Annotated in this window: 40 protein-coding genes and 2 rRNA genes (2 of these 42 running past the window's edge); 24 read left to right on the forward strand and 18 right to left on the reverse strand. The window is 45.4% G+C overall.

What is annotated here, in order from left to right; all coding sequences use genetic code 11:
• The 4 genes from PN836_RS13345 to PN836_RS13360 all read left to right on the forward strand — a co-directional run.
• Positions 1–2174: ribosomal RNA gene (locus PN836_RS13345) — 23S ribosomal RNA — on the forward strand (it extends 920 nt beyond the left edge of the window).
• Positions 2175–2339: 165 nt separating this feature from the next.
• A 5S ribosomal RNA gene (gene rrf, locus PN836_RS13350) occupies positions 2340–2469 on the forward strand.
• A 485-nt stretch (positions 2470–2954) separates the two neighbouring features.
• Positions 2955–3197 (forward strand): EF-hand domain-containing protein, encoded by a 243-nt coding sequence (locus PN836_RS13355; RefSeq protein ID WP_395339059.1) that lies wholly within the window; start codon positions 2955–2957, stop codon positions 3195–3197.
• 114 nt (positions 3198–3311) lie between these two features.
• Positions 3312–4064 (forward strand): sulfite exporter TauE/SafE family protein, encoded by a 753-nt coding sequence (locus tag PN836_RS13360; RefSeq protein ID WP_395339061.1) that lies wholly within the window; start codon positions 3312–3314, stop codon positions 4062–4064.
• A 28-nt stretch (positions 4065–4092) separates the two neighbouring features.
• On the opposite strand, the gene PN836_RS13365 is transcribed toward PN836_RS13360, so the two are convergent.
• The 8 genes from PN836_RS13365 to PN836_RS13400 form a co-directional block, all read right to left on the reverse strand.
• The gene (locus tag PN836_RS13365; protein WP_395339063.1) at positions 4093–4917 is read right to left on the reverse strand and encodes a hypothetical protein; all 825 of its coding nucleotides are present in this window, start codon (positions 4915–4917) and stop codon (positions 4093–4095) included.
• Positions 4918–5000: 83 nt separating this feature from the next.
• Entirely contained in the window at positions 5001–8093 is a 3093-nt protein-coding gene (locus tag PN836_RS13370) for an error-prone DNA polymerase (RefSeq protein ID WP_407076999.1), read from the reverse strand.
• A gap of 16 nt (positions 8094–8109) precedes the next feature.
• A complete protein-coding gene (locus PN836_RS13375) occupies positions 8110–9597 on the reverse strand; it encodes a Y-family DNA polymerase (protein WP_395339067.1) in 1488 nt (495 codons plus the stop codon).
• A gap of 13 nt (positions 9598–9610) precedes the next feature.
• The gene (imuA, locus tag PN836_RS13380) at positions 9611–10387 is read right to left on the reverse strand and encodes a translesion DNA synthesis-associated protein ImuA (protein ID WP_395339069.1); all 777 of its coding nucleotides are present in this window, start codon (positions 10385–10387) and stop codon (positions 9611–9613) included.
• Between the two features lie 131 nt (positions 10388–10518).
• Positions 10519–12312, reverse strand: a complete 1794-nt coding sequence (locus PN836_RS13385) for a DUF885 domain-containing protein (protein ID WP_395339071.1) — start codon at positions 12310–12312, stop codon at positions 10519–10521.
• Between the two features lie 4 nt (positions 12313–12316).
• A complete protein-coding gene (locus PN836_RS13390) occupies positions 12317–12640 on the reverse strand; it encodes a DUF1820 family protein (RefSeq protein WP_395339073.1) in 324 nt (107 codons plus the stop codon).
• A gap of 111 nt (positions 12641–12751) precedes the next feature.
• Complete coding sequence (locus tag PN836_RS13395; protein WP_395339075.1) at positions 12752–13321, reverse strand: TetR/AcrR family transcriptional regulator; 570 nt, start codon at positions 13319–13321, stop codon at positions 12752–12754.
• A gap of 83 nt (positions 13322–13404) precedes the next feature.
• Positions 13405–14232, reverse strand: coding sequence for a zinc-dependent peptidase (locus PN836_RS13400; RefSeq protein WP_395345656.1), 828 nt, complete (start codon positions 14230–14232; stop codon positions 13405–13407).
• A gap of 865 nt (positions 14233–15097) precedes the next feature.
• Here PN836_RS13400 and PN836_RS13405 point away from each other — a divergent pair.
• Positions 15098–16774: a M28 family metallopeptidase gene (locus PN836_RS13405; protein ID WP_395345659.1), complete on the forward strand. Its 1677-nt coding sequence runs from the start codon at positions 15098–15100 to the stop codon at positions 16772–16774.
• Between the two features lie 37 nt (positions 16775–16811).
• Here PN836_RS13405 and slmA read toward each other — a convergent pair whose 3' ends face one another.
• A complete protein-coding gene (gene slmA / locus PN836_RS13410; protein ID WP_395339076.1) occupies positions 16812–17402 on the reverse strand; it encodes a nucleoid occlusion factor SlmA in 591 nt (196 codons plus the stop codon).
• Positions 17403–17408: 6 nt separating this feature from the next.
• On the reverse strand, positions 17409–18662 hold the full coding sequence (coaBC, locus tag PN836_RS13415) for a bifunctional phosphopantothenoylcysteine decarboxylase/phosphopantothenate--cysteine ligase CoaBC (RefSeq protein WP_395339077.1): 1254 nt from the start codon (positions 18660–18662) through the stop codon (positions 17409–17411).
• Between the two features lie 69 nt (positions 18663–18731).
• Between coaBC and radC the strand changes: the two genes are divergently transcribed.
• The 7 genes from radC (at position 18732) to PN836_RS13450 (ending at position 23548) form a co-directional block, all read left to right on the forward strand.
• Positions 18732–19406, forward strand: a complete 675-nt coding sequence (radC, locus tag PN836_RS13420; protein WP_395339078.1) for a RadC family protein — start codon at positions 18732–18734, stop codon at positions 19404–19406.
• A 192-nt stretch (positions 19407–19598) separates the two neighbouring features.
• Positions 19599–19835 carry a 50S ribosomal protein L28 gene (rpmB, locus tag PN836_RS13425; RefSeq protein ID WP_214452192.1) on the forward strand — a complete coding sequence of 79 codons (237 nt, stop codon included), beginning with the start codon at positions 19599–19601 and terminating at the stop codon, positions 19833–19835.
• A gap of 12 nt (positions 19836–19847) precedes the next feature.
• Complete coding sequence (gene rpmG, locus PN836_RS13430) at positions 19848–20003, forward strand: 50S ribosomal protein L33 (RefSeq protein ID WP_136252789.1); 156 nt, start codon at positions 19848–19850, stop codon at positions 20001–20003.
• Between the two features lie 211 nt (positions 20004–20214).
• Positions 20215–20724, forward strand: a complete 510-nt coding sequence (locus PN836_RS13435) for a hypothetical protein (RefSeq protein WP_395339080.1) — start codon at positions 20215–20217, stop codon at positions 20722–20724.
• Entirely contained in the window at positions 20717–21529 is an 813-nt protein-coding gene (gene mutM, locus PN836_RS13440) for a bifunctional DNA-formamidopyrimidine glycosylase/DNA-(apurinic or apyrimidinic site) lyase (RefSeq protein WP_395339082.1), read from the forward strand. Before PN836_RS13435 ends, mutM begins: the two co-directional genes overlap by 8 nt.
• Before the next feature lie 115 nt (positions 21530–21644).
• Positions 21645–22376 carry a glycosyltransferase family 25 protein gene (locus PN836_RS13445; protein ID WP_395339084.1) on the forward strand — a complete coding sequence of 244 codons (732 nt, stop codon included), beginning with the start codon at positions 21645–21647 and terminating at the stop codon, positions 22374–22376.
• Positions 22377–22396: 20 nt separating this feature from the next.
• Positions 22397–23548 (forward strand): glycosyltransferase, encoded by a 1152-nt coding sequence (locus PN836_RS13450; RefSeq protein ID WP_395339086.1) that lies wholly within the window; start codon positions 22397–22399, stop codon positions 23546–23548.
• Here PN836_RS13450 and coaD read toward each other — a convergent pair.
• Positions 23532–24032 (reverse strand): pantetheine-phosphate adenylyltransferase, encoded by a 501-nt coding sequence (gene coaD, locus PN836_RS13455; RefSeq protein ID WP_395345662.1) that lies wholly within the window; start codon positions 24030–24032, stop codon positions 23532–23534. The genes PN836_RS13450 and coaD overlap by 17 nt on opposite strands.
• 127 nt (positions 24033–24159) lie before the next feature.
• On the opposite strand from coaD, the gene PN836_RS13460 reads away from it, so the two are divergent.
• On the forward strand, positions 24160–25620 hold the full coding sequence (locus tag PN836_RS13460; RefSeq protein ID WP_395339088.1) for a capsule assembly Wzi family protein: 1461 nt from the start codon (positions 24160–24162) through the stop codon (positions 25618–25620).
• Positions 25621–25851: 231 nt separating this feature from the next.
• Here the strand turns inward: PN836_RS13460 and PN836_RS13465 are convergent, their stop codons facing one another.
• Positions 25852–26592: a 3-deoxy-D-manno-octulosonic acid kinase gene (locus PN836_RS13465; protein WP_395339090.1), complete on the reverse strand. Its 741-nt coding sequence runs from the start codon at positions 26590–26592 to the stop codon at positions 25852–25854.
• Between the two features lie 90 nt (positions 26593–26682).
• Here PN836_RS13465 and PN836_RS13470 point away from each other — a divergent pair, with 90 nt between their 5' ends.
• From PN836_RS13470 to glpG, 5 genes are all read left to right on the forward strand, one after another.
• Positions 26683–27726: a glycosyltransferase family 9 protein gene (locus PN836_RS13470; RefSeq protein ID WP_395339092.1), complete on the forward strand. Its 1044-nt coding sequence runs from the start codon at positions 26683–26685 to the stop codon at positions 27724–27726.
• Between the two features lie 198 nt (positions 27727–27924).
• Positions 27925–29172 carry a glycine C-acetyltransferase gene (locus PN836_RS13475; protein WP_395339094.1) on the forward strand — a complete coding sequence of 416 codons (1248 nt, stop codon included), beginning with the start codon at positions 27925–27927 and terminating at the stop codon, positions 29170–29172.
• Complete coding sequence (gene tdh / locus PN836_RS13480) at positions 29173–30201, forward strand: L-threonine 3-dehydrogenase (protein ID WP_395339096.1); 1029 nt, start codon at positions 29173–29175, stop codon at positions 30199–30201. It abuts the gene before it with no gap.
• 70 nt (positions 30202–30271) lie between these two features.
• Positions 30272–30592 carry a thiosulfate sulfurtransferase GlpE gene (glpE, locus tag PN836_RS13485; RefSeq protein WP_395339098.1) on the forward strand — a complete coding sequence of 107 codons (321 nt, stop codon included), beginning with the start codon at positions 30272–30274 and terminating at the stop codon, positions 30590–30592.
• Positions 30593–30598: 6 nt separating this feature from the next.
• Positions 30599–31507 carry a rhomboid family intramembrane serine protease GlpG gene (gene glpG, locus PN836_RS13490; RefSeq protein WP_395339100.1) on the forward strand — a complete coding sequence of 303 codons (909 nt, stop codon included), beginning with the start codon at positions 30599–30601 and terminating at the stop codon, positions 31505–31507.
• Here the strand turns inward: glpG and PN836_RS13495 are convergent.
• Positions 31504–31989 carry a flagellar basal body-associated FliL family protein gene (locus PN836_RS13495; protein WP_395339102.1) on the reverse strand — a complete coding sequence of 162 codons (486 nt, stop codon included), beginning with the start codon at positions 31987–31989 and terminating at the stop codon, positions 31504–31506. The genes glpG and PN836_RS13495 overlap by 4 nt on opposite strands.
• Positions 31990–32073: 84 nt before the next feature.
• On the opposite strand from PN836_RS13495, the gene PN836_RS13500 reads away from it, so the two are divergent.
• Both PN836_RS13500 and ubiA read left to right on the forward strand, forming a co-directional pair.
• Positions 32074–32739, forward strand: coding sequence for a chorismate--pyruvate lyase family protein (locus PN836_RS13500; RefSeq protein WP_395339104.1), 666 nt, complete (start codon positions 32074–32076; stop codon positions 32737–32739).
• Positions 32740–32838: 99 nt separating this feature from the next.
• Complete coding sequence (gene ubiA / locus PN836_RS13505; RefSeq protein WP_395345665.1) at positions 32839–33666, forward strand: 4-hydroxybenzoate octaprenyltransferase; 828 nt, start codon at positions 32839–32841, stop codon at positions 33664–33666.
• 264 nt (positions 33667–33930) lie between these two features.
• Here ubiA and ubiK read toward each other — a convergent pair whose 3' ends face one another.
• Positions 33931–34194, reverse strand: coding sequence for a ubiquinone biosynthesis accessory factor UbiK (gene ubiK / locus PN836_RS13510; protein ID WP_395339106.1), 264 nt, complete (start codon positions 34192–34194; stop codon positions 33931–33933).
• A 180-nt stretch (positions 34195–34374) separates the two neighbouring features.
• On the opposite strand from ubiK, the gene rep reads away from it, so the two are divergent.
• A complete protein-coding gene (gene rep, locus PN836_RS13515) occupies positions 34375–36390 on the forward strand; it encodes a DNA helicase Rep (protein WP_395339108.1) in 2016 nt (671 codons plus the stop codon).
• 48 nt (positions 36391–36438) lie between these two features.
• Here the strand turns inward: rep and PN836_RS13520 are convergent, their stop codons facing one another.
• Both PN836_RS13520 and PN836_RS13525 read right to left on the reverse strand, forming a co-directional pair.
• Positions 36439–39021, reverse strand: a complete 2583-nt coding sequence (locus tag PN836_RS13520) for a diguanylate cyclase domain-containing protein (RefSeq protein ID WP_395339110.1) — start codon at positions 39019–39021, stop codon at positions 36439–36441.
• 50 nt (positions 39022–39071) lie between these two features.
• Complete coding sequence (locus PN836_RS13525) at positions 39072–39473, reverse strand: c-type cytochrome (protein WP_395339112.1); 402 nt, start codon at positions 39471–39473, stop codon at positions 39072–39074.
• Positions 39474–39865: 392 nt separating this feature from the next.
• Between PN836_RS13525 and PN836_RS13530 the strand changes: the two genes are divergently transcribed.
• From PN836_RS13530 to PN836_RS13540, 3 genes are all read left to right on the forward strand, one after another.
• Positions 39866–40225: a hypothetical protein gene (locus PN836_RS13530; protein ID WP_395339114.1), complete on the forward strand. Its 360-nt coding sequence runs from the start codon at positions 39866–39868 to the stop codon at positions 40223–40225.
• A 357-nt stretch (positions 40226–40582) separates the two neighbouring features.
• Complete coding sequence (locus tag PN836_RS13535; RefSeq protein WP_395339116.1) at positions 40583–53992, forward strand: tandem-95 repeat protein; 13410 nt, start codon at positions 40583–40585, stop codon at positions 53990–53992.
• Positions 53970–54821, forward strand: a complete 852-nt coding sequence (locus PN836_RS13540) for a porin family protein (protein ID WP_395339118.1) — start codon at positions 53970–53972, stop codon at positions 54819–54821. The genes PN836_RS13535 and PN836_RS13540 overlap by 23 nt, the downstream gene beginning before the upstream one ends.
• Positions 54822–54845: 24 nt before the next feature.
• Here PN836_RS13540 and PN836_RS13545 read toward each other — a convergent pair whose 3' ends face one another.
• Both PN836_RS13545 and PN836_RS13550 read right to left on the reverse strand, forming a co-directional pair.
• Positions 54846–56192 (reverse strand): mechanosensitive ion channel family protein, encoded by a 1347-nt coding sequence (locus tag PN836_RS13545; RefSeq protein ID WP_395339120.1) that lies wholly within the window; start codon positions 56190–56192, stop codon positions 54846–54848.
• A gap of 72 nt (positions 56193–56264) precedes the next feature.
• On the reverse strand, positions 56265–57671 hold the 3' portion of the coding sequence (locus PN836_RS13550) for an alpha-galactosidase (RefSeq protein ID WP_395339122.1). 726 nt of this gene lie beyond the right edge of the window; 1407 of the gene's 2133 nt are visible here — the last part of the coding sequence; its start codon lies beyond the right edge, outside the window; its stop codon occupies positions 56265–56267.

The following is a 57671-nucleotide window of genomic DNA, read 5'->3' on the forward strand; positions in this document are numbered from 1 at the left end:
GAACTCACTGATGTTGAAAAATCAGGAGATGACTTGTGGCTGGGGGTGAAAGGCCAATCAAACCGGGAGATAGCTGGTTCTCCCCGAAATCTATTTAGGTAGAGCCTCGGACGAACACCATTGGGGGTAGAGCACTGTTAAGGCTAGGGGGTCATCCCGACTTACCAACCCTTTGCAAACTCCGAATACCGATGAGTGCTATCCGGGAGACACACGGCGGGTGCTAACGTCCGTCGTGGAGAGGGAAACAACCCAGACCGCCAGCTAAGGTCCCCAAATATTGCTAAGTGGGAAACGATGTGGGAAGGCTAAGACAGCTAGGAGGTTGGCTTAGAAGCAGCCACCCTTTAAAGAAAGCGTAATAGCTCACTAGTCGAGTCGGCCTGCGCGGAAGATGTAACGGGGCTAAGCAATATACCGAAGCTGCGGCAAAGTCTTATGACTTTGGGTAGGGGAGCGTTGTGTAAGTGGATGAAGGTGGATTGAGAGGTCTGCTGGACATATCACAAGTGCGAATGCTGACATGAGTAACGATAATGGGGGTGAAAAACCCCCACGCCGGAAGACCAAGGTTTCCTGTCCCATGCTAATCAGGGCAGGGTAAGTCGGCCCCTAAGGCGAGGCCGAAAGGCGTAGTCGATGGGAAACGGGTTAATATTCCCGTACTTGTATAATCAGTGAAGGAGGGACGGAGAAGGTTATGCTAGCTTGGCGTTGGTAGTCCAAGTGAAAGTGTGTAGGGTGTTGGTTTAGGTAAATCCGGACCGACCATTTAAGAGATGAGCCTGAGACACGAGACGAGACTCTACGGAGTTGAAGTAGCAAATACCCGGCTTCCAGGAAAAGCTTCTAAACTTATGATTATACGAACCGTACCCCAAACCGACACAGGTGGTCAGGTAGAGAATACTAAGGCGCTTGAGAGAACTCGGGTGAAGGAACTCGGCAAAATAGTACCGTAACTTCGGGAGAAGGTACGCCCTTGGGTGTGATTGGACTTGCTCCATGAGCGCTTGAGGGTCGCAGTGACCAGGTGGCTGGGACTGTTTATTAAAAACACAGCACTGTGCTAAATCGAAAGATGACGTATACGGTGTGACACCTGCCCGGTGCCGGAAGGTTAATTGATGGGGTTAGCGTAAGCGAAGCTCTTGATCGAAGCCCCGGTAAACGGCGGCCGTAACTATAACGGTCCTAAGGTAGCGAAATTCCTTGTCGGGTAAGTTCCGACCTGCACGAATGGTGTAACCATGGCCACGCTGTCTCCACCCGAGACTCAGTGAAATTGAACTTGCTGTGAAGATGCAGTGTACCCGCACCTAGACGGAAAGACCCCGTGAACCTTTACTACAGCTTGGCACTGAACATTGACCCTACATGTGTAGGATAGGTGGGAGGCTATGAAACATTGTCGCTAGATGATGTGGAGCTGCCCTTGAAATACCACCCTTGTATGTTTGATGTTCTAACGTTGTCCCCTAATCGGGGATGCGGACAGTGTCTGGTGGGTAGTTTGACTGGGGCGGTCTCCTCCCAAAGTGTAACGGAGGAGCACGAAGGTTGGCTAATCCTGGTCGGACATCAGGAGGTTAGTGCAATGGCATAAGCCAGCTTAACTGCGAGACAGACACGTCGAGCAGGTACGAAAGTAGGTCATAGTGATCCGGTGGTTCTGAATGGAAGGGCCATCGCTCAACGGATAAAAGGTACTCCGGGGATAACAGGCTGATACCGCCCAAGAGTTCATATCGACGGCGGTGTTTGGCACCTCGATGTCGGCTCATCACATCCTGGGGCTGAAGTCGGTCCCAAGGGTATGGCTGTTCGCCATTTAAAGTGGTACGCGAGCTGGGTTTAGAACGTCGTGAGACAGTTCGGTCCCTATCTGGTGTGGGCGTTGGATGATTGATGGGAGCTGCTCCTAGTACGAGAGGACCGGAGTGGACGAACCGCTGGTGTTTGGGTTGTGATGCCAATTGCATTGCCCAGTAGCTACGTTCGGAACGGATAACCGCTGAAAGCATCTAAGCGGGAAGCCGGCCCAAAGATGAGTCATCCCTAGCGATTTAATCGCTTTGAAGGGTTGTTGAAGACGACGACGTTGATAGGCAGGGTGTGGAAGCGTTGTAAGGCGTTAAGCTAACCTGTACTAATTGCCCGTAAGGCTTAACCATACAACACCTAAGTAGGCTGAGGCTGAAGCGGGTAGTGTGTGAGGACGATTGTTAATCGTCGATAGAGTAGCCTCTTGCGTTAATGATGATAATTAGCAGTTTTTTCAGATGTTAAAGACACATATTTAGGTGTATCTGCACAAGCGGATATACCGACAGTTTATGTCTGGCGACAATAGCGATACGGTACCACCTGACCTGTAACAGGGCTAGCCATTTCGAACTCAGAAGTGAAACGTATTAGCGGCGATGGTAGTGTGGGGTTTCCTCATGTGAGAGTAGCACATCGCCAGACTCCCAATTAAAGAAAGCCCTGGCGTGATGCTGGGGCTTTTTTTATGTCCGATTAATAGTTATATGCAAGAGATATTAACGGCGCTGTTACCACATTATAACGCTATACCTTTGCTCTTTTACCGTATTAATATTTATACCCTAATGAAGGCCTGAGCCCTCGTTTTCAGCGCCTTTCCCTCATTAAATTTCAGATTGTCTTACAAATGCGACACCGAATATTCGGCTATATGTCACTTAAGCACTACAAAGGCATACATCAATAAAGATATAGAAATCAATACTTTAAAATATCGTAATAAATATTTTTTATTTTACGTAGCCAAGTACATACAGAAATTGGTAATGAGAGTGATCAAGTTTTCAGAAAAAATAAATAAGCTACTGTAATATATGGTTTTTTTAAAGATGGCATATAAAGTGTAATAGTCCGAGTGACGCATTACTTTTGATGCGACACTAAATAATGAATGAAAGGAGACTACTATGTCATTATTAAAAAACGTAACAGCAGTAACTTTATCTATTTTGTTTGTAGCATGCATGAGCTATAACGCAATGGCTTCGGAAGAGCTATTCACTGCACTTGACGTTGATCAAAGTGGAACAATTTCTGAAACCGAAGCGAGCGCTCACTCTGCTTTAAGTGTTATATTCAGTGAAGTAGATGCTGATGGTGACGGCGAAATTACTTATGATGAATTCGCAGCAGCGGGTCTTGATAAGTAAATTAGTACAGCGGGAGGCACCTCCCGCTCCCCTCAACGCATTATATTCTTGTCTTGCATAACTTAAGAGCTTTACCTAACCTTCACATCCCACTTTAGCAACTTAACTTGGTAAATGCTCGAAGTCTTTACTTACTCTCTTAGCTTTTCAAACCTTGTTTTTCTATTTCTCTGCGCATTGTTAATTGGAATGGCGAAAACCGGAATTCATGGCGTTGGCATGCTCGTGGTGCCTATTATGGCGCTTCTTTTTGGTGGGAAGAGTTCAGCTGGATTAGTTTTACCTATGCTAATAATGGCTGATTGCTTTGCTGTTTATTACTATCATCGGCATGCCAATTGGTCCTATTTGACTAAATTGTTTCCCTGTGCGGCGCTTGGTGTCGTTCTAGCAACTGCGTTTGGCCAACTCATCGATGATCAAGCCTTTACTATTGCAATGGCCTTGATTGTTTTTGCTAGCCTCGCATTAATGATCTGGTCGGAAAAGAAAAAAGATAAAAATATTCCTGATTTTTACTGGTTTGCCGCACTAATGGGTAGCTTGGGTGGTTTTACGACGATGGTAGGCAATCTAGCAGGGCCTGTAATGGCTCTATATTTTCTGGCGATGCGTCTTCCAAAAAATGAATATATTGGAACGGCCGCGTGGTTTTTTTTAATTATTAATTTGTTTAAAGTACCATTTCATATTTTCAGCTGGGAAACGATTACATTTAATTCTTTTGCGCTAAACATTATTACCTTGCCGGCGATTGCGCTCGGCGCATTTTTTGGTATTTATTTGGTTAAAAGAATACCGGAGCGAGCTTATCGGTGGTTTATTATTGGCACAACTGCCTTGGCGGCAATTGCAATGCTGGTATAGCAAATCATTTAACAGGTGTTATGGGGCCTCAGTATTGCGGTTGCTGTTGGCCGAAAATCTGCTCGTAGCTCTTTATTCCGTACGTTTCTTTGAGCATAGAAATAAGTTCTGCGTGTTCAATGGAGAACTGACTAATTTGCTCTAACACTAAAATGTGTTTTCGGGTAGATAGATGGTAGCTGCTTGTCGCTTTTGGTAAGTTTGTATTGATAACGAGGTTGCTGAGCGAAGGGTTGTTTTCAATCAAATATCTACCAACGTTGTACTCAACGTCTGCAGCGGTTGCGTCCCCCGTCTTTAGTGTATGTAACGCCATCTCTAGGTCACGCGCTGCGAGAGTATCAATGTTGTAGCGTTCTAATATTTGCATCCAAGATATTGCCGTATATCCATATGGAATGCTCACCGATTGGATGTCGCTTTCCTTAAGATCTCTATTGTAAGACGCGACAAAAGAAGCGCCCACGGCCTCCATTATTGAAATGCTGTATACATTAGCGTCCTTATTAGGACGATAGGCGGTCCAATCTGGATTGTCAGGAAAAATAAAGTCAATTTCTCCCCGATTGAGGGCACCTTGCAAGCGAACAGGCGGAAGCGCAATATACTCAAAGCGGTAGCCGTATTTTTGCGCAAAGGCTTCTAGTATGGACCAACTTGCCCCCTTATCTTCACTATTTCCAAAATCAAAAAGGGGATAGTGGTTTAAAAAGGAAACGCCGATTTTGTAATGCTTTAGATTTTCATCACTTGAAAGTGTATTTTCATTTGCAAGTGAAACACCGCCTATTAGTGCATATACAGCAAAGACGTATATAAGAAGGTTGAAAATATGAAATCGTATAGTGGGCATGCAGAATTATTTATTATCGATGATGTATAGATACAATATCGGAATAATTCTGAATTTATTGAGCAAATGATATGTTTTACTTTTTACCTAAACTCTCGACATGCAATGTCTAATTTTTCGAGCAAATGCGTTTTATCAATCAGCCTGCCTGCAATAATATGTATGACGTCACCATCTCCACGCTCCAAAATCCCGTTCACTTGAAGAACTTTTGCATTTAAATATGCTGTTTTCTGTGCTCTGGCGCTGCTTTGCCAGATGATCACATTGGTGTTGCCAGTGTGATCTTCTAAGGTAATAAAGGTAACACCGGCAGCTGTACCTGGGCTTTGTTTGCAAGCTACTACGCCAATGACTTTCACCAAACTTTTATGGGCTACGGACTTAAGCTCATTGGCTAATGTGAATGTGGGTAGTAATTTGGCATCATGTAACATGGCAATAGGGTGTTGATTGACCGACAGTCCGGTACTTGAATAATCCTCTACTAAATCATCAAAAAGACTGGGCTGTTGAATAAGTGATTCAGTGCCTATTACTCCTTCATTCTCATCCGATTGTGCAAATAAAGGCAGCCTAATACTATTGTCCATTAGCTGCCAGCGCGCATCAAATCGATTGGCTGTGAAGCAAGCAAAAGCATTCGCGCTGGCAAGTGCCTGCATGCAGTTAGCGGGTAGTGAGAGCATATGAATAGACTGCATGGATGAAAAGGGTTTTGCAACGCGAGCCTTAATCAGTGCCTCTACAGAAGATTGCTTTAAACCTTTTACTAAACGTAAGCCAAGGCGAATTGAATAATGATGGTTTTTATAGTGTAAATTATGGTCATAAAGAGATTCATTTACGCAGCACGGGAGCACTTCTACACCATGATGCTTAGCATCTTGCACAATTTGTGAAGGACTATAAAACCCCATCGGTAATGAGTTTAATAAGCCTATATAAAAGACTTGTGGATAATAGTGTTTAAGCCATGCAGATACATAGGCTAATACAGCAAAAGAAGCAGAGTGGGACTCGGGAAAACCATATTCCCCAAAGCCGCATATTTGTTCAAATAAACGTTCTGCATACGCTTCGCTGTAATTTCGTTTGGTCATGCCATCAATTAACTTGCGGCGAAATTTATGCAGTGCCCCATTTTTCTTCCAACTGGCCATTGCGCGTCTTAGCTGGTCAGCCTCACCACCGGTAAAGCCTGCGGCAACCATAGCAAGCTGTATAACCTGTTCTTGAAATATAGGCACGCCCATGGTGCGCGACAAGACGGCTTCTATTGCTTTAGAAGGATAGCTAACCGGCTCTTTACCATCTCTTCTGCGCAAATAAGGGTGCACCATATCACCTTGAATAGGCCCTGGCCGAACGATGGCAATTTGCACTACCAAATCATAGTAACAAGCGGGCTTTAACCGCGGCAGCATCGACATTTGTGCGCGCGATTCAATTTGGAATACACCTACCGTATCTGCCTGTTGAATTTGTCGATATACTTGCTGGTCATCGCCTAAACGGGTAATAAAAGCGATGCTGCAGTCTTGCTGATAGTATTTTTTGAGCAAATCAAAAGACTTGCGGATAGCGGTGAGCATGCCAAGTGCGAGCACGTCTACTTTAAGTAAAGCTAAACTTTCTAAATCGTCTTTATCCCACTGAATAACCGTGCGTTCATCCATGGCGGCATTTTCAACCGGCACCAGCTCATACAATGGCCCTGCTGATATGACAAAACCGCCCACATGTTGCGATAAATGCCGAGGAAAGCCAATAAGCTGCTCTACCAGCGTAATAAATTTGCTCGCAAATTCTGACTCTGGCTCAATACCGAGCTCACCTAGCTGTGACTGCCAGCTAAGCGTGCGGTCGCGGCGATTAACGTTTTTGATAAAAAAACCCAAATCGGTGGCGTTGATTCCCATTACCTTGCCAAGTTCTCTAAGCGCACTTTTAAAGCGATAGCACACTACAGTAGCCGCCAATGCAGTGCGCTGGCGCCCATATTTTTTGTAAATATACTGGATAACTTCTTCTCGACGCTCATGCTCAAAATCCACGTCAATATCAGGTGGCTCATTACGCTCTTTTGAGATGAAGCGTTCAAACAGTACGCTAATCTGCCGTGGATCGACGGCGGTGATTTCTAGGCAGTAACATACGATGGAATTGGCAGCAGAGCCTCTACCTTGATAAAGAATGCCTTGGCGTTTGGCAAATTGAACGATGTCGTAAATGGTTAAGAAAAAGTGCTCATAGCCTTGCTCTTTTATTAGGGTGAGTTCCTTTTCAATCGTGCTGCGAATGTTTGCGCAGAGTTTTTCTCTTGCGCCAAAGCGAAGCTCAATGCCCTTTTCTACCAACATACGTAAATATTCACTAGGCGTCATACCTTTTGCAACGACTTCTGCCGGATACTGATAGGCCAGTTCTGACATGCAAAATGTACACGCTTGTGAAAGGAGTGCGGCATTGTTTAACCAATGTGCAGGATATAGCTGTTTTAGCTTATTCATTGGGCGTAAACTGCTTTCGCCATTGCAATGTGCTTCTCGCCCTAGTGCTTTAACATTTACTCCTTTGTCGATGGCTTGTAAGCATTGCTGCAATGCAAGCCTTGAAGGGTCATGCATGCAAGCGGCAGAAGTGGCGATAATATCCAGTTCAAACTGCTGAGCAAGCGACTGGCAATGGGCAATATATTCTTCTTCGTTTGCACATAGCCAGCGTTTTACAGCTAAAAATAAGCGTTCTTTAAAATGCTTTTGTAACCACTTAGCCCACTTAGCGTCTTTGCTTTTGCCACTTGGTAACCATAGGCAAAAGCAGTGTTTAATACTTTTTAGATCCCATTCGCTAAGCTCATATTCTCCTTTGCTAGCGCGTCGCCTTGCGTTGGTAATGATTCGACAACACTCTGAATAAGCCTGGCGATTAGGGCAAATCAACACCATAGTTTGCTGTTGATATTTAAACAGGCTACCCACAATAAGCTTAATTGGGATATGATTATTTTTGATTTCAGTATATGCCCTTACCACTCCTGCCATTGAGCATTCATCGGTGATGGCAATGGCTTGATAACCTAAAAAATACGCTTGACGTATATACTCCTCAGGATGAGATGCGCCATATAAAAACGAAAAGTTAGATTGGCATACTAACTCAGCAAAAGGCATGTAATGCTCAGTGGATTTAGACGAAGTAGCCATGTAAATACCACTTTTGCTCAGGCGTTTTAAATACCCATATTTGTTGGCCTTGCTCGTTTTGACCAATATAGTAATCGCGACTGATTTTATGATTATCCCACCAGCCTGACACGATGCGCTCTGGGCCTTTGATCACTTTTATCTTATGTTGCAAAAGCTCAGGGTGTTTGAGTAAAAGACCAGGCCTGTCAGCAAAAATGCTGACTTTGTTGCTGACGGTTGCAGCCTGATGTTTTGCTTCAAACTCGGTTGCTGCTTCGGGTCTAAAGTCGTTTACAAATTTTAAACCACTGACTTTGGGGGTAAGCTTGTTGCTACCGAGTTTGCTGCTTAATCTCGATAGCAATGACATAGCTGCAACGTGAGTCGATTTACGAGTAAAAAAGTCATCATGCGTACTGTGTGCTTCTTCATGCTTAGGGCAGTGTAGAGCAATAGCGTATATGGGTGAGCTAAAAGTGATTCGCTCCATCTTTAAGGCGATGATATCTAGCCATTCTTTGCTCTGGTAAATCGGTAGCGCGCTATTAAATATGATATTGAGCGCTTTGTGTTCGCGCTGATGAAAGTCAATATTAATGCTGATGCAGTGGGCGTTGCGCACATATAAGAAGTGGCTAAGCTTTTCCAGAGCATGAGCAATCACGGGCAGTAGCTTGTCACTAAGCGAAATTTCATACATTAACTCAATATAATCATCGTAGCGCGTGAGTGGTTTAAAAAACGTGACTTTAGAGGGCGCCTGACCGCGTAACTCTGAAATGATCCCCAAACTGTGTCGGGTTACTCGATTCGCAAGTTCTGATAAAGGCAAAGTATCTAAATCGGCAACGCGATGAATGCCTATGCGTTTTAATTTTTCTAAATCTTTGGGCTGGATGTCAGAATAAGTAAGCTGACAAGTTTTAAGTACTTGCTCAATCATCGCTCTTTGGCTAATGTTTTGATTGACGTCTTTATTTTCGCTATGCATAACGACAAAACCTAAGCCTTGTTTAGCCATTAATTTAGCCGCTTGAATAGAAAAGGCGCTAGCGCTCGTAAAATGATAATTATATTGCTCAATACAGCGCTGAATGCATGCCCAATAATTGTCTAAACCGCCGTAAAGCTTCAACATGTTTTGCGCCCGTAAAATAATGCCGTTGGGAGGGCTCAATACAATGTCGGAGGTAACTAAATATAAGCTATTCGCTAAATGCTCTAAGGTATTTTGTTCTACTTCAGCGCGATATTCATGCAAAATCAGATCAGGGTAAAGCAAGCTAGCGCTGGCAAGACCCATCCCTGTTTTTATGCCTCTTTGATGGGCACTTTTGTTCACTTGTACAATTTGATTTTCTTGTGTTTCGTATATACCGCGAGGCTCGTCAATAGACGCACTTTCAGCTTTCTGCCCTTGCTCAATAACATCAAGCTGAAGCCTTGGGAAGTGTAGATAAATCCACAGTGAACGTGTATCAAATTGCATTTTTTATCACCCATCAAGAACTTGGATGTTTGGGTGAATACACAGGTGAATGTATCGCTGAATGCGATTGAATCGATACCACTTTGCCAAAGGGTTTTTGTGGATTTTTAAAGTGCGCACGAGTCCGGCATTTAAAAGGCACTTTGACTTTCACAGCAGGTTTTGCCCAGCCGATCTTTTGCTTGTTAATTTTGATGTGTAGCTGTTCATCTTCTCGTTTTAAAGATAAAGATAAACTTAAGGGCAAATTTTGCAAAGCTCGCTGGCTATTATCAAACCAAAAACACTGACACTGCCCATGTAGCGACGCTAATTCAAGTTTTCGTATTTGTGTATGCTGTAAAGACTGCTGCCATAAAAACACACTCGCACAGGCCCCGCTTTTTGCGCATTGCTCTGCACTCCAAAGAGCCTCTTCCGGTGTCTCTGGATTGATGACAATTAACCGCGATAAATCGATATTTTCTGATAAGAAAAATTCAGCATTGAGCATAAAAGGTGGCGCAATAAATACCCATAGTTTGCTGTCTGCATGACTTTTTTCTCGGGTTTTATTACGATTATTATTGTCGCGCTGTTGCTTTAGCACACTCAGCATTAAGCGCAACTCCCCACAGCCTAACTGGCTGCTGATATGGACCATGCCTGATGCAGGAAAGCCTCCTGATAAGGCATTATCTAATTCATCAAAACCGGTATTTAAGCCTGTTGAGGCTTGTTGTGTTTGTGCAGTGCTTTTGGCTGTCCATACCCATTGCTTACTTTCCAACTCATGCAAAATAGGATTCATATGGCACTCATTTATACTGTATGTTTATACAGTATAAATATTTTACTTAAGTGATCAACTGTTTCTCATGCCTCAGCGGCATGAGAAAGGTAAGCGACTTATTTGCAAAGGTTTTTTAGTTAGAAGATAGCTTAACTAGCATTGGAGCTTTGAAGTGCATTCTCAATAAAGGTATCGATTTTACGCTCCAAAATAAAAAGAGGCACTGAGCCGTGTGCAAGCACTTCATCGTGAAAAGCGCGAAGATCAAAGGCTTCACCTAAGGCAAGTTCAGCTTTTTGTCTTAGCTCTTTGATTTTTATTTCGCCAATTTTGTATGAGAGTGCCTGAGCTGGCCACGAAATATAGCGGTCAATTTCGGTTCTTACGTTATGCTCACTAAGGGCAGTATTCTCAAGCATATAATCCATGGCTTTATCACGGCTCCAGCCGAACACATGCATGCCGGTATCAACGACTAAACGGCAGGCACGCCACATCTCATAGCTCAAGCGGCCAAAGTTATCATATGGGTCTTCATATATACCGACTTCAAGTCCAAGAAACTCAGAGTATAAGCCCCAGCCTTCGCCAAAGGCTGAAATGTAGGTCTTGCGACGCACTTGCGGTAAATCTTCCATTTCTGCTGCAAGAGATATCTGAAAATGATGGCCAGGAACAGCTTCGTGAAGCGTGAGCGCTGGAAGAGCATAAAGTGGTCGCTTGTCCAGTGCATAGGTGTTTACCCAATAATAGCCTGGATCGCTATCGCTACGCGGTGAAATATAGCGACCGGTTGTGTATTTAGGTGCGATGCTGTCGGGTACAGGTGCGACGCCGTAAGGCGTGCGCGGCATCTTATAAAAGAGTTGAGGCAGGCGTGCGTCCATCTGCTTTGAAATATATGATGCGGTGATGATGAGCTCTTCAGCCGTTTTCGCATAAAACTGCTCATCGGTGCGCAAAAATTCAATGAATGCATTAATGTCGCCGTCAAACTCAAGCTCATCGACTATTTGCTGCATTTCGCTTCGAATGCGTGCAACCTCTGCCAGGCCGATATCGTGTATCTCCTTAGCACTCATATCGGTTGTGGTGAAATATTTAATACGATTGGTATAAAACGCTTTGCCATCAGGCCATGTGGTTGCGGCTATATTGGTCTTAGTATTTGGCTTATACTCATCAACAAAGAAATCATAAAAAGCCTGATAAGCAGCTCTTACTTTGCCTACTTTTTGCATGGCCAAGTCTAAGCTTTCTTCGCTCATTAATTCGCTACTTGCCTTAGCAAAAGGCAGATAAAAAGGGTGGGCTTCCAGCTCTGGCTCAAGATAGGGTTTGATAGAGTCTTCATAGCCTATTAGTACGACTTGAGGCTGTGAATGCTCCACTGCCAAGCCTTCGCGCATGTATTCGATGTTAAGCTGGATATTAGTCACCGCTTCATCGAGTAACTGAAGGTAACTTTCAAGATCGTCGGCATTTAATAAACGCGTATTATCAGGAATTCTGCCTAAACTGCTATGAAAGCCATATTCAGATGTGATGGGCACGCGATAGCTTTTGAATTTGAAGTTATCAACGTAATTACTTAAGCGATAAACTTGCATCAAATAAGAGATTTGATCAGTATCGTCTAAGCTGTTGATATCTATATTATCAAGCTTGCCTAAATATACGTTAAATCGGTCAAAGCGCGCTTGCATGGCTTGCATGCTGATGTCAGTCAGCGCTCTACTTGGTGTGCGTCCTTCACTTCTTGCCAAAGAGGGAAACTGAGATAACTCATACTCCCAAATATCATCGAGCAAGTGATGAAACTCGCTTTTTATGTCACTGGACGGGTTTTGCTCGGATTGCGCAAACCCTGGGTTTGAAACAAAGACGATACCGCACAATACATAAAACAGGAAAGCTGGCAGCAAGCTCAATGATGTTTTCATAGAATCACTTCTTCGGGGTATAAATTGGCGAGTGTAGTGCGGTGACTTTATCAGAAAGTTGACTGATTTTCGCGCTGCCTTGTTTTTCGACCTGATCAATTCGCAATACGTTGTGCATTGGAATGAAGCTACGCTTTACTTTGCTAAACTCATCTTTGAGTTTTTCGTGGCTTGGATCAAGCACCAGTTCGGTATGGTTGTCCCAAACAAAGTCACCAATTTCGATAAAGCCAAACACTTGGCTTGAAACCAGCTCTTTGACATAGAGCTCATATCGTTCACCGTTACTGATAAATTGAATACGATAAATCGCTTCTGATTTGCTCATGTGGCTCACATTTTAGTTAAGAATGACGGCATATCTATTATACCGTTAATACTCATTACGGATTTGCCCTATGTATGGTCTATTTTCGACGATTTCAAGCCGAATTATCGTTTAGCTCGACAAAGAAAAGACTGAGGCGATCATCAAGGCGATATCTTCTTGACCTTGAATGATATGACTGGATATTGCGAAGCCTTGCGCTAAACACGTTAGCTTTAAGGCTTGCTGTTCAGCGTTAATGTTTGTGCCCAGCGCACCACTATTTTGTGCCCGCTCAATAAGCGCAATAAATTCTAGCTGCAGTTGATCATAAAACCAGCGCGCCTGATGTTGCATAGCGTGATTTGACCGACCCATTTCCACGATAAGTTTGCTTAACAGGCAGCCCTTTGAAGCGATCAATTGTTGATATTGATTAAAATAGGCTTGGATACTCTCCTGTGCATCAGCAGATATATGTAAATATTGATTAAGAGGAAGTAGATGGTTCTGCAAATAATGATTTAGCAGCGCTTCAAAGAAATCTTCTTTGTTTTTAAAATGGATATAGAATGCGCGTCGATTAAAGCCGGTATCTTTAATTAACGAATGCATAGAGCACGCTCGATATCCGCGCTCTATCGCCAGGGGAAGCGCCATTTCAAGGACCCTTTCCAAGTCATACTTAACTTGTTGCGGCATCTTTATCACAACTAAACTTCAAAGAATGACTGTTCTTATAAGCGAGCCTCGCAAATTAATCAAGTGAAATCATCACAAGCGCCTCACCACGCACTTGGATCGACTTGATAAAACCGACTCAATTGCTCGTAAAGCGATCTATGAAACTGCTGCAGTTCGTTTGATTTTTCAAAAAACACTTCGCTAGCAACGGCGAAAAACTCAGCAGGGTTGGTTGCACCATAATAATCAAATACTGAGGGCTCACCGCGCGTTGCGCGTTGTTGGAGTTGTGCAAATTCTGCAGCAAATATTTGCGACCACTGCTGATAGCTCTGACTTTGCTGAAGAATAGGCGCCCCATTGGCACTGCCACTTTCTTGATCCAGCTGGTGAGCAAATTCGTGGATGACAACGTTGCGCCCATCATCGGGTAAATGCGCTCCTTCAAGCGTGTCATGCCACGACAGTACAACGTTACCATGCCCCCATGATTCGCCTGCTAAAACAGAATCTTTAACTGAGTGTATGCCGTCTTGTCCTATGTTTTGATGACGTTTTACAAAAGCGCGTGGATACACCAGTATCGATTTAAGCTTTGGATAATAGTCGGTCTGGCGATTCAGCAATAGTAAACATGCCTGAGCGGCAATCGTTATGCGAATGTCATCGTTTATCTCAATGCCTTGGCATCCGACAAAGCGCTTCTCGCTTATAAATACAAGAATATGCCGTTTGAGTTGCAGCTGCAGATGATCGGGCATTTGTCGAAAATATGGCATTCGCCGCTGAATAATTCGCCGCCAATGCGTTTTAAATGGCTGGCTCGCTGCTTTTTCACGCGAGCGGGCTTTTAAAATAGGTTTGAGCAGAATATACGCAATAATTGCGACGACCACTAAAACAAGGAATAAGTAGGCGAATACGTTAATAATAAATGCCGTTGTAAAATAGATGTTTTAACCTTATCTCACATCTTTAGCTGTCAAGCAAACAGGCTCTCTGAACGGTTAATAAAAGTCTCGCGTAATGCGATAATCTATTTAACCTCAACTCGGGATAAGCGACAGCGCCAAGTAGCGCTAAAAACGCGAATTACTGCGTTGCAAAAGCGAGCAATAGAATGACTATTACGTCACTTTTGCGCCTTGCACTTCACGTTTTTATCACTACTTGGTGATAATTTAATAAATACATAGTTAAAACATGCATTTGCACTATCGCTTATCCCGAGTTGAGGTTATTTAATACAATACTGCAGAAATCAAAACAGTGTAAGACCTGACTGAGCGCAATGAATAGGGAAGGCCAAATTGAGATTTGATTTATGAGACTGAAAACAGCTTTTGGTATACATCTAGCGCTTGGCATACTCACTCTGATGCTGGCTAGCTTGGCCGTATTACCTAGCCCTTATGCACTATACCTTCGGAATCTTGGCATTTTCTTTTGCCTCGTTTGTTTGTTTTATCTTATATTTTTGCCGCAGTATCGGCATTTTGAACAAAAAGCCTTGTGGAAACATATTCGCACTAAGTTACATAAGTCGATTCTAGACCTTGTCTGGCTGGCTTCACCGCTGATTCTATCTGTATTAGCAAGTGTTATGATGATAATTACTTTAAGGACGGCTGGCTAATTGTTTTGCCAAGTTGACCCTTAATAGAGCTTAGCCTTATACTCCGTCGCAATCCTTGTAGTATTGCTGTCATCGCTTGAATACAAGCATTAGTTAGCACTAATCAAATGCCAGCAACAGTAGTAGAGATACTCGTGAATATAAATGTATTATTGCTGATGAATAAGCCATTCGTGCGCTTATTTGGACTTGCCGTGTTGCTTAACAGTTTAACAAGCTGCCATCAAACCCCACCCAATTATTCAACTTCTGAGCTTAACGATACTCAAGTTAATGTAGAAAACATCAAAGCGCATATGGAGTTTTTAGCCGATGATTTACTTGAAGGCCGCGATACCGGTTCTATAGGGCACGAAATTGCATCACTTTATTTAGCCAGTGAGTTTCAAAAATATGGGCTTGAGCCCATTGGCGAAGACGGTACATTTATGCAGCGTGTTGCTTTTCGAAAAGCGATGTTGGTGCAAGAGTCGCCAAGGTTATCCTTCACGTTTAATGACGGTTCGAGCAAAAGCCTTGACTACCCGAAAGACTTTTTAATGGGGCCAAGCGCCGTCAGAACGCAGTCCCAAGTTTCAGCTCCCTTAGTCTTCGTGAGCTATGGAATCATCGCTCCAGAGTTTGATCACAATGATTATGAAGGGCTGGATGTAAAGGGCAAAATTGTGGTTGCTCTGGCAGGTAAGCCAAGCACACTAGACTCAGAAGAGGGCGCGCATTTATCGACACAAAAGAGGAAATTTGCGGTGAACCAAGGGGCTATAGGGTTTATTACAATACAAACGCCCAATGGTGAAAAAGTGCGTCCTTATGAACGTTCGCTTAACTATATTCATGCCCCTCGTATGCGTTGGGTCGACCCGCAAGGCGAAGTAGGGGATACCTATCCACAGATACAAGCGAGTGCTTATTTAAGCATGGCGAGTGCTGAAACCTTATTTGCTAGCGCTCCGGTAAAAGCGCAAGACATATATGCCCAGCTTGAACAAGGTAATATTCCCAAAGGCTTTGATATGACGATAAAAGCCAGTCTCGCGTCGGCTTCCACACATGAGGATTTAAGCAGTCCGAATGTCGCTGCCGTGCTGCGCGGAAGCGATCCAAAGTTAAGGGATGAATACGTGGTGTTTACAGCCCATTCTGATCATTTAGGTATATCAAAATCGGTAGAAAAAGACCGCATTAACAACGGCGCGATGGATAACGCCTCTGGCACCTCGGTAATGCTAGAGACTGCGCGCATGTTTTCGCGTCTAGACACGGCACCTGCACGCTCAGTCATTTTCTTAGCGGTCACGGGTGAGGAGAAAGGCTTGCTTGGCGCAGACTATTTTGCGAAAAATCCAACCGTAGCGCTTGAGTCTTTGGTTGCCAATGTGAATTTAGACATGCCTTTGCTCACCTACAAATTTGCCGATGTTATTGCCTTTGGCGCAAGTCACAGCACAATGGGCAAATATGTTGAGACGGCGGCAGCAAATGCCGACATAAAGCTTACCGATGATCCTTGGCCTGACTTGAATTTGTTCACTCGCTCTGATCACTATGCTTTTGTGAAACAAGGCGTTCCGGCGGTGTTCTTAGTGACAGGTATAGAGTCAAAAGATCCAGAAGTTGATGGCAGTCAGGTGCTCAATAACTTTTTATCAACGCATTACCACCGACCGTCAGACGACATGCAGCAAGACTTCGATTGGGAAGCCGCTAAAACGTTTACGCAAGTTAACTTCGAAATAGGAAAAACCCTTGCAGATGCAAAGCAACGGCCTACTTGGTATGAGAGCAGTTTTTTTGGTCGAACGTTTGGAAAAGACTACAACTTAGGTGAGCAGTAGAAAGCCTTGGCGCAGTTAGCCTGTGCCAACACTTTATTTATTGTAAGTAGGAATTTTTGATATGTCCCCAATGCTCATTGAACTGCTGAGTGGGACGCCTTTCAAATTGGCTGCGCACATATTGATTCACCTTGCCATCAACAAAGCAAATCAACAAATTCGCTAGCAGCGCTTCATCCACAGTAGCGGCTTTACCTTCTCTTAGCTTTCGTTCGCGCAGCACTTGTTTAAGCTGAAGCTCAAGTCGATCAAATAACTGCGCAATGCGCTCACGCAGCCGCTCTTGCTCACCCATTAAAGCATCACCATTGAGAATACGCGTTATTCCTGGGTTCTTTTCTGCAAAGCCTAATAGCAAATGAAGAATAAGCTGGCAGCGATTAGACGCATCTTTCTCTTCACTGATAATTTTGTTGATACGAGAAAACAAAGTTTCTTCAATAAATTCGATTAAACCTTCAAACATTCTGGCTTTTGAAGGGAAATGTCGATACAGCGCTGCTTCGGAGACACCCACTTCTTCTGCAAGCTTAGCGGTCGTAATTCGCTGACCGTGATGTGTCTCTAGCATTCCTGCGAGGGCTTGAAGTATTTGCGCTTTTCTATTTGGTTTTTTAGCTGCGGGCATGTTGTTTTAATCTTGCTGTTTGTGTGTTCGAATATACTCTTTATGTACTAGTTTAAGTAGATCCATTGCGAGTGAGTCTTTACTAGCAGGCGCGAGCTCATGTTTTGAGTCTTTTGTAATGACAAGCAGTGCATTTCGATCAGAATTAAAGCCTAAACCATCAACCGATACATCATTTGCAGCGATCATGTTCAGACGCTTTTTGTCTAGTTTAGCCTTGGCGTAACTCTCAACATCCTGAGTTTCTGCAGCAAACCCGACGGTAAACGGCGGCTCTTTTCTGAATGAGACTGTTTTAAGAATATCAGGGTTTTGGGTAAATGTAAGAGAAAGTTCTTGTTCTTTTTTCTTAAGTTTTTGCGTATTCTCATTTATCACACGGTAATCCGCGACCGCTGCGCAGGCAATAAAGATATCTTGAGTTGCAATGTTTGACTCTACCGCATCAAGCATATCTTGTGCACTGACTACATCGATACGGGCGACATTTTTCGGGGCGCTCAAAGAAACAGGTCCTGTTACAAGTGTTACCTTTGCACCGAGCTTTTCGGCCGCTGCAGCCAGTGCAAACCCCATTTTGCCAGAACTATGATTAGACAAATATCGCACTGGGTCGATAGCTTCGAGGGTAGGACCTGCGGTGATCATGATTCGTTTGTTTTCGAACAAAGAAGAGCTTGCACAACGTTCTGATGAATGTGCATTTTCCATGTACACTTCAATGAAGCCTGCAAGCGACTCAACGATTTCGTCAGGTTCAATCATTCGCCCGTAACCTACATCCCCACACGCTTGTTCGCCAGCTGCTGGCCCAAGTTGAACGAGGCCTCGAGAAAGCAGCGTGTTTAGGTTATCGGTTGTTGCAGATGCAGCCCACATTTGTTGATTCATTGCGGGCGCAAACAATATGGGAGCCCGCGTTGCGAGCGCTAAGGTGCTGAGTAAATCATCTGCTAAGCCGTGTGCCAACTTGGCCATGCAGTTAGCGGTTGCTGGGGCAATAACAAATACGTCTGCCCAGCGGGCCAGCTCAATATGCCCCATGCCGGCCTCTGCGTCTTCATCCAGTAAGTGGGTGCTCACTTTTTCACCAGAGACTGCCTGTAATGATAATGAGGAAACAAAATGTGTGGCTGATTCGGTTAGTACCACGCGCACATTTGCGCCTTCGGCTTTTAATTTACGCACAAGGTCAGGCGTTTTATAAGCGGCAATGCCGCCGCTGATACCAAGTAATACATTCTTTTGTTCAAGTTGCATGCTGAGCCTTGTAGGATGCAAAATGTTGAGTATGAAAACATTAAACCACTGTTATCCAAGGAAGGAAACATGAAAATACTTGATTGGCCAGCGCAAGAACGTCCTCGCGAAAAGCTGATTCATCACGGCGTACACACATTAAGCGATGCAGAATTGCTGGCGATTTTTTTGCAAACCGGCTTGAAAGGACAAAATGCGGTGCAAACCGCAAAGGCCGCGCTGCGTTCATTCGGTTCGCTGCGTGCTTTGCTTCAAGCGCCGAAAAGAAAATTGTTATCGACGCCTGGATTTGGCAAAGCAAAATTTGCTTTATTACAAGCGAGTATAGAGTTACAAAAGCGCAATATGTCGGAACAAATGGTCAGAGAACGTTCCTTTTGCCATGCTGATGATGCATCGTCTTATTTAATATCTCAGCTTAGAGACAAGCCCAGAGAAGTATTTTCAATGCTCATGCTTGACTCTCAATATCAGCTCATTGCTTATCGAGAAATGTTTCAAGGCACCATCAATAGTGCCGCTGTGTATCCGCGAGAGCTAGTGAAACAAGCGATAGAGGACAATGCCGCGGCGGTGATCCTGGCACACAATCATCCAAGCGGAAAAGCAGAGCCAAGTCAGTCAGATATCAATATTACTCAAAAAATAAAAGATGCTATGTCGCTGATTGATATTTCGGTCTTAGATCACTTTGTAATCGGAGATGGTGTGGCTGTGTCGTTTGCCCAGCGGGGCTTGCTGTAGCGTTGAACGGTCGCGTTTTTCAAAACACAGATATAAGCTAAAGCGTAAAATGAGAAAAAGTTGGTGTGTACTAAGATTATTTGTTGTTTTTTACTTCACTTTACTGTATAAAATGCGCCCTCTTTATTAATCGCGTTACACAGCAACAATTTGCTGTAGTTAAACGGCAAACTAGTTGTTATGGAGACAATCATGTCTAAAGTATGTGCAGTTACAGGAAAGCGTCCTGCAGTGGGTAACAACCGCTCACACGCTAGAAACGCGACACGTCGTCGTTTCTTACCAAACCTACAAACCCACCGTTTTTGGGTTGAAAGCGAAAATCGCTTTGTGAAATTACGTCTTACCGCCAAAGGTATGCGTATTATTGATAAGAAGGGTATTGATTCAGTATTGTCTGACATCCGTGCTCGTGGTGAGAAGGTATAAGGAAGCAAGATTATGCGTGATAAAATTAAATTAGTATCATCTGCTGGCACAGGCTTTTATTACACCACAGATAAGAACAAAAGAAACATGCCGGGCAAAATGGAAATTAAAAAGTACGATCCAAAAGTTCGTAAGCACGTTATGTTTAAGGAAGCAAAAATCAAGTAAGACTTTGTCTTTACTCGAAACAGTATATTTGTCTCCAATAAAACCCAGCCCAGGCTGGGTTTTTTGTTGCCTAATAAAGATGCAAAGCTGATTTTGAGCTATGACTTCATTCACTATATGATATCAATTACATACAATGATAATGTGCGAACATTGCGTCGCTTTTTTATTCAATAAGCTACACAAGAACGCGGCTATACAAGGCATAAATATGCGGAAACTCTCGCAAAAAGCGTGGAACAATGTCCTGATATTCTCCATGCTCATCTTAATTGCGGTGCTAAATTATGACAGTCTGTTTGGTAGTGACGATGCGATATCTATTGAGCTAGTGCCGCAAGGAAACTTTATACTTAGCCTGCAAATTAACGAGCTAAGCTTTGAGCGCATTGGCAACGGGTGGCGTGTAAGTGCGCCAAGCAATGACGATTTGCCCGACATGCAAAATGACGGTATTCAAGCGCTTATTGCCCAGTGGCAATCGGCGCGACTACGTAAAAGCGCTGAATCTATTCCAAGCGAACGAGCAGCTTCGCCTGATTACATAGTGAGTTTGTGGCTCGCCGGAGACAGTGAGCCAACCTTGCTTGGTTTACTAAATTATCAAGGTACAGATTTCGCGGTTTATCGTGGCGAGCTTTATTTACTAGATTTCCCGACGATTCAGCAGCTGGTTCCTGCTAACACGCAAGCACCATCGAATGAGGCCGTCGATGCCTGAGTTGCCAGAAGTTGAAGTTACACGTCTAGGTATTGCGCCTTTTTTAACCAACAAAACCATCGAGAAAATACGCATTCACAATCCGAATATGCGCTGGCCTGTGCCAAATGAGGTCTTGTTATCAGAAGGTCAACGCATATCGAGCGTCACACGTCGCGCAAAATATTTGTTTATCAACACGGCTTTAGGCGCTTTGGTAATGCATTTAGGCATGTCAGGCAAAATGCGCGTGCTCGACATATCTGAAGCGCGCCAACTGCACGACCACATAGAAATCGAACTCAGTTCTGGCAAGAAGCTGGTGATGAACGATCCGCGTCGCTTTGGCAGTTGCTTATGGCAAGGCGTAAGCGATGACGCCTTAACATTATTGCAAAAACTAGGGCCTGAGCCATTAACCGACGACTTCAACGCTCAGCGTTTATTTGAACTCTCCCGCAAGCGCAAAGCGCCGATTAAAGCCTTTATTATGGATAATGCGGTCGTGGTTGGTGTTGGAAACATTTATGCCAATGAGTCTTTGTTTAAAAGCGGTATCGACCCAAGACGCGCCGCAGGTAGAATAAGCAAAGCACGCTATGAGCGCTTAGCTGACAATATTAAGCTCGTTTTAGCCAAAGCAATAGAGCAGGGCGGCACAACGCTGCGAGATTTTGCTCAAGCAGACGGTAAGCCGGGATATTTTGCTCAACATTTGCATGTTTACGGACGAACAGGCGAGCTTTGTGACGCTTGCCAAACGCCTATTCGTAATCAGGTCATAGGCCAACGAAACACGTTTTTTTGCATCAGCTGTCAGAAGTAAAAGACTTTCTGTCAGCCCAAGAACGCTCGTATTGTTTGCTGACCTGTGCCAATAAATTCGCTACACTTTACGCATGAATAGCAATCGCCATTAGCGTGCAAGGCCTTATAAAAAAATGCTGCCCATTTTTGTGATCAATTTAGATGGCTCTGATGAACGTCTTACAAATGTCGAGGGCCAACTAGCAAAGCAAAATTTAAACTTTGAGCGCATATCAGCGGTAGACGGGCGCAAACTAGATGAGGCTTCTCTGCACACTCACTATTGTCCGAAAACGAATCGCAAAGCCTACTATAAAGCGCTGACCCCTGGAGAGATTGGTTGCTATCTGAGCCATCGAAAAGCATGGCAGCACATGGTAGATAATCAAATTCCTCACGCGATTATCTTGGAAGATGACTTTATTCTTGAAAACTCACTGGGCGACTTGCAACGGCTTGTCAATGGTCAGCCTGATTTTGACTACGTAAAGCTATCGGACCATCCGTCGCGTCCACGCAAAACACAAACGATAGATGCCATTGGTGACTCACAGCTTATTCGCTTTGAGAAAGTGCCGGCTCGCACCTGCGCTCAGTTAGTGAGTCTACGTGGAGCAGAAAAGCTGCTTAAACACTCTGAAAGATTTGGTCGTCCAATCGATATCGACTTACAGTTTTGGTGGGAAAAGAACATCGAAATTTTAGGTTTCAAACCTTTTCCATTTAGCCCTGCGCCAGATGTGAAAAGCGACATTACCGCGGTACAAAGTCGCAGTTCAGTGAAAAAGCATCGAGTGAGACGCATTAAACAGCAACTCGCATTTAAAATTAATAATGCTTTGCGCAATAAAGGGGAATTCCGTTGACGAGTTTTGGAAGTAAGGAAATGCTTGAAAGTGACAAAACTGACGAGCAAGCAATGGCACATAAAAACATCGCCATTATTATTGACTCACTTGCAGGCGGCGGCGCTGAAAAGGTTATGTTAACCCTGGCCACTGAAATGGTATCTCAGGGTCATCAGGTCACTTTTTTCTCGTTAAAAAACACTACTCAATATGTGGTTCCCAGCAATATTGGTTTAGAGTTTCCCTTGGCCTCTTTCAATGGCAGGGTGAGAGGGTGGCTGAATCGTGAAAAATTGGCTGGGATGTTACAAAAATCCGTTAATGATGTTGAGCGCGTAAACGGGACTTTCGATTTAATTCTGGTCAACCTTTATGAAAGCTACCGCCTCGCTAGCGCCTGTGAGTTTAAACATTGCTACTACGTCATTCATAACTCATATGTGCAAGAGCTAAAGCGCGAGCGCCGCATGGGACCAATTAAGTACTTCTACATGCAGCGCATTTTAAAAACGCTTAACGGCAAAGACTTAATTGCGGTCTCAAAAGGGGTGGCCAAAGAAGTGTCTGAGGCTAGGCTTTTTCGCGCAACTAGCGTCCGCTGTATCTATAATCCATTTGACATCAAACATATTCGAGCGCTTGCTACTGAAGCGATTTCAGATGTCAGCCCAAACGTGCCAGAAAGCGAGATACCTAAACGCTTTATTGTTCATGTTGGCCGAGCCGCAAAGGCAAAACGACATGACATTTTGTTTATGGCGCTCAAGCATATCAATCCAGAGTATAAGTTAGTTTGTTTAACTTCCAACACAAAAAAACTGAAAAAGCTGGCGAAAAAATACGGGATTGAAGAGCGTCTTGTCCTTCCTGGGTTTACTGAAAACCCATATGCGTGGATGAAGCAGGCTGACGCACTTGTTTTAAGTTCAGATTTTGAAGGCTTGCCCACTGTCTTAATTGAATCAATTGTTTGTGCGACTAAAGTGGTGTCCACGGATTGCCCGCATGGACCTAGGGAAATTATGCAGGGCGAACTCGCTAATTTTCTAGTGCGTCCTCGCTCGCCTGAGGCACTCGCAAAAGCAGTTAATCAAGCGTTAAAAACAGACATTTTACTCGACGAGCATCCTATTTTAAAGCAAGTGACTGCGAAGCAAATTGCCACGGCGTATCTTAGTTTAGCTCGTTAAGACGCTGTTTTAAGGCCTTAAGGACTTCAGGGTGACAAAACTCGGAAACGTCCCCTTTGTGCATGGCCACTTCTTTCACCAGCGTGGAAGAGATAAACGAGTTTTCTTCAGAAGGGGTGAGAAAAACACTCTCTAAATCTGGATTTAAACGTCGATTCATGTTCGCAAGCTGAAATTCATATTCAAAATCAGACACTGCACGTAAGCCACGAATTAGAATATTTGACTGTTTTTGCTTTGCGTAATCAGCCAACAATCCGGTAAATCCTTCAACTGATACATTGGGTAAATGGGCAGTGACTTTCGTGATCATCTCAACGCGTTCATTGAGCGTAAAGAGCGGCTGTTTACTGGGGTTAGACGCGATTGCAACGATGACATGAGAAAACATATTTGCGGCGCGCTCAATTAAATCAGCATGTCCATTGGTTATCGGATCAAAAGTTCCCGGATAGATTGCTTTACTGCTGTGCTGCCCAGACATCGCCATATACTTCCTACCAAAAAGGTGACTAATTAAAAATAGCAGCGCTCACCATAACCAAAACCCGCTGTAGTTGGCAAATCAAATATGCGCTATGCTTGGTGTATATTGATTATTCAGGATAAATATGAGTTTCAAGTTTATTCAAGTTTTGTTTATTGTACTGTTGCTACAATCAAAACTTGCCCTAGGCGCTGCATGGATAGGTACCCAAGACAAGCAGCTTCATTACGACGTGCAAACGCTGGTAGAGTGGGGCTACTTAGATTCTGCCGCAACGACCTACCCTATACCATGGAAAGGGATTGCCAGTCAGCTTTCTCGTTTAGACCCTACAGGTATGCAAAAAATGCCTGCGCAAGCCTACGCGCGCCTGCTCTACTATTTCAACATTAAGCGCACCGAGCAAACCCGTTATTTTATGACCTTGCAAGGGGCGAGTGACGACATTCGATTTCGAAGCCTGGACGATGGGGTGGAAGAGACAGGTGAAATAACGCTCGCGAGCGAATTTATTGAAGGAAATTGGTCCGGGCAGCTAAGCGTCAATCACGCTTCAGGCGGGCGCACTAACTTGGATAATTCATTTTTTGCTTATCAATTTGGCGATTGGAATCTGCGCCTTGGCTCTCTAGATCAGTTTTGGGGGCCGGCGCAATCAAGCTCACTCATACTGTCAAATAACACTCGTCCGCTTAAAGCGGTGGCTTTGTCACGTTCAGTCACTACCCAATCTGAGCATCGATTGCTGTCATGGATGGGGCCTTGGTATTTCACTACGCAATTTGGACAAATGGATTCTGACAGGGTGATCCCCGACACAAAACTATTGCTGTCACGATTTACCGCACGCCCGTTTAAAGGTTTCGAGTTTGGTGCGTCTTGGGCCGCCATGTGGGGAGGCGAAGGGCAAGATGAAGGTTTAGGCACCTTTTGGGATGTGATTACTTTTCAAAATGTCTGTCTCGACAGACCCGTGTGCACAGGTGAGCAGCTCACTACCTTAGGCAACCACTTGGCGGGTTTTGATCTTAGCTACACCTTCAATGCGCTCTCGCGGCCGATGACCTTGTATGTTCAGCGCATTGGCGAAGATGCCGTAGACGGTTATCGAATTACCGATAATGCTAACTTGTTTGGATTTTCAACCTATATTTATCAAGCCAAAGTTTTTATTGAGACTAGTGATACGAATATTGCATGTCAGGGCGACGGCAGCACCGTGACCAATTGCTATTACGAAAACGGCCTTTATGAAACCGGGTATCGAATGTACGGGCGCAGTCTTGGCAGCACCTTTGACTCAGACGCGAAGCAAATTACGCTTGGTGCGAATATTCGTTTTGACGATGGTGCAGTTGCCGAGCTTTATTTGCGTTCCGCTGAGCTAAACGCAGACGGTCAACTTCCTTCACCGGTTCTTACTGGAGATGTGAGTGAGGATGTAATAGAACTCTCAGGATTTTACCAAAAACCTTATCGAAACTGGTTGCTTCGCGCAGGAGCCAGTATTGCTTCGAGAGACTTCCAAAATAGAGAAGATGAAACCGATGCGCTGCTATATCTTAAGGCGCAATACGCATTTTAAATTAACCTCAACTCGGGATAAGCGATAGTGCAAATGCATGTTTTAACTATGTATTTATTAAATTATCAACCAAGTAGTGATAAAAACGTAAAGTGCAAGGCGCAAAAGTGACGTAATAGTCATTCTATTGCTCGCTTTTGCAACGCAGTAATTCGCGTTTTTAGCGCTACTTGGCGCTGTCGCTTATCCCGAGTTGAGGTTAAATTAGCCTAAGTTGCGCGAAGCTTAGCCCTAGTCAGATAGAAGGCTGGCGTATCCTGTTTGAAGCGATTCCCAGTTTGACAATGCAAAGTGATACTTGGCCTTTTTCGTTGCTTGCGCACGCTGCTGCTTCAGTAAAGAGCGATAAAAGCGCGCCAAATTCGCAGAATGCCAATTACCCGTGCTGTCGCGGTAACATTTGTCAAAATCGATTAGGGCAACGCGATTGTCCTCTTGGATTAGCACATTTTTCACATTGATATCATCATGACGCACATGTAATTGATGAAGCTGTGCAATTATCTTACCGATAGCTTCCCACATGCTGTCAGCAATCTCGCGTTGCATTAACACTTGGTGCAATTCCTGTGCCTTACTGACTTCTGCTGTGATAATGTCGGCGCGATAGAATAATCCTTTGCGTATTACCCGTGCAGCAACAGGTGAGGGTACATTAAGCCCTTTCGATGCTAAAAACGAGAGTATGTCCAGCTCTTTAAATCCTCTGCTTTGCTGGATAGAGAAGTGAAGAAATCTGTCTCGATTAAACTTTCCGAATAGACCGCCTCTATAGTAATGCCGCAAAACAAGAGGCTGCGAAAGCTGAGTGAAGAAATAGACTTCACCGCGGCCGTGAGCGGTTCGCGTAATAGCATTTTTCCCGTGTAAGTAATCAAGCTCAAAATGCTTGAGGCCGATGTTCAATGACTTGCCTAGTTCAGTTCGCAGCAGGCTCACGTTGTTTGGCGCGGTATGCACGTCAATCGTCATTTGTGCTTTCCTAGAAGCTTAAAAGTCTGTTATTTATGAATAACTTGGGTAAGATATCAAAAATTTCAAGTCGACGCCCTCGGAATCTCAGTGCCAAGCCCACTCTCACTATGCATTTTACGTTTATCAGCCATTGGCGATGTATGCCATGCCGCTGCAATGGTCAGAGCGATTCAGCTGCACCATGAAAACATTGAGATCACTTGGGTCATTGGAAAAATCGAATATCAACTGCTCAAAGGTATGTCAGGCGTGCGCTTTATCGTCTACGATAAGCAAAACTCAAAGCAAGCTAAAGCTCAGCTCAAAAGTGAGTTAGGTGGACAGATCTTTGATGTGCTTTTTGTGATGCAAGTAGCGCTGCGTGCAAATCTTCTCTCTTTAAGCATTAAAGCGAAGCGGCGTATTGGTTTTGATTGGGCACGCAGTAAAGAGGGGCATTATCTATTTACTAACGAAAGAGTGCAGCCAAGAGAGCATTCCCACGTTCTCGACGGATTTATGGATTTTGCTGCGTGTTTGGGAGTAGAGGCTGAACAAAGACCTTTACAATGGACTATTCCAATACCTAAAGACGATGAAACCTGGGTGGATAGTCAGCTTGATGGTTTAGCGCCTTTCGCGGTGATAAGCCCTGCTGCCTCAAAAGCGCAGCGTAACTGGACATCGACTGGCTATGCAAAAACTGCCGAGTACATGCAGCAACAAGGACTCAAAGTCGTGTTGTGCGGAGGCCCTGGTGCACTCGATGCAACAACAAGGGATGCGATAGTGTCTATGACCGATGCTGTTGATTTGGATTTAGTGGGCAAGACAAGCCTTAAACAAATGTTGCTCATACTGCGCCGAGCCAGATTAGTGATTGCGCCTGATACGGGCCCTGCACACATGGCGACAACGCAAGGCACGCCCGTGATTGGCCTTTATGCACACAGCAACCCAAAACGCACGGGACCGTATATGTCTCTGGCGCATACGGTTTCGGTATACGATGAGTGCGTGCTCGAGCAATTTGGTAAACCGTGGCAGGCTTTGCCTTGGGGGAAGCGTGCTAAAGGTGATGATTTAATGACTAAGATAAAGTTCGAAGATGTTCGCAGCATGATTGATAAGGTGATTACTGAAGTCCACTAGCACAAAGCCACTGCACGACTAAATCCCGAATTGCTGCTAATTCTGTAAATAATTTGCGCCAAAATCATTAAAAGTGCCAAGATAACTATTTTCATCGCGCACTTGCGAGGTCATATATCTTCGCTAGAATTCGCATCACTATTTGTTTTTGCTTTCCTACTGTCGCAATTCGTGGAAGCTTAATTTAAGGAGCTTTGCATGTCGCAAGCATTTGTCGATCATCTCAATACCCAGTTAAATGAGGCAAAGGAGCAAGGTCTTTACAAGACTGAGCGAGTTATCACATCGCAGCAGCAAGCTGATATCGAAGTACGAACAAGCGACCCAAAGGGTCAACATGTATTAAATTTTTGCGCAAACAACTATTTGGGTTTGGCCAATCATCCCGATTTAATCGCGGCCGCTAAAGCAGGCTTAGATGAATACGGTTTTGGCGTGGCGTCCGTGCGCTTTATTTGCGGCACCCAAGATATTCATAAACAGCTAGAACAGAAAATCAGTCGCTTTTTAGGCATGGAAGATACCATTTTATATCCGTCTTGTTTTGATGCAAACGGCGGTCTTTTTGAAACCGTGTTAACTAGCGATGATGCCGTTATTTCTGATTCGCTCAATCATGCCAGCATTATTGACGGCGTTCGTTTATCAAAGGCAAAGCGCTACCGCTATGATTCAAACGATATGGCGTCGCTAGAGCAGCAACTGATCAAAGCAAGTGAAGATGGCGCACGATTTAAGCTTATTGCAACTGACGGCGTGTTTTCCATGGACGGCGTGATTGCAAACTTAGAAGGTATATGCGATTTGGCAGACCGCTTTGACGCTATGGTTATGGTAGACGATTGTCATGCAACGGGATTTGTCGGCGAAAATGGCAAAGGCTCTCATGAATACTGCAATGTAATGGGACGCGTTGATATTATCACCGGCACGCTAGGAAAAGCCTTGGGCGGAGCTTCGGGTGGTTTCACTTCCGGTCGCAAAGCGGTCATTGATTGGCTTCGCCAACGCTCACGACCGTACTTATTCTCAAACTCTGTTGCGCCTCCTATCGTCGCCGCTTCGATAAAAGTCTTTGAGATGATGGAAGAGGGGGAAGAACTGCGAGCGACGCTGAAACGTAACGCCACGCACTTTCGCACTCGAATGGAAGACGCCGGTTTTACCTTAAGTGGACAAGACCATGCGATTATTCCTGTGATGCTTGGTGATGCAAAGTTAGCCAGCCAGATGGCCGAAAAAATGCTAGAACGGGGTATCTACGTTGTCGGTTTTTCCTATCCTGTTGTGCCTAAAAACAAAGCGCGTATTCGCACGCAAATGTCAGCTGCGCATTCAATTGAGCAGATTGACAAAGCGATTGATGCGTTTATTGAAGTCGGTCAAGAAATGGGCATTATAGGTGACAGCGTAGAAGCGCAGTCTAACGTTGACGGAGTAAGTTAATTGAAATCATTAGCTAAACAGCTGCGTAAGCCTGGTATTTGGATGGTGGATAATCCGATGCCAACATTAGGCCATAATGACCTTCTCATCAAAATTCGCAAGACCGCGATTTGCGGCACTGATATGCATATTTATCACTGGGATGAGTGGTCACAAAACACCATTCCAGTGCCAATGATTGTCGGGCATGAGTATGTAGGTGAGGTGGTAGACATCGGCTCGGAAGTGTCAGGTTTTAGTATTGGTGACAGGGTCAGTGGCGAAGGCCACATTACCTGTGGACACTGTCGCAATTGCCGGGCTGGCAGACGACACTTGTGTCGCAATACCCAAGGCGTAGGTGTAGACCGTCAAGGCGCATTTGCCGAGTATTTGGTGATTCCGGCATTTAATGCCTTTAAAATACCCGACAATATCAGCGATGACATGGCTGCTATCTTTGACCCCTTTGGTAACGCAGTGCATACCGCCTTATCTTTTGACTTAGTTGGCGAAGATGTGCTTATTACCGGTGCCGGCCCGATTGGTATAATGGCTGCAGCCGTTGCCCGACACGTAGGCGCGCGTCATGTAGTAATCACAGACGTGAATCCTTATCGCTTAGATTTGGCAAAGAAAATGGGTGTGACAAGCGCGGTGAACGTCTTAGATACCGGCCTTGATGACGTGATGAGCGACTTAAGCATGACAGAAGGTTTTGATATTGGCCTGGAGATGTCGGGTAATCCGGTCGCCTTGGCCGATTTGTTCAAAAAAATGAATCATGGCGGTAAAGTGGCTATGCTGGGTATTCCACCACAGGATGTTGCCATTGATTGGAACCAAATTATCTTTAAAGGACTCACTATAAAAGGGATATATGGGCGTGAAATGTTTGAAACCTGGTATAAGATGGTAAGTCTGTTGCAAAGCGGACTAGACTTAAAGCCAATTATCACGCATCAAATGTCGGTGGATGCGTTTCAACGTGGCTTTGAAACGATGGCCTCGGGCAACTCAGGCAAGGTGATTTTAGACTGGGCAAGTTAAGCGCAGCACCTGAGACGATTGCAACGCGATATATCTTTTATCCCACATAGACAGAAAGCTTAAGGGTTTTATGGAACAGTTCGAACATATCTCAGTGGAGCAAACCAAACAGCGCCTAGACAAAGGAGATATCACATTAGTTGATATTCGCGATCCGCAGTCATTCAATTTAGGCCATATTCCTAACGCGTTTCACCTGAGCAATGAAAGCATGCCGCAATTCATGCAAGACCACCCCTTTGATGTGCCGGTGGTAGTGTGCTGTTATCATGGCATTAGCTCACAACAAGCGGCGCAATACATGATTGGACAAGGCTATAAAGAAGTCTACAGCATGGATGGAGGATTTGAAGCCTGGCGGGGGCAATACCCAGTCGAGTTGGGCGAGTAGAACGCGTTGTCAGAGTTCCTCGGATTGATACGCTTTTCTCAAGAAGCCCCAGCACAGTTACTTGCCTCTTATCTAAGGCAACAGGGCATTGTATGCAAAGTAGACCGAACCCCGCCAGTAACGCTTGATGATCAAGACCACGCATCTGACGGAGATAAGCTTAAAACTAGCTTTATGCTCAGCATAAAAGATGAGTCACGCAAAGCGGCTGCGCTTGCAATAGCCAACGAGTTTTTAGCTAATCCTCAAGCAAAAAAGTTTCAGGCAGCCGCATGGGATAGAGGAGATGTGGCAAGCCAGTCGGGCAGAATAATGGGTAATAGTACCTTGCCTAGTGTGAGAGATCTGGCTGCAACGCCTTTTACTGTTGTCGTCATCTCACTCTGCCTTTTTGTCTATCTTTCAAGCTTGGTGGGCTATTTTTCGTTTTGGGACGATGCACTGAGTATCCAATATTTTGCTGAACTGACGCAAAATCAGCAGTGGTGGCGCTTGTTTGGCCCAAATTTTTTACACTTCTCACTCACGCACATTGTGTTTAATCTCATCTGGTGGTGGATTTTTGGCAGTCAGCTAGAGCGGATATTCGGTAGTTTTTGGCTCGTTGTGTTATTTGTTGTTGCTAGTCTATTCGCTAATGTATCTCAGCTTTTAGTATCGGGTCCTAACTTTGGCGGTATGTCTGGCGTTGTCTATGCGCTTTTTGGATTTGTGTGGTGGATAGGTTGGTTGCGACCAAATTGGGGAATTAGTATTCCCAACGGCTTTGTCGTATTTTTATTGCTGTGGCTGGCTTTAGGATATGCAGATGTGCTGTTTGTACAAATGGCGAATGAGGCTCACTTATTTGGCTTAATCGCGGGCTGTTTATTAGCCGGCGCTTTACACTTGTTTGTTAAGCAGGATTCAGGTTAACTACCTTGGCGAAGGTACTTGGTGAAAATCACGTCACGCACTGTTTCATTCCCGCTCTCTCTTAACATCAAGTCTCGAAATCGTTTTAACAACATTCGGCGCATTTCTTCACGCCCGGTTAATGACCTGACTTTTTGCTCTGGTTGCGCACCGATGATTTCAATAGCAGTTGCTCTAAGTAGAGGCATATGATGCTCTAGGTTAGGAATGAGGGAAGGGTCTTCTAACATCATTTCAATCGTTACGCGCACAAAACCTAAGTTTTCGGTATTGTTACCTGCATAGTTGGTTACTATATCGGGTTCAATCGCGATATATGCGATGCTAGGGGCGCCATCGTTGGGCTCCTCTTGTGCATTGACTATATCTGTGCGAAACAACATTGCGCTCAATATCAGCATGTAAACACCGCACCACCGCGATGCATTGCGCCAGCTTGCATCTATTTTACGGTGAATAAGTAAACCACTTAGTTCTTTCATGGGAATTTTCATATTGCTCAATACGGTTGTGTTAATGCCTATGTTAGACTTAGGTTATCGGTAATTTAAAAGAAATCTTCAGCCTTGTTAGCAAAATCTAACTACCCTTATGATCTCAATGTGCAATGGGCAAAGCCCGATGTGTTTTTAGCTAATGCCTCAACAAATTCTCAGTCGCAAATTTCTAAGTCAATCATATCGGCGCCTGCTAATTCACTAAGTTCAAGCATGCAAGACTGGTTACTTCACACCGGCTCATTAACTGAACGACTCATGAGCTTATGTAAGCAATTTGACGTGCAGGTACTTGGGCAATCTAATATTCCTCTAAACAAAAGTGAAATATCCTTATTAAATGCACAGGACGCGCAGCAATGGCAAGTGCGGGAAGTGATTTTATATGGAGATAGTGTTCCTTGGGTATTTGCACGCTCAGTTTTACCCGAGCATATGTGTAACAGTACCTGGGCGAATTTGGGCTCACAGCCTTTAGGCCAGCGTATTTTTAATGACCCAAGGTTTGTACGAAGTGAGTTTGAAATTGCACCTTTGCAGTTTCACCCAGTCAGTAAGCATCCATATAGCAATAATCGGCCGAAAAGGTGGGCAAGACGATCCCTTTTTACCTATCAAGATGAGCATGCCTCCAATGTGACCAGTTCAAAGCACAACAAGCTAATTGTTGCAGAAGCTTTCCTTGAAGACTGCCCTTGCTACGATGAGTTTGTTCAAAATGCAAGTTCAGCCTAATGAGGCAAGCTTATGAATAAGCATTCGAGCAAAATGACTCCCACCAAATCATCACTATTTGCTTTGAGTTGGCAAAACCGTCGAGCATATTGGCAGCTCATGCGCGCCGACAAGCCAATCGGAATCTATTTATTATTATGGCCTACAGTGTGGGGGCTTTTGTTGGCAGCAAAAGGTTTACCGAGTTGGCATATAAGCGCGGTGTTTGTGGCAGGTGTAATTATCATGCGAAGTGCAGGCTGCGTAATCAATGACTATGCCGACCGGCATGTAGATGGCGCTGTGGAGCGAACCAAAGACCGCCCACTGGCATCCGGCCAAGTCAGTGCGCAAGAGGCAATACATCTATTTATAGCCTTAGTGTTATTCGCTTTTGTATTGGTGTTAACACTGAATTGGCAAACCATCGCGCTATCAGTGGGCGCGCTCTTACTGGCCAGTATTTACCCTTTTATGAAGCGCTACACACATCTTCCCCAAGTCGTTTTAGGTGCTGCCTTTGCATGGTCAATCCCGATGGCGGCAATGGCGATAAATGAAACAATTGAGCCATGGGTTTGGTGGGTCTATGCCGCTAATGTGTGTTGGACGGTGGCTTACGATACCCAGTACGCCATGGTGGATAGGGACGACGACCTCAAAATTGGTATCAAGTCCACTGCTATTTTATTCGCCCATCGCGAATTGAAGATGATTTGTTTGCTTCAAGGCATATCGATTGTTTGCTTGGCCATCGCATTTGACCAATTGCAGTTAAACATGCTGAGCTATTTGGGTTTATGTGTTGCAGCGGTGTTGTTTACGCTTCAGTACGCAAAAACACGCAAACGAACGAAAGCAAGGTGCTTTCAAGCGTTTTTAAACAACCATTGGGTCGGATTGGTCATTGCGGTATCAATTGTAGCTTCGCTGTTTATCAAAATATAAGTAACCTGAATCCTGTTTAAGAAACGGCGCTCAGTACCGCTAGAATTGCGAATTACTGCGTTGCAAAAGCCAGCAATAGAATAACTATTACATGACTTTTGCGCCTTGTACTTCACAATTCTAGCAGCACTGAGTGTAAAAATTAATTTAAGTATGTAAAAACAAGCGCTTGCACCATTCCTTAAACAGGATTCAGGTTGAGTATCCAAGCGCCTCTATATCAATACCAAATGCTTGAACCCCAGCGTCTATGGGATCAAGCAATTATTGTTGAGGGCTCTCACTTTCATCATTATTCTCTAATTCTGCCAAACGCTTTTCTAGGGCCTCGAGTTTTTCGCGCGTTCTAATGAGCACTTGACTCTGGATATCAAATTCCTCCCGGCTCACAAAATCAAGTTTATTGAGTTGAGCTTGAAGCACCTGTTTGATTCGACCCTCTGCTTCATCCGCCATGTTTTTCACACCAGGCGGTATAGCCGCAGAGATATTTTTTGCGATTTCTTCAAGTTTTTTAGGATCGATCATAGTGACTCCGATAGTGTTGCCCTACGTGAAATGTCGCGCAGACTTTCAGCATATTGTATTCGTTTATGCCTCATTGTAGTCCGAACTACACACAAATGCAGTCTCAAACTTGTAAACATTTGTTATACTCCGCGTCCGTTAAAGCCAAGATAGTTAAACAAGCAGAGCCAGTCTTAACCCATGCGTTTAAATCCAGCTCAACAGTCTGCCGTCGAATATGTTAGTGGTCCGTGCTTAGTGTTGGCCGGTGCAGGCAGTGGTAAGACAAGAGTGATCACCAACAAGATTGCCTACCTTGTTCAAACCTGTGGATACAAACCATCTCAAATCGCTGCCGTCACCTTTACCAATAAGGCAGCGCGTGAAATGAAAGAACGTGTCGCCCAAACTTTAGGTAAAAAGGAGTCTCGAGGGCTCAAGGTCTCTACCTTTCATACCTTAGGTCTTAATATCATAAAAAAACACCTCAGTGTCTTAGGCTACAAGGCCGGCTTCTCCTTATTCGACGATAAAGACCAGTTTTCACTGCTTAACGATTTAAGCGAGGCTGACTTTGACGGTGACAAGGATGCAATTAACAGCCTAATTCGACGCATCTCCGCGTGGAAAAACGAACTTGTACTACCTGAGCAGGCGGTGGCTTCTGCGCAAGATGAAGTGGCTAAGCTAGACGCGCTTTATTATCAAGAATATACGCGGCACTTAAAAGCATACAACGCGCTGGATTTTGATGATTTGATTTTGTTACCTACTTTGTTACTGCGTGACAATGACAAAGCGCGTGAGCAGTGGCGCTCTGCCATCCAATATCTTCTGGTAGATGAATATCAAGATACCAATACAAGCCAGTATCAATTAATCAAACTCATTGTGGGTGAGCGAGCGCGTTTTACGGTAGTGGGTGATGATGATCAGTCGATATACTCTTGGCGTGGTGCACAACCTAAAAATCTGCTCTTGTTGAACGATGACTTTCCTGAGCTAAAATTAGTAAAGCTAGAGCAAAACTATCGTTCTTCTGGGCGAATATTGCATGCTGCTAACATATTGATTCAAAACAACCCACATGTATTTGAAAAGCGATTGTTTAGCGACTTGCATTATGGTGAAACTTTAAAGGTACTGGTAGCAAAAACCGAAGAGCATGAAGCTGAGAAAGTCATTGCTGAAATGCTGGCGCATCGCTTTATGCACGATACTCAATATCAACAGTATGCCATTTTGTATCGTGGTAACCATCAATCGCGCGTGTTTGAAAAGCTCCTGATGAAAAACCGCATCCCTTATAAGATTAGCGGTGGTACCTCGTTTTTTGGGCGCACCGAAATAAAAGACATGATGGCTTATTTAAGAGTGCTCACCAATCACGATGATGACACGGCCTTACTGCGAATCATCAATACACCTCATCGCGGTATCGGGCGCGCGAGCATTGCAAAAGTAGGTGAGTTTGCAAATATGCATGGATGCTCTTTGTTTGAAGCCATGTGCCATCAAAGCCTGTCCACCGTGCTTGCAGATAAGAGCTATCAAAGCGTCCAAGCATTTGTGCGATTAGTCGTGCAAACCGAAGATAATATAAAGCGCGCCGAGCCGGTTGTTGTACTGCGTGACTTTGTAAAAATTTTGGGCATCGAGGAATGGTTGTTTTCACAAAGTGCTAGCCCTAAAGCAGCAGAAATGGCGATGGCTAATGTATCGACTTTATTTAGTTGGGTGAACGACATGCTAAAGGGCGATGCGCTTGAGGCCCCCATGAGCTTAAGTGAAATCGTTCAGCGCTTATGTTTACGCGACATGATGGAGCGCTCAGAGGACGATAATGATGCAGACCAAGTCCAGTTGATGACCCTGCATGCATCAAAGGGCTTAGAGTTTCCCTATGTATTTCTTGTAGGTATGGAAGAAGGTCTATTGCCACATCAAAGTAGTATTGATGAGGAGAACATTGATGAAGAGCGCAGGCTTGCCTACGTTGGCCTAACGCGAGCTCAAGAACGCCTGTTCTTTAGTATCGCTAGAGAACGTCGCCAAATGGGTGAAATCATCGAGCCTGAGCCTAGCCGCTTTTTATATGAGCTGCCGCATGATGATGTCGAGTGGGAGTGGCAGAAAAAACAAGATAATCCAGAGCAGCGTAAACAAAAAGCCGAAAAGGGTATTGCGAACCTAAAAAATCTGTTTTCAGAGGACTAAATAACCTGAATCCTTTTTAAGGAACGGTGCATGCAGTTATTTTTTTCCTTAAACCCGCTTTGCAGGCGCTACATGTTCGCCCTGCACATAATGACATCCCAATTGCGTAAGTTCGAGTTTGCATGCTTCATCAACAACGCCATCTCCAATCACCTTAATATCTGCATTGTCTGCAATCATGACAATAGACTGCACTAAGCGGTGATATTTATCCGACATACTCACGGTATTGACTAAGTTTGCATTGAGCTTAATGTAGTCAAAGTCATATTTAAACAAATGCGAAAGTGAGGCGGTTTCGCTACCAAAGTTGTCCAATACCAAAGAGATACCTAGGGCTTGAAGTCTATCGAGCACATTCGGTAAGTACTTGCTGAATTTACTTAACGATTGTTCTGACAGCTCAATCATTAACAAGTGGCTATCAATTTCTGTGCATTCGATTAATTGAACAAGGTTTTGAAGCGATTTTTTGTGCAGCAGATGCTCTATTGACAGGGTCATTCCAATTTTCGTATGTTTATGATCTGGATCGAGCTTCCACTTATGAAGCTGTCGGAATGTTGCATCGAGTAGGAGCTGATTGACGCCATATGTCAAACCACATTGGTCGGCTAAATCCCAAAAGTGAGCGTCTTGCATATATCGCCCATCTTTACGTTGCCAGCGCATAGTCGCCTCAAAATATAGGACATCATTGTTTTGAATATCCAATACCGGCTGAATGAAGCATTCAAAGGACTTTTGGTAAAAGGCCTTCCTAAATTCCGCTTCTAGCGCAACTTCCTCTACTAATTGATTGCGCATGTTAATTTCAAAAACCACGTAACGATTGCGGCCAAGATTTTTTGCTTGGTACATAGCGGCATCGGCGTCACGAAGAGCTTCATCTGCACTGGTATAGGTGTCTGTAATTTCCGTTATGCCAACGCTTGCGCCCGAGTACACTTCTTTTCCGTCTATACTGAAGGATTGACTTATGCTGTCCACAATTCGCTGAGCCACGGCCTCAACGTCTCTAAAGTTTGTATAGCTATCAATCAAAATGACAAACTCATCGCCACCTAAACGAGCAAGAAGATCATGGCTTCGTTTGCATTTATCAATACGCTTGGCCACTTCAATCAAAAATTCGTCACCTGCGTGATGACCAAGGGTATCGTTAATATTCTTAAATCGGTCTAAGTCGATAAACAGTACGGCAAAATTATGCTGTGGATGACGTCCTTTGCTTGAAATCGCAAGTTCAAGGCGATTGTTGAACATCACACGATTCGGCAGACCCGTAAGTGCATCGTGATGCGCATCATGAATGAGTTTAAGCTCAATCTCTTTGCGTTGCTCAATTTGCTGCTTCAGCGTTTGGTTGCTTAAATCAAGTTCAGCGGTTCGCTCTTTTACTTTTTTTGCCAGCTGACGATTATAGTTTTTAAGTTCTTCAGCCGAGCGTCTGCGCTCAATAGCGACGGATATGTGCTGGGAAACAAAGCGTAAAATATCGAGATCGTCGCTGTCGTAGTCATCGCTGTTACCATAGGTCTGTACTGCGATTACGCCTTCCACTTTGTTATTGAGCAAAAGTGGTGCACCCATCCAGGAGTTTCCATCTCGTAACATTTTACGAGCGACTGACTCCTCAAGTAATTCAGCTTTGAGTAAGGAGTTAATGGTTTCTGCGTTGATTAAACATGCATCGCCCTTGCCATACACGTATTCTGTCAAGCCCTTACCTAAAGAACGGGTTTGCGAAGTGTCGTCAGACTTGCCCACGAAATAGGGAAAGCTAACACGCTGGTGTTCATCGTCAATAATCGCGATGTAACAGTTGGGCGCGTTGATCAGTCTTTGTAATATGCGATGGATGCTAGAGTAAAACTTGATGATGTCCAGTTCGGCGTTTGCCGATAGCTCAGATATTTCGAATAAGGTTTTTTGCAAACTCTCCATTCGCTTACGTTCGCGAATTTCGTCTTCTAAACCCTGATTGGCCTCGCTCAATTGTTGTGTGCGCTGGGCAATTAGCTGTTCGGTGAGTTCTCGGTGTTTAACTCTGTCAACGGTCGTTACGATATGCTGCGAGATGAACAGCAATACCTCATAATCATCTTCGGAATAGCGCACGTTGTCATGATAACTTTGCACGACCATTGCGCCTATCACATTACCATCACGTTTGAGGGGGACGCCAATTAAGTCAACGGGCGGTGTTCCTAATATTTCAAAACCGTGTTTTTCCGCAAGCGTGTCGACATTTTCCTGGGTCATTACCAAGGTGTCACCACTTCGTAAAATATAGGCGGTTATGCCGGTTTTGATCTTTTCATACGATATTGACCGAACACGTTCTTCGTCTCGTTCGTCAACGAAATAAGAAAATTGAATACGTTCATCCTGTTTTTCATGAAACGCGACGTAAAAGTTGTCTGCGGTCATAAAGTCGCGAACGACATTATGAATTTCAAGGTACAGGTTATCCAAATCGATAGCGGAGCTGGAAAGCTCGCTTATTTTATACAGGGCTTGTTGGATTTTTTCTGCGCGTTTGTAGCGCTCAGTGAGGCTTTGAAGCTCCGGTACAATCGCTCGGAGCTCCATTTCATCTAATTCACCAACTACTTCGAGTCTTTGCATTGACTGGTGTAACCCTTCAGTTTAGCTCGAAAGTATCGATGAACTCCTTTCTAGATACCTTCAATCATATATTCGATAGCGGACTTAATGTCGTCGTCATTACAATCGCCACATGCCCCCATGGCAGGCATTGCATTGATGCCGTTCACCGCGTTTTTCCACACTTGGTCGAAACCTTTTTCGTCAAGCCGCGGTTGCCAGTCTGCTGCAATTTGTGTCTTAGGTGCGCCCAGCACGCCTACTGCGTGACAAGCTGTGCATGCAGCTTTATATATTTCCTCGCCAGAGCGAGGACCAGCGGCAGCCGCTGAAGCTGACGCAGCGCCAGCAATATTCACCTTACCAACTGGCTTTATGCGCTCGGCAATGTCTTCGTTGCTCATGGTTTGAGCGACAGCGACCGACAAACTCACACTCGTCACTGCCAATGCCAATAGTGATTTTAATTTCACACAATTCTCCTGCGAAGGTTTAAAACATCAAATTCGCCTGATTATAACGACATCGTCATGCATCACAACAACTTGTTGCCGATGTTTGCATTTAAAACCGTAGCGTGCTCATGACAAGCAGCAACAAAACGAAGCATTTGCTATGTCTTTATCGGTCAATTCTTCACTAACCTTAGTATAATGAATGCAAAAAATAAGATATCAATTGAGGCTTTTCGCCGAGCTTGTTGCAGTCGTTTAATGAATTTGCATTAAGCATTATTGAATATCATGATGTCGGTGTCTGCCGTTGTAAATTGAAAATCCTTACGATAGCCTGCTTAGGAGCTTGTTTCAGCGCTCTATAAACACGTTTTTTATGTAAAGACAGAAGTCAACGGTGAGACCAAATCATGCTAAATAGATTGAAACTTAGCGGCATTTTATTGATTGCGCTTTTATTGGCTGCATGTAACAGCACCATGGATGAAGAGCGCGATACCTGGGTAGGCAGGACGGAAGCTGAACTTATCGCAGAAAAAGGTCAGCCCAATCGAGTACTTCCCAATCGCCGTGGAGGAGTCATCCTGCAGTACATTCGCTCCGATGTAACCGGTTCAACCGCAGGGGGCTTTGGTTCTGCCGGAGGCGGAAATGCAGGCGAAGGTGTTGCGACGTATTCGGCTGGCTCTGTAACCACCACTCAGCGATTCACTGCTTATTATGTGGATGAAAAAGGGGTCATTACCAAAATTACTTCAAAAATGATGTAGCAATATTGACAACATACATAATAAAAAAAGATAAATACGCCCTAGTCTTGAGGCAGTATTCTTTACACCTTAGGTCAAGTAAACACTTGTTATGCTTGAATTAATGGAAAAACTGTCTATTATTTAGCATCAAAATTATGTGTTGTCTTACGCGCGCACATGCAATTAACACATGTAATTGACCTAATAATTAGAACGTCAAGTCATCTAGAAATTGACGCTAAATAATGTTTCAACACACGGCATTTCTATGCTTGCTTGTTGGATTCGTCACTTTTAGTACTTCCGTTTTTACTCGCTTCAGTGTTGTCAGTTTAGCTGACACTCAATGTTATTTAATGCGTTTAAGGTGCGATTATGGATGCTCGTCTGCAGGCTGGTCTTTTAGGGTTGGCGATTGTTGTCAGTTCAGGTTTAGGTGCAAATTCCGCACACGCTACTACCCCGCTTATCGATAACCAGCTTCCTGAGGCAGGATTAGCTGGTGAACAAGTTTGTTTTGGTGCGAGCTTCTCACATACCGGAGACCCAGGTTTCGGTCCTTATCTACAAGTGGTTACCGACTCAGATTTAAGCCTTAGCAGTGCAAGCTTGTTTGGAAACGGACTGACGGTTACCACTGTCGGTATTTTTCCAAGCACTGCGCCGTTCGAATTGACTGACCCATTTTCAAATGAAATCGTCACCGGCATCGCTGGTCAAACGTTAAGTTTAGTCACCAAATCGGTGGGCTCGGTTGTAGAGGGTGGGCCAGAGTTAACCGCTGAGTTATGCGCCACTATCAATTCGGGTGCTGAAATTGGTACACCTTTAAACTTATCTATTGCTCCGGCCTATCGCTTTGGTGATACGTCTATCGGTGCTAACGGCCCTGTTATTGGAGTTGCCGTCAATAAAACGATTACGCCTGAGCTGTATGAGTACACATTTACTGCCAGCTCACCCGAGCAAGAAATCGCGCCTACTGCAGCGGGCGGCGTGCCATTTGTGCACACGATAAATGTAGCTGATGGCAGCACAATTTCGAATCTTAATGTGTCTCAAGTGCTCAATAGCGAAATGATAGCGCAGACTGTGCCTGTCATCACCGGAGGAACTGGCTGTGTCATAAGTACAGCGCCTGCGGTCGGCATAAACGGGGGTAATTTAGAGGTCGATTGCGCAAGTGTGACCGGTAGCGCAAGTACAGAGGATATATTAATAAGTTATCAGGCGATTGTTGATGATGTATTGAATACAGCCAGCTGTGCGGCTTTGCCAATTATTCATACCGGCGAGAGTGATGCACAGTTCCCGCCAGGAGCTCCGCTTAGCACGCTGAGTAACAATGCCTCATTTAGTGCAAAACACATCACCTTACAACAAAGTTTATCAGATTCCTCGTTGATTCCTGGGCTGTCTTATACCGTTACCAACAGCATTCAGGTGAGTGATTATGCTGACCCCACTGCAGCAGGAATGATCATTACCGATACACTAAGCGATGGTTTGAGTTTCGATGCAGTCGGGTCACTTAGCGTCAACGGGGGCGCTAGCGTGAGCTATTCTCCGGTAATCACCACAAATGGCGATGGTACACAGTCGGTAGTTTATAATTTGAACGATGCTGGTTTGAACATTGCGCCTGGCAATTCGGTCGTAATTAGCTATACCGTCATCGCAGAACAGACTTTTAGGCAAAGCTCGGCACCGGTGCTAGCGAACGATACACTTAATATCAGCAGCGCGCTTGCTTATGGTCTTGAAGGAGGCGCTAGTGCGTGTGCAGAAGATTCATCATCCTCTGCAACCGTAACGCCCATCGGTATTGAAAAATCGATAGTGGGTGGTTTAAGCGATTTTGATCCAGGTGAGGGCATCAGTTTTCGTTTGCGGGTAAATATTCCCTCGGGCGATATTCCCGCTTTTTCTGTGACAGACTATTTACCGCTTGCCGTTTTTTCTGCCTCAGATATCAGCACGACATTCGGTGACAACATTACTTTTAGCCCTGCCGATACCTTGGGACAAGCACCCACAATCACCATTGATGCAGCAACCAATGCCGTTATTTTAAGCTTACCTGCACAAACCGATATTGCAGGTGAGGTAATTGAATATGATCTAGCAACAGCCATCAGCACTGACCCCTATGCAGACGGCCTTTTCCTTACCAATATAATACAATCAAACTCCGCTAATACTAATGGTGAACCGTCTGTTTTATTTGCCCCTGTTTCTTTTAGCGCCAAAGCACCAGTGCTTGAGGGCGTTCTGACGCAAACTCTACCCACTGTGAGAGATGCAGGTGATACCGTAGATTACATCCTAGAGCTAACGAATATAGGCAGTGCAAGCGCCTTTGATATTATGGTGGATGTGCCTGCTTCTGCTGGTTTAGAGACGGCTACACTAATTAGTGTGACCATTGATGGCATGGTTGCCTCAACATCTGGAAGTCTTGCGAGCGGAGATTTTACTATCACCGGTCCAGTTGCTCCTGCACAGGTGGTTGAATTGAACTTCTCAAGAGTGATTTCCGACGATGTTGTTCCCCTTCAATCGATTACGTCCAGCGCCACAACGTCATGGGCCAATGCTATTGCCGCAGCGCCATTTCCTGATATTGTCACTGAGCAAACATTCAACATTGATAATTTAAGCATTACCACTACCGTCGATTCAGTATCTCCCGAAGGTTCGATGGGTAACGTTGTGGTAGGAGATGTGGTTACCTATCAAACCGAAGTGAGACTGCCAGAGAGTGAAATTGACGACTTCAATATTGATTTGGTATTACCGGCAGGATTTACCTTTGTTAATGGAAGTGCGAGTGTGGATAGCGCAGGTTTTGTTGGCACCGTAGATGCCTCTCCCACTGCTTCAACGCCCGTTATAGTGGGTGGTCAACAAAGCTTAGATATTGCATTCAGCGGCACTACCGCAACGACCTCAGATAATACCACGACCAATAACAGCTTTACCTTAACCTTTGATGCGCTTGTGGCAGACGACTCAGCGAATGTGGCAATTAGTGCATTGCAAAACAAAGAATTGTCCTCAAGCGCCGATTTTACTGGCCGAACCGGCGCGACAGTATTGTCCAATGCAACAAGCTCGTTTGCGGAACATAATTTGAATGTAAGCACCGTAGCGACTAATTCCGATGGCGAGACGGGCGGTTTTGAAGCAGGCGATGAAGTCACGGTTGAAGTGACCATTACCAACAACGGCACAGCACCCGCTTATGATGTCATTTTCGACAGTGTGGTAAATGGCGATTTATTTGATCTAGGCACCGTGACTGAAGACACTACACCCCCTTCATTTACCTTCAGCTATAGTAGCCCAACCGTCTCGTACACCGCGAGTAACGTGACCCTGAATCCTGGCGACGATATTGTATTTAGTTATACCGCCGTTGTAAGAGACGACGTCCGAAGCGGCTCTAACTTTACCGTAACAAGCAGTGCCACGGGTTCAAGCTTGAACGGCATGCCTGCGGTAGAGCGAGAGAATACACAATCTGATGATGCGATTTTGAATACTCAAACCCCCACAATTGGCAACTTACAGGTGATTAACACCAGCGAAGCATGGTCGGATAACGCGCGTCGTGACATATTTGCCATTGGTGAGCTTGTAACCTATCAGTTTGAGGCAACCTTGCCAGAAGGCCTTACTAGTGAAAATTCAAGTAAAAGTCTGCTTTCCGTTGTATTGCCGCGCAGCTATGAATATCAAACAGGCTCTGCACTGATCCGCGGAGACTTTGACACCACACTCAATAGCGCCAACGAAGGTGATTTGAACGCGACTGATACTGCCATTACCCCAAGTTTATCTGGGCAGCGCCTTAATTTTAATTTGGGTGATATCACCAACGAAGACGACGATGCAGATGAAGAAAAAATCTTCATCACCTTCGACGTGCTGGTGCTCAACAATCGAAACAACAATCGGGGCAATCGTAAGAATGTAAGTGCTGAAATAGCGTTTATTAATCAAGCCTCGGTGCCACAGTCAAACACTACACGCGCAACATCGTTTATCGGTGAGCCTCGCCTTGAGTTGGCATACTCAGTCGCACCCACCACTGTAAGGGGTAGCTCGAATGTCATTTTCGAAACCGTGTTTAGCAATCGTTCAAGTGGTTTAACGCTTCGTGCTTGGGAATTTGAACTTGAACAAACGCTTCCCGCTGAGCTCACTCCTGCCGCGCTTCCATTATTATCGGCAGTGCTCTCGCGCGGCAGCACAGATGTAACAGCCTGTGCTTCATTAGCAGGACAAGTCGTCACCCTCGATTCCAGCTGTTTGGCGGCAAACGATGCCTATCTGGGGTCTGGCGAAAGTATTACTGTACAGCTAGAAGCAGTCGTTGACCCGTTTATTCGCTTTGGCCAAAGCGCCAGCACCAGCGCGAGTGTTAAAGCAAGCAGTTTGCCTGGTTTGCGCGGTACGTCTGATGCGGCTCCGGGTGCGCCAAACAGCGATAATGGTGAGCGAACCGGCGATAGGGTCGTCAACACATCTAATCAGTCGGTTAACGATTTATTTGTCATAAAAACCGCGTCAGTTATTGCAGAAACGCCAAGCATTGAGCTAAGTTTGAGCGATAGTAGCTTACAAGTAGGCGAAGTGCTAACCGTCACCCAGCAAATCGCATTGCCAGTGGGTACAACAGACGATTTCATCGCCACGCTCGACTTACCAGATGGGCTCCTTTACGACAATAATGCCATTCGCATCACCACCCCCAGTAGCGATTTCAGCAACAGCCTTACACCCAATCTAACGCCAGGCTCTGGTAGCGACCCAATCAATCTGGATTTTGGCTCGGTAGTGAATTCAGCTGGCGATAGTCAGATTGTGACGGTAGAAATTGACCTTATTGTCGATAACGTGCTGGGCAATCAAAACGGCGAGATTTTGCCTATTGGGGCGAGTTTAGATTATGCTGATATCTTAAGTGATGTACCGAGTGACAATGCAGATGTGCAAGTCATTGAAGCGAATCTAGAGCTTAGCCAAACTATCATAGAGGGTGCAACAGACGCAGATGCTGGCGATGTTGTGACTTATCGAACGGTCATTTCCAATACATCAGCACAAGCGACCGCTTACAATGTAAGCTTTGCCGATGTTTTCGATGCACAGCTTTTGGGCGCGCCCGACGGCACTGGATCGGGTGTATCATTTATTGATATTAATGTTGATAACCCTGGTAATGAGGTATTATTGACAGCTTCAGGTAGCGCTGTGGCAGTGAGCGACTTTGGCCAAGCGACCACAAGCACTGCCGATGACACTTTCGAACTAGACGGCACAATGATAATGCCTCCTAATTCAAGTATTACGCTTGAATATTCCGTTGCAATATCCAATACCGCAACGGCAGGTGCGACATTGACGAATGCATCTGCACTGGCCTACACCAGTGATGAAGCAAGCTCAGGTCGAGATGGCAGTGACAGCGGTAGCGACGACGACAGCGATACACAACTGAATAATTACAACGAAACGACCTCCAGCTCACTCACCCTTGCAAACAACCTTGCCATTCAGTCACAGCTAAATGATATACACGCAGATAATGACTTTGTGCCCGGCGAGTCTATCTTCATAGACATTCGATTGGATGTCAGTGAAGGGCAGGAGCCAAATACAATTATTACCAATGCCTTGCCAGTAGGCCTTGAGTTTATCGCAGCAACGGTGAATGCCGGTTCAAATATCAGCTATACGGGTGATGTAAGCGGTATAGTGGATGGAAGCAACAATGTGACCTTCGATTTTGGCACTTTGACCAACGTTGCTGACAATGACCCAAGTGATGACTTCTTAGTGCTTACCCTTGAGGCGCGCGTTTTAGACATACCAAGTAACAGCGCAGGCACCACGCTTACCAATTTTGCAAGTGCAACAGGCGCGGGTACCAGTGTTGGACCCGCCGCAGTGCCTGTAGATATTGTTGAACCAAGCGTGACGGCCACTATCTCAAGCGCCAAGGACGTGATTACTTTAGGTGATACCACCAGTTTCACTGTTGATATCCGTGCCACAGATTTAGCGGCTGACGCCTTTGATACCGAGTTTGAGATTGTTATCCCTAATGGTTTTACTTATCAGCCAGGCAGCCTCACCGGTCCGGGTATTATTGATGATAGTGATCCCACTCGACTCGTGGTGGATGTTGGCACGCTAAACGCCGCAGATGGCTCACTCTCATTTATTTTCGATGCTCAGCTAAACAACGATGCTGCCATTGGGACAGATTTTGAATTTGAGATTGATAACGGCATGCATAGTTCGCAAGCCGGAGATGCTGATGAAGAAAGATCGTATGAATTTGTAAGCACACACACCGTGCGTTCAGACGATGCTAGTTTTATTGATGCAAGCCAAAGCTTGAGCATCGTGACTGACAACAACGGTAACGGTATTGCAGACCCAGGTGATGAGCTTGGAAAGTCGGTCCTAATTACTAACAATGGCCCGCGAGTGGATGGTGTAAGCTTTGACGAGGCAATACCTGATAATACCACTTATGTAGCAAGTTCGCTCAATACTACTAAAGGTACAGTAGACGACAGCACGAGTGCCAATGTTGATATTGGAGAGCTAGCCAGTGGTGAGCAAGTAACCATTAACTTTACCATTGAGGTGAACGCAGGCACGCCGGTAGGCACATTGATTCAAGCTCAAGGTGTGGTAAATTCTGACTCCACCATACCAGAGCTGACGGATGCCGATGGCAATGATGCCAATGGTGATCAAGCTAACGAAATACGCGTCGGCGATAGCAGTGCACTTACCCCTGCGTTGAATGTCTCTCAAAGCATAAGTTTGCTTAGCGATATCAACAGTGACATGGCAGTAAGTGAAACCGATATACTGGAATTTAGCTACACTCTTAGCAATGTTGGCAATATGGACTTGACCAATATTGACCTTATAGATTTATTACCGAGCGGACTTAGCTATGTGCCAAGCTCAATCAGCATTGGCGGGCCAGCGGACGCTGGCGACTCAGCCCTTGTTACAGGTGCTGACATTGAAGCGACTATTGCAAGCCTTGCTGCAAATGAAAGCGTGACGATCACTTTGCAGGCAAGTATCGATAGTCCATTGGTTAATTTAGACGGTATTGCTGACACCGAAACATTTAGTGCGCAAGCTAGTGTGGTGAGCGATCAAACACCTGCGCTGCTGTCTGATAGTAACGGCAACTTAGCCGATGGCGCGCAAGCCGCGACCATTACAGCCGTGGCGACAGGCGTAACGCCTGAGCCTGACGTTGTGGTGTCTCAATCCTACGTACTGGTCAATGACATTGATGGAGATGGTTTGGTCGACCCAGGCGACACCGTGCAGTTAGTGACAACAATCATTAACAACGGTGCTGCCAATGCAGATGCTGTGACGGCAGGACAAAGCATACCTAGCAACACTACCTTAGTGCCTGGCTCTGAACAGACTAGCCGAGGTGTCACAACTGACCCTGGTGCGGGCTTGTTCAACGCCAATATTGGTTCGATTGCGCCAGGCGAAACCGTAATTACCAGCTTCGATGTGGTGGTAGACGCCTTAAGTGCAGATACGGTGCTTAGTTCTCAGCAAATTGTTAGCGCGAGTAATTTTGCTGATACGGCATCCGACGCAAATGCAGATTTAAGCGACGGCGCTACACCAACGCTCATTAATGTTTTTGTAGGCGATGCGCCCGAATATATGGTCTCTACTAGCCTCACTAATACTTCAGACAGCACTACAGCAGGCAATGAGTTTGTCCAAGGTGAAGGTTTGACCCTTGAACTAGATGCGACCTTCCCACAAGGGCTCACCCGCGATGGGCGACTCAGCTTTACGCTGCCGTCAGGAATGAGCTACGAAAGCGGCACCGCCCAAATCAAACGTCGATTTGATTCTGGTATTAGCGCGGGCGACAACCCGGGTAACGTCAATACCGCCGTAGATGACGTTTTTGTCACTGTGCCCGTCGTTGTCTCTGGGAGCACTGTGAGTATTGATTTAGGCAATGTGATAAGTACGGATAGCGACGCAGATCTTGCGGGCTTCGTACTTGCCATGGGAGTCGACACTAGCGCTCTGATCCCTAGCGCGTTAACACAAAGCTTCGCGATACAGAGCGCCCTAGCTTACAACGATGATGCGCTTATCGCGCGAAGCGCACCCAGTAATAACGTAGACATGGTATTGCTTAATCGTCTCCCAACAGCCTCGCCCGATAGCTTGAGCGTGGATGAGGACAGCGGTGCATCTGTTATTACGCCGATAACAAATGACAATGACCCCGACTCAGGGCAAATGTTAATGCTTGTTTCGGCAGGTCCGGCAAGTGCAGGTGGAACGCTTAACGTTAACACCATGACTGGCGCGATTGAGTATACGCCAGCGGACGATTTTTCTGGTACTGAGACAATCGCATATACGGTGACAGACGGTGCTGGAGGACAGTCCAGCTCCATTATTACCGTGACTGTAAATCCACTGCCGGATGCGCCTGTCGCAAATCCTGATGCAGCAACTACTGCCGAAGAGACGCCAGTGACCATTGATGTTCTAGGGAATGATACCGACGCCGATGGGGACGCGCTGACCGTTACGCTTGCTACTAGTCCCGACGGCACAGTGACAGTCAATCCAGATGGAAGTATCACTTTTACGCCAGAACCCGAGTTTAGTGGCACGGCAACGATTGTTTATGAAATTTCTGATGGTAATGGAGGTACGGCTACGAGCAATGCTGTCGTGACCGTAGCGCCAGTAAACGATGATCCAATCGGAACGGGGCAGTCTCTCACTACGCCGGAAGACACGCCTATTTCGTTTAATCCCCTAATTGGCGCAAGTGATCCAGACGGTGATGCACTTAGGGTGACTAATGTTAGCGCCTCTAGTGGCACGGTAACGCTTAATCCTGATGGCACGATTAGCTTTATTCCGGCGCCGGACTTTACCGGAAGTGTGACGATTACTTACGACATTGACGATGGCAATGGTGGTGTGGTGTCGGTAACGAGCACAGTTGATGTTACTCCTGTAAATGATGCGCCGGTGGCAAATGCGGATTCCGCTGCGACACCAGAAGATACGCCTGTGACGGTGGATGTATTATCAAACGACACTGACGCTGATGGCGATGAACTTAGTATTGCAAGCGCTACCTCGCCAAACGGCACGGTAGCTATTCTACCAAGTGGTGAAATCGTGTTTACACCCAACCCCGACTTCAATGGTACAGCGCTCATTACCTATACCCTTGAAGATGAAACAGGCTTAGTGGATACGGGCACACTGACCATTGATGTGACTGATGTGAATGATCCGCCATTAGTGCCAGGTCAAATACTTCCAGGCCGAGAAGATACTCCTGTTATCTTCGACCCACTCAAAGATGCAAGCGATGCCGACGGTGATGATTTAACTATCACTGACTTGGCCGTAAGCAGCGGTACTGTCGTTGAAAATGCAGATGGCACAATCACGTTTACGCCAGACCCTGACTTTAACGGGCCTGTCACAGTCACATATAACGTCGATGACGGTAATGGTGGCGTCACACCTGTAACGGTTGAAATCAATGTCGAGCCAGAAATCGACCCACCGGTGGCCAATCCTGATGTGGCAAGCACGCCTGAAGACACTCCAATTACCATTGATGCTATTGCAAACGATACAGACCCGGATGGGGATGTAATAGACATAACGAGTGCAGTGAGTGCGCAAGGTGACGTAAGTATCGATGCTGCAGGCAATGTGCTATTTACGCCCAATGAAGATTTTACAGGCGAGGCCCTTATCAATTACACCTTAACTGACGCGACGGGCGAAGTGACTACAGGCACAATTACGGTTGATGTTACACCGGTCAACGATCCCCCCGTAGCGAGCGACCAAACTTTGGTGGCTTTGGAAGATACTCCTTTGAGAATTGACCCTCTGCTAACAGCAACTGATATTGACGGCGATACACTTACGGTAACGGATCTAGTGGTATCCAGCGGCACCATAAGTCTCAATGCAGATGGCACCGTCACCTTTACCCCTGACCCTGATTTTAATGGTCCGGTCACCTTGACCTACAATGTTGATGATGGAAACGGCGGTGTGGTGCCAGTTACGGTGTTTATTAATGTGCAAGAAGTCGTCGACGCGCCGGTAGCGAATCCTGATACTGCTAGCACTAACGAAGATGAAGCAGTCACTATTGATGTATTAAGCAACGATACCGATGTTGACAGCACTGAGCTATCGATTACGACTGCGACTTCTGCAGATGGTGACGTTGTCATTACCGATGACGGAGAGCTTATCTTTACGCCATCACCTGATTTTAACGGCACCGCGACGATTGAATACACGGTGACCGACGAAACAGGACAGTCCAGCAGCACAACTGTGACAGTGGATGTTTTACCGGTGAATGACCCGCCGCTAGCTGATGATATCAATGTCTCAATGGATGAAGATACCGTGCTGAATATCGACGTGTTAGCCAGTGCAAGTGACCCAGATGGCGATAGCTTGAGCATCTCGGATATTTCGTCGGATATTGGAGAGGTCAGCATTGGTCCAGACGGCAGTATTTTCTTCATGCCACCTGCCAATTACAATGGCCCGGCAACGATCACCTACACCGTCGATGACGGCAATGGTGGATTAACAACAGTGACGGTGAATATAGATGTACTGCCAGTGAACGACGAGCCAGTACTGCCGCCCATTGCGGCGTCTGTGCCGGTAGATGAATCATCGACCATTGATATTACTAGTTTGATTGAAGATAGTGATTCCGACAGCTTCACTATTGCCAGTGCAACCGTTGCTGTTGGCGATGTCGTGATCAATCCTGACGGCACGATTAGCTATACGCCACCACCAGGATTTATCGGCCTTGTCACGGGTGAAGTATGCGTTGAAGATGATATGGGTGCCCTAGTGTGTGCCGAGCTTAATATCACGGTATTTGATACCAACACCGCCCCCATTGCCATGGACCAAGCCGTGGTGACGCTAGAAGATACCAGTGTGATGTTTGTGGCCGATGTTAGTGATGCCGAAGGTCAGCCACTAAGCTTTACATTGCTCAGTATGCCAGATGGCACACTGCTTGGCACTGGACCTGACTTTACCTTCATTCCAAATGATAACTTTAGCGGCGTGACCAGCTTTACCTATCAGGTCAACGATGGAGAGGCGGACTCAAATGTTGCGACGGTGACGATTACCGTGCAAGCTGTAAATGATGCACCCATAGCGAACGATGATTTTGTTGAAATGAGCGCAGATCAAAGCACCATCAATATCAATGTACTAGCGAACGACGAAGACCCAGACGGCGATATGCTAAGCATTGTAGATGCAAATGCGGTTAGCGGAACGGTGGAAATCGTCGATGGAGAGCTTGTATACACGCCAATTCCTGGTTTTGTGGGCAACGACGTGATTGAGTACACCATTGAAGATGAAAATGGTGAACAAGCAACCGCAAGAGTGCTGGTTACGGTTGGCGGTGATGGCAGTGGCTTAAACCCGGTGCTCACTGTGCCTGAGGATATTACAATTGATGCTACAGGCTTGTTCACCCCAGTAGAACTTGGAGTGGCAAGCGCAATTGACCAGTTTGGCAATCCACTGCCCGTGTCAATCATTGATGGACTCATTTTGTATCCTCCGGGGGTTAACACCGTATTCTATGTGGCCGAAGATAGCGAAGGCCGCCGAACGGTGGCCACACAAACCGTAAATGTGAATCCACTGGTATCGATTCAAAACGATCAAAGCGTGATTGAGGGTTCATCGGTGCGCGTATCGGTGCATCTCAACGGACCATCACCCACGTATCCGCTTGTTGTGCCCTTTAGCATCAGTGGCAGTGCAGGATCGGCAGATCACGACTTAATAAGTGGTCAAGTGGTGTTTGACAACACCACGGAGGCTTTCATTGAGTTCAAAACCTTCGAGGATGGCTTTATAGAAGATATCGAAGAAGTCATTATTACCCTTTCTGACAGCGTGAATATCGGTGAAAACTTCGAACATGTAGTGAGTATTGTTGAAACCAATGTGAATCCTGTGATTACGCTCTTTGCTAGTCAAGACGGCGAGGTTCGCAATGTGGTAGTGGCCGATGGTGGCCTAGTCACTATCGACAGTCTTATTGAGCATCCAGACCTTGATAATCAATATAGCTTTGAATGGGCCAATACTGAGCTTGCGCTTGATGATGTGGATGATAGCGATGAAACCTATACATTTGACCCGTCCACTGCACCTCCAGGTGTATACGAATTCACCGTGACAATCACTGACATTGACGATCCAAGCTTCACTGCAAGCACTGTGGTGTACTTACAGATTGTGGCTGATTTACCAGACTTAGGTTCGGATGATACCGACATGGATGGCATTGCTGACGATGAAGAAGGTTTTAACGACAGTGATGGCGACGGTATCTTTGATTGGCAGGACGGTACAGCGGAATGTAACGTATTGCAGCAAGAAGTGGACTCGCGTGATAGGTTCTTGATTGAGGGCGAGCCGGGTGTATGCATGCGCATTGGCCAGTTTGCCTTTGGCACAGCCAGCGGCGGTGCGCTTATTTATCAGAGCGAGATTGCAAACATTGGGACCTTGCGCGCTGATACGCTGGCAGGCAATGTGGGGGGAATCAACGACTTTATCGCTTATGGCATGCCTGCAGCAGATGATCGTTTATTGCTTACTTTGCCTCAGCGCAGACCGATTCCGCAAGCGGCAGTGTATCGTCATTACAATATTGAAGATGGTTGGGCCTTCTTCGATGAAACTGGCGACAATGGCTTGTTCTCAGCGCCAGGTGAGCCGGGCTTCTGTCCACCTCCTGGCTCCGGCGAGTATGAACCAGGTCTGGTTGCTGGCTATTATTGTGTGCAGTTAGAAATTGTTGATGGCGGCGCGAATGACAGCGACGATGTTGCCAACGCTTCGGTGCTCAATACCGGCTTTGTCGGTGTGGTTGATGCAGGTGAATTACCAGATGCTATAGATGATTCGGCAACTACCTTTGTTGAGCAAGAAGTGATCATTGATGCACTGGCAAACGATATTGACCCCGCCGCAGGCGGCTTAATTATCACTTCGGTTGATGCCTTCTTTGGTAATGTCAGCATTATTGCTGGCGAACAAGGTGACGAAATACGATACGTGCCGACACCTGGTTTTAGCGGCGTGGATGAAATTCGTTACGGTATTGTCGATAGCAATGGCTTGACCGATGTTGCCGTGATTACCGTTATGGTCAACGGTAATTTACCGCCTATCGCGGTAGATGATATTGTCAGCGTGCGCACAAGCGGCACCGTGAGCATTGACGTGCTTGACAATGATAGCGACCCAGAGGGTGGTCTGCTAACAGTGACGAGCGCTACTTCGTCTGACGGTTCGGTAAGCATTCAAGCTGATGGAAGCTTGAGCTTTACACCCAACAGCGGTGCTTTGGAAACGGCTTTGATTCAATATAGTATTGTGGATGACCAAGGTCTCATCGCCACTGCCGTGGTGCGCATTACTATCGAAGTGGAAACCGTAAGAATTGAGAATAAATCGAGCGGTGGAGGCTCACTGGGTATCTATGCTTTGATATTACTCTTGCTTGCGGCGCTATTGCGTCGCTATGCACAGGATGCACGCCGCGCACTTTCGCGAAGGTCTGCATTTCACGCTACACCTAACGCTTACCAAAATAGGGGCTTAAGCCATGAAGCAAATCACTCGAACTAAACTGTTGTCGACTTTTACGTTCAAAAGTGGCGGCTTGTCAGCAATCTTTGCGCTTGGACTGGCTTCAATGCCAGTACAGGCTGCTTCTCCCTTGATAGCCGCGCAATCAAGCAGCGCTCAAGCTGCTCAGCAAACCCAGATGAAGCGAGACGAAAAGCAGTTTTATGTTAATAAATCCAAATGCTCCGACTTAGACGAGAATCGGCGTAGTAATCAAAGTAAGCAGGATGACGACTGCGCCTTTGAATATTTTTACGTCAGCGGTTTTATCGGGGCTGGCTTTGGCGAAAATGAAATTGATGTACAAAGCGCCGCGAATGATATTGGCTTTGATGTATTTGATATTGAAGAGGATTACGATGGCCTGGCGCTGAAACTTTTGGTGGGCGCCTCATTCACAGAGAACTTAAGCTTTGAGCTGGGCTATACCCGACTAGCTGATGCAGAAGTTGCCTTTTCAACAAACACCACAGACCCCGACCTCTTTTTTGATTTAGCAAGAAGCGTAAGGCCGACTTCAGTCGATGGCTTTACTGGTGCATTGGTGTACAGTTTTGTGACTGACGATGAATGGTATTTATACGGGCGTGTTGGACTTTTCCAGTGGGAAGGTGAATATGATTCATTTGATGTATTTGGCGAACGTCAGCTTGAGAGTTTACCATCCACAGACGGTACCGATATTTTCTTTGGCATCGGCGCAACATATCGCATCAATAACCACTTGGAAGCTAACGTCGAGTGGGAACGATACCGCTTTGATGATGCAGACGAAGATGTACTTTGGTTAGGTTTGACCTATCACTTTGATGATGCGATGAACGAATAAAGCGAGTGTATCTTTGTTCGTTATTTATCCCTTTTTAATACGAATACCGGCGGTGTTTGCAGAGCTTTCATCGTCATTTAGAATGCGCACTTCACGCTGAGGGAAGGGGATCTGGATCCCGTGCTCTTTTAAGGTTTCAAAAATGGTAAGCAGTAAGTCACCCCCTACACGGTTTTTGCCATCATCTATGCCTTCCATCCAAAACTCTACGAACATATTCACGCCTGAGTCTCCAAAGCTATCGATTTCGCAGTCGGGACGTTCTTCAAAGGGAATCTCAGGTCCATTAATGACTTGTGGATGCTGGCCAACCGCTTCCTTTATCAGCTCTACCATGGCTCGTATGTCGGTCGCATAAGCAACAGAGAAATCGACGCGATATCGTTGCTTCGGATCCTTATGCGTCCAGTTAGTGAGCAATCCTGAAATAAATTTTTCGTTGGGAACCAGTATATCTTTACCGTCATAGGTTTCTAGTACTGCATAGCGCATTCTAAATTCACGTACAAAACCGCTTTGGCCATCCTCAAGCTCAACAAAATCTCCTACGGTGAGTGATTTATCGAGCAAAATAATGATGCCCGAAACAAAGTTAGATGCGATGCTTTGCAAACCAAAGCCAATCCCCACTCCCAATGCACCGCTAAATACCGCTAGGGTGGTTAAATTAATGCCCATGACGTTGAGCAGTAATAAAATAATTATACAGAAGAGTGTGACTTCAAATAGTTTTGCGAATACCTCACGAGTGGGCACATCCAGGGACTCTTGACGCTTAATTACCGCCTTGCCAAAGCTGTTTGATGCTCTGCCCAACCAAAATAAAAATCCGCCAAATATTAGCACTCTGACAATACCATAAGCGGATATTTCAATATTCCCGATGTTAATCGCTACCGACTCTAAAGCCTCAATGATAGCCGGTAACAAATCGACCAGTTTCAAAAATACGATAGGTAAACCCACCCATCTAAAAGCAGAGGCAGCCATCCTGTTAACAACAAAGGCTTTAATCAGCGCATTGAAAAATAGCAGCACAGCAATCGCGTACGCCGTCTTAATTACCCATGGGGAATACGGTAAATATTGAGAGAATTCAGCAGAAAACAGCAATAGAACAAGCGCAATGAGCGGAAACAGTATTTCACCCACTCGATATGCAAAACTGACAATGGGATGGGTAGATTCACTTGGCATCATCCCCGTAATTCGGTTGCTGTTGCGTAACTTGTGGGCGATATAAAAGGAAAGCAAATAAATGACTGCAACGGCCACCAGTTGCAAATACGTATGAGGATTTAACAGCTCTTGCTGCATCATGCTAAATGTGGCGTACATTTGTTCGGAAAATTGCGGTAAGTCGAAGTCCATAAGTAAGGGTTTTCTACACCTAAGTGCAAGATAAGGTCAGTGTAAGCCTAAAGAATCGAATTTAGCAAACGCTCATTCGCTATTTACCGAAAATACTAAGGAAGTCTGTGGAAAGATAATCGGCAGCTGCATTCCCATCTGCATAAGCGCTTCTCCTGTAAAACACTCCCCATTTATAAAGCTTAGTATCGATGGTGAATACTCATATAGCTGAGTGGGCCATATCAACTTGAGGCGGTAGGTCTTACGTGCATCTAGCCCAACGAATCTATACTTTTTCGGCTGCGTACGCTTGGTCTCAGTAATACTGTTGTAGCTAAAAAGTCCTTCGGCTTTGTCTTGGCTGACAATACCAAAGCTAATACTTATATCGTCATTATTGATTCTAAAGTAGTCGCCGCTGTGTATAAGATGGCGTTTTTCTTTATACAAAGCGATGCCTTGTTGCAGCGTTTTCATTTCGTGCCCGCTGAGCTCTCTCGGATCCATTTCCATGCCCATATGGCCAAACATGGCAACGGCGATTCGCGTTTCAATCTTGATATGTCTACCGGTGATATGACAGTCGCGAGGACCCACATGTGAGCCCATTAAATTGCTGGGCAAAAAGAAAGAGTAGCCGCGCTGAATACTTAAACGGTCAAGCGCATCATTTGAATCTGAGGTCCACACTCTATCAGTATGTTGCAGAATGCCAAAGTCGATGCGCGCGCCGCCTGAAGAACAGCTTTCAATTTCAACATTAGGATGCGCACGTTTAATTCGCGCGATTAAGGCGTAGACTTGCTGGGTTTGCTTGTGAACCGCACTCACCCCAAACTTATCGCCACTGTGATTGATGTCACGATTCATATCCCACTTGATATAGCTAATATCAGGATAAGTATTTAGCACGGTGGCGATTTGCTCATACAGATATTCTTGTACTTCTTTGCGAGTGAGATCAAGCACTAGCTGGTGGCGAAAGTTAAGTTGCTCGTTTCCTTGTGTTGAAAGCACCCAGTCAGGGTGAGCGCGATAGAGTTCGCTATCAGGGTTAACCATTTCGGGCTCAAACCAGATCCCAAACTGCATGCCTTTGCTAACCACATGTTGTATTAGCGGGCCTAAGCCATCTGGATATACGCTATTATCGACTTGCCAATCGCCCAAGCCTGCTTTGTCGTGTCTACGTCCGTTAAACCAACCGTCGTCAAGCACAAAACGCTCGGCACCCGCCAGCGCTGCTTTGTCAGCTAAGGTTTTCAAGGCGTCTACGTCATGATTGAAGTAAATGCCCTCCCAAGTGTTGTAATGCACTGGACGCGGTTTTGAATGAAAGCGGCTATCCAACAAATGTTGACGCACAAATTGATGAAATTGCTGTGACAGGGGTGTTAGTCCAGAGGAAGAATAACTGACGTAAAGCGTGGGGCTCGCATAGCGTTCGTTTAGGCTCAGTTTTACTTCACCGCTGCCTAACAATTCTCCCATTTGTAC

The sequence above is a fragment of the Ningiella algicola genome (genome assembly GCF_028401415.2).
GTDB lineage: Bacteria > Pseudomonadota > Gammaproteobacteria > Enterobacterales > Alteromonadaceae > Glaciecola.

Excerpts from the sequence above, each read along its gene's own strand:
- rpmG (WP_136252789.1), top strand. The coding sequence starts at position 19,848 with ATGCGTGATAAAATTAAATTAGTATCATCTGCTGGCACAGGCTTTTAT.
- radC (WP_395339078.1), top strand. The coding sequence starts at position 18,732 with ATGAAAATACTTGATTGGCCAGCGCAAGAACGTCCTCGCGAAAAGCTG.
- PN836_RS13375 (WP_395339067.1), bottom strand. The coding sequence starts at position 9,597 with ATGCAATTTGATACACGTTCACTGTGGATTTATCTACACTTCCCAAGG.
- ubiK (WP_395339106.1), bottom strand. The coding sequence starts at position 34,194 with ATGATCGATCCTAAAAAACTTGAAGAAATCGCAAAAAATATCTCTGCG.
- PN836_RS13435 (WP_395339080.1), top strand. The coding sequence starts at position 20,215 with ATGCGGAAACTCTCGCAAAAAGCGTGGAACAATGTCCTGATATTCTCC.
- PN836_RS13540 (WP_395339118.1), top strand. The coding sequence starts at position 53,970 with ATGAAGCAAATCACTCGAACTAAACTGTTGTCGACTTTTACGTTCAAA.
- PN836_RS13530 (WP_395339114.1), top strand. The coding sequence starts at position 39,866 with ATGCTAAATAGATTGAAACTTAGCGGCATTTTATTGATTGCGCTTTTA.
- PN836_RS13545 (WP_395339120.1), bottom strand. The coding sequence starts at position 56,192 with ATGGACTTCGACTTACCGCAATTTTCCGAACAAATGTACGCCACATTT.
- PN836_RS13520 (WP_395339110.1), bottom strand. The coding sequence starts at position 39,021 with ATGCAAAGACTCGAAGTAGTTGGTGAATTAGATGAAATGGAGCTCCGA.
- PN836_RS13465 (WP_395339090.1), bottom strand. The coding sequence starts at position 26,592 with ATGACGATTGACGTGCATACCGCGCCAAACAACGTGAGCCTGCTGCGA.
- PN836_RS13475 (WP_395339094.1), top strand. The coding sequence starts at position 27,925 with ATGTCGCAAGCATTTGTCGATCATCTCAATACCCAGTTAAATGAGGCA.
- PN836_RS13405 (WP_395345659.1), top strand. The coding sequence starts at position 15,098 with ATGAATAAGCCATTCGTGCGCTTATTTGGACTTGCCGTGTTGCTTAAC.
- PN836_RS13450 (WP_395339086.1), top strand. The coding sequence starts at position 22,397 with ATGCTTGAAAGTGACAAAACTGACGAGCAAGCAATGGCACATAAAAAC.
- PN836_RS13445 (WP_395339084.1), top strand. The coding sequence starts at position 21,645 with ATGCTGCCCATTTTTGTGATCAATTTAGATGGCTCTGATGAACGTCTT.
- rpmB (WP_214452192.1), top strand. The coding sequence starts at position 19,599 with ATGTCTAAAGTATGTGCAGTTACAGGAAAGCGTCCTGCAGTGGGTAAC.
- PN836_RS13385 (WP_395339071.1), bottom strand. The coding sequence starts at position 12,312 with ATGAAAACATCATTGAGCTTGCTGCCAGCTTTCCTGTTTTATGTATTG.
- glpE (WP_395339098.1), top strand. The coding sequence starts at position 30,272 with ATGGAACAGTTCGAACATATCTCAGTGGAGCAAACCAAACAGCGCCTA.
- coaBC (WP_395339077.1), bottom strand. The coding sequence starts at position 18,662 with ATGCAACTTGAACAAAAGAATGTATTACTTGGTATCAGCGGCGGCATT.
- PN836_RS13360 (WP_395339061.1), top strand. The coding sequence starts at position 3,312 with ATGCTCGAAGTCTTTACTTACTCTCTTAGCTTTTCAAACCTTGTTTTT.
- PN836_RS13395 (WP_395339075.1), bottom strand. The coding sequence starts at position 13,321 with ATGCCGCAACAAGTTAAGTATGACTTGGAAAGGGTCCTTGAAATGGCG.
- imuA (WP_395339069.1), bottom strand. The coding sequence starts at position 10,387 with ATGAATCCTATTTTGCATGAGTTGGAAAGTAAGCAATGGGTATGGACA.
- rep (WP_395339108.1), top strand. The coding sequence starts at position 34,375 with ATGCGTTTAAATCCAGCTCAACAGTCTGCCGTCGAATATGTTAGTGGT.
- PN836_RS13370 (WP_407076999.1), bottom strand. The coding sequence starts at position 8,093 with ATGCCTTTTGCTGAGTTAGTATGCCAATCTAACTTTTCGTTTTTATAT.
- ubiA (WP_395345665.1), top strand. The coding sequence starts at position 32,839 with ATGCGCGCCGACAAGCCAATCGGAATCTATTTATTATTATGGCCTACA.
- PN836_RS13355 (WP_395339059.1), top strand. The coding sequence starts at position 2,955 with ATGTCATTATTAAAAAACGTAACAGCAGTAACTTTATCTATTTTGTTT.
- PN836_RS13495 (WP_395339102.1), bottom strand. The coding sequence starts at position 31,989 with ATGAAAGAACTAAGTGGTTTACTTATTCACCGTAAAATAGATGCAAGC.
- PN836_RS13460 (WP_395339088.1), top strand. The coding sequence starts at position 24,160 with ATGAGTTTCAAGTTTATTCAAGTTTTGTTTATTGTACTGTTGCTACAA.
- PN836_RS13390 (WP_395339073.1), bottom strand. The coding sequence starts at position 12,640 with ATGAGCAAATCAGAAGCGATTTATCGTATTCAATTTATCAGTAACGGT.
- PN836_RS13535 (WP_395339116.1), top strand. The coding sequence starts at position 40,583 with ATGGATGCTCGTCTGCAGGCTGGTCTTTTAGGGTTGGCGATTGTTGTC.
- slmA (WP_395339076.1), bottom strand. The coding sequence starts at position 17,402 with ATGCCCGCAGCTAAAAAACCAAATAGAAAAGCGCAAATACTTCAAGCC.
- coaD (WP_395345662.1), bottom strand. The coding sequence starts at position 24,032 with ATGTCTGGGCAGCACAGCAGTAAAGCAATCTATCCGGGAACTTTTGAT.
- PN836_RS13365 (WP_395339063.1), bottom strand. The coding sequence starts at position 4,917 with ATGCCCACTATACGATTTCATATTTTCAACCTTCTTATATACGTCTTT.
- mutM (WP_395339082.1), top strand. The coding sequence starts at position 20,717 with ATGCCTGAGTTGCCAGAAGTTGAAGTTACACGTCTAGGTATTGCGCCT.